This window comes from Dermacoccus sp. NHGro5 (genome assembly GCF_017565385.1).
Taxonomy (GTDB): Bacteria; Actinomycetota; Actinomycetes; order Actinomycetales; family Dermatophilaceae; genus Dermacoccus; species Dermacoccus nishinomiyaensis.
Genome location: NZ_JAGEKQ010000017.1, coordinates 1 through 57,671, shown reverse-complemented (window position 1 = coordinate 57,671; position 57,671 = coordinate 1). Strand labels below are relative to the sequence as shown.

The following is a 57,671-nucleotide window of genomic DNA, read 5'->3' as shown; positions in this document are numbered from 1 at the left end:
CGAGCATCGTGCAGGTGCGGTGGTTCCGCGGCATCGTCGCAGGCCATGACGACAAGGCTGCACACCCAGGATCTCTCATATTGGCTGGTCGGTCCGTACCCACACGTCAACAATGGTGGCTCCTGCACCGCCGGGAAGCGCTGCTCCGCGTGCTGGCTGCCGATCAAGAGGCGGATTCGAAGTCGCCAGCTGACGGCACCGTTCGCGCAGTTCCCGGTAACACCGATGAATTCCCGCGCCCCTGGCGCGATTTCCCGCTTCGCTCCGGCGAAGTAGTCGGTGCCATCGATTGCCCGTCCTCGAGCGTCGGCCGCGTCGAGGTCGATGCTGAGTTCCAGCACTCCGAGCTCCCCCTGTGGCGGATTGGAGATGCGTGTACCCGTCGGGGCGTTGCGCCGCTGTTCCACCTCTGCTTCGATGCCGACGATCCACACCGGGACTGTCAACGGGTTGTAGACCTCGAGAGGGAGCAACGTCGCCCCGACGTCGTATGCCTTCCACCTACGCCGGGTCTCTCGCAGGAATCTGTTCGGCTGGATGACCCCGTCCTCGTTCAGTGAGTAGACATCCAAGAAGTCCTCACGATCGAGGATCTCGTCGGTCGCCACCTCCCAGATCGGGCCGGGTTCCGAGTCGTCCCTGGATACCTCGATCTTCAGCCGCGTGCGGCCGAGGCTCGCCCGCTTCGCGGCGGTCTTCCTCCACGCAAGCCCGGCGATGCTGGCTCCGGTCACTCCGGTAGCGCCAGCCAGGGCGCTCAACCACTCGACATCCATGCCTTCATGCTCCTTCTCTCACCCCGGGTCACAGCCCTGGTGCGCGGGCTCGATCCACGACAGACGCTAGATGAATTGGGCTGTTCGGCGAACCTCGAGGATGATTGGCGTCGTCGCTTCATGACAGCTCACGACGGCCCACCGTCGACCACGCATCACCCGAAGGAGGCACGGTGAAGGTAGTAGGGCTCTTCGCCGGTATCGGCGGCATCGAGGTAGGGCTGCAGTCGGGTCACGGCGCGGTCGAGACGGAACTCCTCTGCGAGTGGTGGGCCCCCGCCCAGACGGTGCTCCGCAAGCACTTCACCGACGCCGAGGTCGAAGGAGACGTCGCGCAGCTGGCGTCACTTCCCGCGGGGCTCGACCTCGTCACGGCAGGGTTTCCGTGCACGGACCTCTCGCAGGCCGGCCGTACGGCCGGCATCACGGGCAAGGCCTCCGGGATGGTGGGTGAGGCATTCCGTCTGCTCGAGAAGAGCACGAATACCGGCAAGCTTCCAGATCTCCTCATCGAGAACGTGCCCAACATGCTCGTGCTCGACCGGGGGCGCGCCATGCGTTACCTCGTCGACGAGCTGGAGAAGCTCGGGTATGCATGGGCCTATCGCACGGTCGACTCCCGGTTCACCGGCCTGCCCCAGCGTCGTCGACGCGTCATCCTCCTTGCCTCCGCCGTGCGACGGCCCGAGCAGGTGCTCTTCGCCGACGACGCTGGCCCACGCCCCCTGGATCACTACTGGAAGGACGCCTACGGTTTCTACTGGACCGAGGGCAACCGGGGAGTCGGTTGGGCTCAGGACGCCATCCCCACCCTCAAGGGGTCGTCGACGCTCGGCATCCCCTCGCCCCCCGCGATCTGGCTTCCGGGCGCGGAGACGCCCATCGTGATCCCCGCCCTCGAGGACGCCGAGGCACTCCAGGGATTCGCGCGGGGATGGACGGACATCCCCTTCGAGGGCCTCACCCCTGCTCGGGAGCGTGGAACACGGTGGAAGATGCTCGGAAACGCCGTCACGACCCGCGTGGCAGCGTGGGTCGGCGAGCGCCTGGCGGGCCCAGGAAGCATCGCCGTCGAATCGGCCGAGACACTCGTCGTGGGCCGTTGGCCCGCGGCCGCCTGGGGCAGCACCGGTCAGGTGTGGCAGGCGCAGGCCTCGGAGTTTCCCCGCCTGGACGCGTACGAGCACCTGCGTGACGTCGCCGCCCCCCAGCGGGCCACCCCGCTGTCGGACAAGGCCCTCCTCGGGTTCACGACACGTCTGCTCCGCAGCTCGTTGCGTACGCAGCCCGCCTTCAGGCAGGCACTCGTCGACGAGTGCATGCGCCGCGATCTCACGCTCTCGGCGCCCGCGACCACTTCGGCGACCGACCCCACCGGCGTCGAGAACCGCCGGCACGACGAGATCAGAGCGTGACCAGCTCATAGATGCTGGACCGGAATTCGAAGAGCGTGCGTTCGACCTGCTGCGTGAGCAGTCTGTCGACGGCCACGATCCCGAGCTCCACGTTGTGGCGCTCAGCGCTCCTCGACATGTTGGCGCTGGTGACGACGAGCTTCTGGTGGTCGATGGCCACGAACTTGGCGTGGTTGCGGATGACCCGGTCACCGAACCGGCGCGTGCGCCAGACGTTGGCACCCGGAAGCTCCGTGGCCAACTCCTCCGGCGTGTACGACGCCACCCACTGACCCTCCTTGCCGACCCAGGGCTTGCCCTCGGCCGCTGCTGTGTCGACGAAGAGGTTGATCTTCACCCCCGAGTCCGGGTCGACGGCCTTCAGGGCCGCGACGAGCGCAGACGACCGCTGCAGGTTGAAGGTCGAGCACACGATCGAGGCGCGGGCTCCGCGGACGTGGTCGGCGAGTTGTGAGGTCGCCGAGCCCGTGATGCCGATGCCGTTCGGCACCGTCCACACCGGGGTGACCGTCTTCTCTCTCCCCAGGGCCGCGACGAGCGAGTGGAGGACGAGGACGAGCTGACGGGTGCCGCTCACACGGTCTGGGCCGTCGTCGATGATCGCCCGGCAGAGCCTCTCCGCGGCGACCCGGCGGGTGGGATCGACCTCCTGGACCGCGTAGGACAGCGGTTTTCGACGACGCAAGGCGGCGATGAGGCGTTCCGCGTCCGACGCCGTCAGAACCTCGCCGAGCCTCTCCGCCGCCTCAGGCCCAGTCACCAGGGCCCCCGAAGAAGCCGGTCTCGTGTCCGGGCAGTGACAGCAGCATTCGCCGATCGAGGGCCCGGTTCGCGTTCTCGCACGACGTCTCCGACGCCATCGCGCACGAGTGACACGCTGCACCGTGGAGGAAGTCCTCCGAGTTGGCCGGCACCCGGTTGCCGCAGATCGGGTCCGAGGAGCATCTTCCAGCCCGCCGCAGCGCACTCGCGAGGATCCCCGCGAATCGGTCGGGGTCGCTCAGCGCGACCAACCCGCCGAGTGTGCCGTCGCTGTCGGGGGCCGTCGTACAGATCATCAACCCGGCTGCCGGCGCGCGCCCCTTCTCTTCATCGGCACTCCACGCATACAGACGCTCGGAGAGCGATGCGGACGCGTAACCACTGTGCATGGCCATCTCTCGCATCAGTACGTGGCTGAGCGTGTGAAGCAGCCAGAAGCGAGGTGGTTGCAGCCTCTTGTCCGACTCCTCCACCTTGGCCGTGGCAGAGAGATGGTTCAGGTAGTAGCGGTGGTTCGCAGCGCCGTAGTCCTTCCACAGCTGGGTGCCGAGGATCTTCTCCTCCCACGACGCGATCGCGCTCTCGTCGAAGGTGATGAGCATGCCCTCGCCGCGATTCTCCGTCGCCACGGTCCACTTCGGCTTGCCGTCCCGCGACAGACGGACGAGACGATCCGCCGCGTCGTCGACCCGCGAGAACTCGTCGATGCGTGTGAAGCCGAGCAAGGCCTGCACCTTGCGGAGCTGATCGACCGCGACGAGTCTGTCGACGCGCGGGAGCCGCTGCCCCTCCAACACTCGCTCGGTCAACACCAGACCACTCTTGCCGTAGGGCTGCTGCGGCATCGTCGGGCGCTCGTTCTGCAAGGTCCTCCATTCCGGAACTCGGAGATCGAGCGGGTCCCAGTCCAGGAGGCGTTGCTTCTGGTCGCCTTCTTCCTCTGCGTCACCCGGGGTGAGTGCCTCGAGGAATGCCGCGACGAGCGGCGGATCGGTCTCGGGAAGATCGATGCCCTCCGCGTGCTTCGAAAGCATGCGGCGCAGGGCACGCGGCTTCTTCGCCATGTCTTCGGGTGCGTCCTCCTCTGCGAGATCCGCCACCACCTCCTCGTGGGTGAGTGCGACGCGCAGGTCCGCGACGAGGGTCTCCTTCTCCTCTGCCTGGGTCTCCGGCATCACGATGACGGATTCCGAGACCGGGAACCACAGGTTGGAGGCACCGACGAGCATGAGGCGCAGCTCTGCGTCGCAGCTGGCGTCGTAACCGTCGAGGTGCGGGTGTCGGCCGCGGCACCTGGGCAGATTCGACTTCCCAGCCTCTCCCTGCGCCTCGTTCATGCCGCGCTTCGCGCCGCACTGCGTGCACTCGACTCGCGCGGAGGAACCGGCGGTGCCACCCGGATCCAGCATCCTGAGCACCGGGTTGGCGACCTTCGGGCACGGCGCGAAGTGATGCACCCATTCTCGGTAGGGGAACTCATCGAGGTGCCCCTGCAGGCAGACGAGCAGGTAGCGGGCAGGTAGGGCGCTGGGCGCCATCTTGCTGCCCGCGGTCTTGCACTCCTCGTGAACGAAGCCAGCCCGATCGGGACGGCCTGGCACCGAGTTCGAGTACGTGAAGGCGCTCAGGCGCGCTAGCCGACCGCACTTCGTGCAGCGCAGCCACTGCGGAAAGACGACAGCAGGAACGCCCATCGTGCGACCGTCGTCGTCCCACGAGTTCGACTTCTCGAAGAACGGGTACGGGCGCAGGGCCTCGACCTGAGAGCCGAGCAACCAGCGGACTCGCGCCAGGAGCCGCGGAGCGGGGACCACGGGCCTGTCGGTGGTCGGCCACTTGCTCCACACCCGATCCCAGGCGTCGTAACCGAGGGGTAGCACCGTGAATCGGGGCATGTCCTTGATGGCCCCGGGACCGTCCGTGAAGAACAACGTGGTCGGCCGAGCGCTGCCGACCTTGGAGAAGTTACGACGGCCCGTCGGCTGGGCGGCCACGCGAACCTGGTCGTCGACGATGTCGATCTCGTGGTCGGGGTCGTGCGTGAAGTCAGTCATCGTCGCCTCCGGCGTTCTGCTCGTGGACCCACCGTGGCGTCACGCGAGTCTCGGGGATGAGGAGCTTGTCCTCGTCGGGGCTGAGAAGGATGTTGATCTCGGGCTGGACCTCACGCATCGAGTTGGGCACCTTGAACGGTGGACGCTCCCGGAGGCTGTCCTTCTTGGTGACGGACTCGGAGGAGATGACGAGCGCCATGGCCTTCTCCTTGGCCGCAGCCCCGCGGCCGAGACGGTCGTAGACGAGGACCTTCTCGCGTTCTCCGGCGAGGTCTGCACGTTCAGCCCACTTGTCCAGCCAGGCATCGAGTTCCGCGCGCGCGAGGGTCTCGGCCTCGTCACCGCCCGCGCGTCGAGCACGTTCGGCGATCTGGTCGCACCATGCCTTCACCCGATCCTTGATCGCGGCATCCGCGATCTTGCCGGCGTGGGCCTCCGGCGAGAGCCCGTCTGGATCGCCAGCATCGAGGGCACGCGCGGCGCTCACCAGCACCGCAGGGATGCCACGCCGCAGTGCGGTGAGCGAGTACGGCGTCACGGAGAGGGATTCGACCCTCGAGTAGAAGTTCTCGTGGAACGCCCGAAACTGCTCGTAGTGGACGAGGTCTCGCGGGCGCGCCGTGTTGCCCAGCGCGACGACGAGGCCGGGGCGGTTCTTGTCTCGACCGACGCGCGACGAGGCCTGGATGTACTCGGCCGTGTTCTTGGGCTGACCGACGACCATCATGAGACCGAGACGCGTGACGTCGACACCGACCTGCAGCATCGACGTGGCGAGCACGACGTCATACGGATACGTGGGCTTCGGCAGCGCTGCCAGAGCAGCGTCGAGCTCCTTGATCAGACTGGCATTCGGCTTCTTCGGCTTGTTGGCCTCGTAGAGCTCACGCCGGATCCGGCGCCTCTCCGCGCGCGCCTCGCTCGAGTGGGTCTCCGCCGAGAAGGTCTGTGTCATCCGGTCGAGCGTGTCCGTGATGTCGGTGCCGCTCTTGCGCGACGTCAGCTCCTCCAGGCTCAACCCGTTCGCGGTCATGCCACGCCCCGGCAGCGACGTTCCGCGAACGTTCTTCCACCGCAGGTTGAGTCGGACGTCGTCCTGCACGAAACGCGCCATGCCGGCGAGCTCACGCAGCGCACTGAAGTAGGCGACGACCGTCATGTACGGATCGGCCTCGTCACCCCCACGGTCGAGCAGAAGCTGCCCGGCGGACAACAGGAGGGTCGCGAGACGGATCTCCGAGAGTGTCAGGCGGCCGCCCGCCGTCGACAATCCGAGGTAGAGACGCCCGGGCGCGTAGCCTTCGCGCTCGGCGTCCTCCGGGGATCGCCACGGCTTCAACTCCTTGGAGAAGAACGTGTTGCCTGCGTCGAGCACCTGCGGAGGGAAGACCGTCATGCCGCGCCCGTAGAGCTGGCGGATCTGGTCGCCGGCACTCCGGACCGTCGCCGACGAGGCAACGATCAGCGGGCCGCACTCCGCGCCGTCCGCCGACCGCCACCGGCAGAGCAGGTCGATGACGTTCTCGAACAACCCGACCGTCGTGCCGAGTGAGCTCGTGATGAGGTGCAGCTCGTCCTGGATGACGAGGTCCGGCGGTCGCAGCCGCTTGGCCGGCGCCCGGTGGGCAGCGGGGGCGTCACCCTTCTTCAGGTGCTTGGAGCCCTTGCAGTACGCAGAGTCCGGGTGGACGAAACCGTGTCGGCTGCACCGCTCCGTCACGTGCCCGAAGAGCGACGCCGCCTGTCCCTCCCGCGCGAGGCGCGCAAACTTGTCGACCGTGCCGATGACGAAGGCCGGCGTGAGGCGGTAGATCTCCTCGTCGGTGGTGACCACCGGCAGCCCCTCGGCGTCGGCGAACGGACAGTCGCCGAGCTCGTCACCGCAGGAGACGTGGACGCGGTCGAAGTCTTCGTCGAGACGCACGTTCTTGGTCTCGATGGGGCTTCCGCACCACGCGCAGCGCCGCAACTGGAGCGTCTTCGGCCGCCTGGACGAATGCTCCATCGCCTCCTCGATGTCCTCCTTCGCAGCCTTGATGGTCTTCGGCGTGACGTCGGAGCCGACCCACATGCCGATGCGGAACGGCGTGGTGCCCCACGTGGCCTTGTCGTCGCGCCGTTTCAGCTCGGCGGCGCACACCAGAGTCGTGGCGCGCTGGAACTGCTGCGACGTGAGCAGGCGCAGGGTGTAGCGCATGAGCACGGCGACACCGGTGGAGCCGTCGAGCCCTTCCTCGCCCACCACGCCCTGCAGACGGCGGATGGCGAACGTGAACGCTGCGAGGCCGAGGTAGGCCTCAGTCTTGCCACCGCCGGTCGGGAAGAACAGCAGCTCGACGTCGGCGTCAGCACGCGCGCGACGTTCGTGGGCTGGGTCGCAGAGCGCAGGGAGCTGCATGAGGACGAAACCGAGCTGGAACATGCGCCACGAGTGCGCCTTCGCGCCACGCTCGGCAACCTGAGCCTCGGCGGCGTCGAGCGACAGGCCCTCCGACGCGCGCAGCTCGGTGATCTGCGAGTGCACGCGCTGGTCGGCCATCACGTCGTTCATGAACTCGAATGCCTGTCGCGCCTGCTCGTTCGCAGGGTCGACGAGGAAGTCGATGCCCTCGGCCAGGCGGGCAGCGACGAGGCGAGCACTGTCGATGGCGTCGAACGCGATCTGCTGCAGGTGCGGGGGCAGGGCCTCGGCGACGGGCTCGCCCTCTCGGGGTGCGGCCTCGCCCCGCACCACCTTCTCCTGCAGATCGAGCCACTCGACGTAGGCGTCGTGCATGGGCCGCAACGCTGCTTCCAGGTGCTCGGGGCTGAGCTCTGCGAGAGCGCGCATGTCGAGCACGACACCTTCGACGGTCTCGGCATCGACGGCGGGCACCTCGACGGTCGGCGTCCATGTCGTCGAGACGCGCGACGTGCGCCCTCCCGAGGGATTGGCCCAGTCGACCGAGGTCGTACGCCCGATGGCGAACTCGAGCTTGTCGCGGTACTGAAGCGCCAGCTGTCGCTCCTCGGGGTCGTCGAGGAGCACGCTCTCGTCGAGCCGCACGTCGCGCACGGGCAGGAAGACAGCGCTTCCGTCGGTCGACTCGACGATGAGCTTCGTCTGGAACAGCCACGCCCCGACGGGGACGCGGTCGTTGGTCGGTTGCACGTTGCACAGCGAGAGCTCGACGTGTCGACGACCGGTTGCTGCCTCGTCGAAGCGGTCGGCGTGCAGTTCGACGTGCTCGTCCAGTTCGACCGGAGCGGCCTTGCCGCCCGGCACGAGCGCGCCCACGTCGATGACGGTGCTGACGCTCTTGGGCTCCCTCGCGTACCGCGTGCGCGCGTTGGGGTCCGAGTCGTCCGGGCGCCGAGAGGCGTAGCGCGCCCACTCGGCGATGACACGTACCGACCCCACGTCCGCGGGCAGCTGGAAACGCAGGCCCATCGACGCGGGAACGGTGGAGCCTCGCTGCAGGGGCGCGTCGTCGATGCCGTCGTCGCCGGTGTCGCCACCCGTCCCGCTGTCGGCGACCCGTTCCTCGTCGCCCTTCTGCGGTCGCGGGGCCTCCTCCTCGAGCTCGATCTCATCGTCGGCGACGAGAGCACGTTCGGCCAGCGGGCGCGGTGCGAGCTTGCCGAGCATGTACTTCGTCACCGGCGACTCGGGCAGCAGCTCCTCGTCACCGCCCGACGGGCCGACGAGTTCGCGTTCGAGGATGTCGACGAGGTTGCGGCGAGCGGTCCACGACGTGCCGTCCGGTTCCCATTCCAGCTCGTAGGGAGCGGAGCCGACGAGCCCCGGCTCGGGCGTCTCTGTGGTCGTGTCAGTCATCGGAGCCCTCCGACTCGGTCGTCTCGTCATCCGTGGCCGGTGGCGCACCATCCTGGAGCGCGGCGCGGCGGTGGTTCTCCTCGAGCAGGCGATCGAGGATCTCGACGCGTGCCTCGGGGCACACCGTCCAGCGTGCCATCTGACGGTAGGTGTGGAATCCATGGTTCAGCTCGACGTCGCCCCAGCCGTACGCCTCCATGACGACGTGGTCGAGCTCGGTGTGGATCTGCCGCATTCGCGCGACGTCAGCGTCGTCCTCGTCAGCAATGGTGGGGTCGTTGACGAGGTTGTAGAGCTTCGTCAGACCGAGCTCGCGACGCAACATGATTTCTTGGCGCTTTGTGTCAAGCGCTAGTCCACACCGCTCTAGCATCGCTGTATTTCGCGGCCGAGGAAAGGTCTGGAACACGTCCGTCGGAATATAACGAGGGTCCCCCTTCATTCCTGAACCCCGCTGAATTACCCAGTCGCGGTGAATAGATGACGACAGAAGCCCCAAATCTGCTGACGAATCGAGAGCGATCACCACCAGCATGTGGCTCATGACTTGCTCAACCCCCACGAAGACGGGCATCAGCGTTCTACTGGTCAAGGTGACGGCAATCGTCCGCTGCTGCGTTCGCAGCGCCGCCCGCATCCCCGGGCGAGCGTTCCAGAACTTCCACCACTCGTTGACCATCCGAGGGTATTTGACGACGTCCTTGGTGATGCGTTCGGGCCGGACATGCTGCTCGACGTGCCGCCAGGGCTCAGCGTACTGACGCGCCTGCTCTTCCGAACGTTCTTCGAAGTCGATGACCCAACGGCTGGCAGAGCAATCGGGGCGGGAGTTGAGGTCCTCCCCGTTGAGGTAGGGATGGAGCACCTCCGCATTGCGAGGATCTTCTGCGATCCACTCTGCGGCCTGTTGCGGGGACACCACGAAGCCCTTGCCGAGGATGAAGCACCCGATGAATGCAATCTTCGCGTTCTCGCGAAGGCGCACCGGACGCCCCTCGACCCGCCCAGACGGTTCGAGCAGGGTTGAGATGCGTGGAACGACGGCACCTTCGGACACTCGCTCGGCAGTCTCAGCGACGCCGCCGTTGACGCCCCACACCCCGGCGAACTCGAGCGCCGCCGAGCGGGCTGGCCATGGCCGCGACTGCACGGCCTGCATGATCGTGAAGCCCGCCTCGACCATTCTGTCCAGCCCGACCTCACGCGTATCACCTTGGGCAATGGTGTTCGTGGCGATCAGACCCAGGGTTCCCCCGGGCTTCAGGAGATCCAGGGCCCGTAGGAAGAAGTACGCGACGAGGTCGGCGTTTCCCGCCGTGCCACCTGCGAGCTGATGGACGAGCCATTCTCTCACCGGGCTGCCGATGGCGATCGAGATCTTCTTGCCGCCGAGAAAGGGCGGGTTGCCGATGATCGCGTCGAAGCCACCACGCTGCATCACCTCGGGGACTGCCAGGCACCAGTGCAGAGGCTGCCACCGGTCTTGGTCGGCCTCGACACCGGGCGACAGCCGTTCGATCGTCAACCCCCTGTCGATGATGGCATTGAGCATGCGGGCCTCGGCCTGACGCGCATTCTCGGGGAAGGCACGATCGACGGCGACGCCGAGGTCCTCGTAAGCCTCATCCAGCTTCCTGCTTGGCTTTCCGCCGTGCACCAGGCCGGCTGCGATCACACCATCAGCGATGATCGTGGGAATGGCCATCAGCCGGTACACATCGCCCAACTGCGCGCGCTTGGCTCGAGCACTGCGCTGAGGATCGTCACTCGCGATCTCCGAGGCCAGCCGCCGACGGAGATGGATGGCGTCGGAGATCCGATCCGAGAGATGAATGGTGTGAACGAGGCGCCCGTCGACGACATCGAACATTCGCGGCGTCATGGGTTTCGACGTCGGTGACATGTGCAGCTCTTCGAGCTGCCGCAGTGACGTGAGGCCGAGCAGCGAGTTGCCCTGGAACACCTTGTCGTCGACGAAGGAGAACGGCTTGCGTGGGTCGAGCGAGACGAGCCAGAGGGACAGTTTGCACATCTCCACGGCCATGCCGTTGATGTCGGCGCCGTAGAGGCACTGCGCGACGACCTCACGGATGGCAGCCGTCCGCAGGCGACGCCGTGACTCGCGCTCGTCGAGCCCCTGAGACGCCCATTTGTCGAGCAGATCGGCCGCTCGACCATCGCGCTGCCACGCCTCGACGAGGCGATCAGCGAGGTATCGCGCCGCAGCGACGAGGAACGCGCCCGAACCGCAGGCGATGTCCGCCACCTTGAGCTCGAGCAGGGCATCCGAGGAGAGTGGCGCCCATTCGTCGCGGTTCGGCGTCTGGTACGGCCCCGGCGAGAAGACGAGCGGTTCGAGCGCGTGGAGCACGACCTCCTCCGCGAGCGCCTTCGGCGTGTAGTGCGCTCCCGCGTTCTTGCGCGACGGCGTCTCGACCACCATCAAGCCGCCCTCGAGCACGACCATCGGCTTGCCGCGCAGGTCTCGCCGGATGATGCCGAGCCAGCCCCTGAGACGTTCGCGCAGTTCCGGATCATCCGTCACGCGTCGGAGCGTCGGCTCGGCGTCCTCCGCCGAGTCGCCCGCCGCGAACGCCTTCGTCATCCGACTCGTGGTGGCCGTCTTCGCCGCAGGCTGGTTCTTCTTCACCCAGGCGGCGATGGTCGTCGACGTCGCCGCATCGGATCCGGCTTCCTCGTACAGCTCGTCGAGCACGTCGAGAGGCACCTCCGGCTCGGCGCCGTCCGGACCGATGAGGCCGAGTGTCGTCGTCTCGGCCCGACGGCACGTGTAGCCGAGCAGGCCCTCGTAGACGTAGCCGATCTGCTCGACGTCGATGTCGCGGAACGAGACCCGGCGCCGCCCCTCCCCCTTGATCTCGGTCTCCTGCACCGAGCGCAGCACGTGGAGCATGACGAGGTCGCTCACCCCGAGCGCGAGGGTGCCGGCCTCGGTGGGAGCGGTGAGGAACGGGAACCGAGCCGGGTCGAACAGCGAACCTCCGTAGGCGGGCAGGCGGAGATCCTCGAAGTTCACGCCACCGAAGAGCGCCGTCGACGTGGCGAGCAGGCGGTGCCACACCAGAAACGTTCGGTCTAGCGAATCGGATCCGGTCTCGGCCTCCTGGCGCACGAGCTCGTCGAGCTGGCCGGCGAGACCGTAGGCCCGGCGGTACAGCTCACTCTGGGGCAGCAGCCCGCGCTCCTCAGCGAAGAGGAGGAAGACGACGCGCATGACGACCGTCACGACCGCCTCGTAGATGACGTCGCCGTCGTCGGGAAGCGGGTTCGAGCCATCCGCCCGGCGTCCTGACTCGTCGAGCGCCGCCACGAGCAGTTCGACGGCCTTGCGCACCTGAACGCCGAGTGCCTCGGTGATCTCCTCAGCCGCCACCTGCGAGGCGACGAACACATCGGGCAGATACGAGACGAGCTTCGTGTTGAACAGCGACGAGCCTGAGAGCAACTCGACGAACGCATCACGCACTCCTGTCTCCGACGACCACGTGAGCGCGTCGGTCTCCCCCGATGACGGCATGCCGCCGTCCTTCGCCGGCACGCTCACGAGTGCCCACCGCCGACCGTCCGTCACCACACCGATGCGCACGTCTGCACGACGCAGCATCAACTCCATGCGGTCGATCGCGCTCTGCGACCATCCGTCGAGGCCCGGGTCGGCCAGCGACCCCTGCACCGGGTCGACGACGTGCACGAGGGCCCCGACGCGACCACCGGCCCGTGCAACCCCGTCAGGACGCACCGACACGTCTCCCCTCGGGGAGGTGACCTCGGCGTCGATCTCATCTCCGACGTCACGATGCCAGGCCTCTCCCCACCCGACGACGTCACGCAGGACGACGTCGACGAATGCGTCACGGGCCTGCCGGTAGTCGTCGAGACCGGTCTCAGGCCGGGCATCCCACGCGTCCCACGCGCGCTCGAACTCGCTGGTCGCGAGCGTCAACCACCTCCGCCGGTCTCCTTCGAGCGGTGGCATGCCGCTGGGCCATGCCTTGACGAGAGCCCGGGCCGCGAGGAAGGGCCCCTCCGTCTCCATCGCTGCCAGCCACCGGCGGTGCGCTTCGATCGGCTTCATCGGGCGGTGTGCCTGCTTGGACTTCATCGTGCGCCTCCCAGGGCAGCTGCGTCGGCGGGGGTGAGGGCGAACACGACCGCCGCGGCCGAGACGAAGGGCTTGACCTCCGCGTACCGCTCTCGGATGAGAGCGAGCTCGCGCCTCTGCTCGTCGTCGAGCGCCTCGAGGCGGTTCTCCATGGAGCGAATGTCCTGTCGACGCTGCCTCGCTTGTTCGTCGGGCAGGAGCGCCAGTTGCTGCTGATTCTCCGCTTCGAGCGCGACGGCGAGAGAATCATGCAGATTGCGCCGGAACGCGGCATAGATCTTCTCTGCCCGCTCCTGATCCGCGGCCAGGCGCCCCGCGAGACGATCCTCGACACCCTCCTGCCGTCGTCGCGCCCGGTGCTCCATGGCGCTCTCCAGGCGGGAGCGCAGGCGCCCGTCAGCGTCGTTCCACCGCTCGGCCAACGCCTCACGCACCGCCGCCGGCGCGAGGACGAGATCATCACCGTCGAGCACCGTCTCGAGCATCGCGTCGACCTTCTCCTCGGCCATGTCAGCACCCCGCAGACGCACCCCCGAGAGGAAGACCTCCTCGTGCAGACGGATGCCGCCTCGGCCGACGAGCACGAGGCGGGAGACGGCCGCCACGCACGACTCGGGAAGCCGCTCGTCGACGACCGCGGTGACGCGGTTCAGCGATGAACCGGAGCCGAAGAGGCTGTTGCGCAGCAGCCGCGCCGACTTCTGCATGATCGCGTGCCCGAGATGCACGTGCACGACGTCGCGGCGCTCGGCGGCGACGTCCTCGTCGAACGTGATGGGGCGCATCACCCCGGGCGCGAGACGCGACTCCAACCCCTCGCATGCCTTCGCCCATCGCGGGCTCAGGTGATCGACGCGGAAGGTCTCCGGCACGTCGCCACCGATGTCGTCGGGATCGACGCGCAGCGGCGGCTCCTGCGACAGCTCGAGCGCAGCATCGACGACGCGGCGGGCGTTGAACGGCGACAGGTGCAGGCGCTGCTTCTGGTCCGCGTACGTGCGTGCGAGGTTCGTCAACTGCTGGTTCAGCGTCTGCTCGGCAGCGAGAACGGCGTTGACGACGTCGGCATCTCGGCCGCGGGGCACCACGCGCCGCTTGCGACGAGGGAGGAATCGCTCCTGGACCTCCTCGTCGATCAGCTCGTTCGTCGAACCCAGGTCGCGATCGGTGTTCGCCACCTTCCGAGCCAGGTACTCCACGAAGTGCAGGTCCGCCGCATACGCGGACGAGGTCTCCACCGGGGCGAAGTAGTAGATCTCCGGCGGCTTCGTCTGCCCGTAACGATCGATGCGGCCGACCCGCTGCTCGAGACGCGAGGGGTTGAACGGCACGTCGAGGTTGACGAGTCGGTGACAGTACGTCTGCAGGTCGATGCCCTCTCCCGCTGCGTCGGTGGCGAGGAGCACCCGGAGAGGTTCGTCCGACGGCGGTGCCGTGAAACGGGCGCGGATCTGCTCTCGCATCTCTGCCGGCGTACCGCCCTCGATGACGGCGAGACGCGTGTCGTCGAGACCACGCTGCTCGAGGACGTTCTGGACCCAGTGCAGGGTGTCGGCGTACTCCGTGAAGATGACGACACGTTCGTCGTTCCACGTTCCGTCCGGTCGGCACACGGCATCCAGGAACTCGACGAGCTTCTCGACACGCGAGTCAGCACGCATCTCGTACCCCTTGGCCCAGGCCACCAACTGCTCGACGGCCGCGGGATCGGCGTCGCCGAACGGATCTTCGGACCTGGCCCCGGCCAACGCCCCGAACTCGGGCTGCTCGGCGAGCCCCTCCTCGTCGTCCGACTGATCCGTGCCGAAGAGCTCGGCGTACTCGTCGTCGTCGTACGTGGAGGATGACGACGTCGATGACGACAGGTATCGCTCGAGCGTTTGACCGAAGGCCCACGGGCTGGAGAGGAAGCGCTTCGTGAGGATGAGCGAGACGATGTCGGCGCCCTTCTTGCCCCCGCTGCGCCGAGCACCCTCGTCGAGGATTTTCTGGAAGCTCTCGAAGGCCCTGGCCTCGTCCTCGTCCGGCTCGAAGACGATCTTCTCGATGACGCGCCTCTGGAAGTTCTTGCCCTCGATGTCCGTCTTGAGACGCCTGACCGTGACGTCGGCGAGCGCCTTCGCGTCGACGTTCGCCCCGCGCGAGAAACGACGGTCGTCGATCATCTCGAGCAGCGCGGTGAACGACTCCGAATGACCGTTGTGCGGGGTGGCACTGAGGAAGAGACGGTGCTCGCACCGCTTCGCGAGCGCCCGCGTCGCCTCGGTTCGCTGACTGTCGACCGCATACCCGCGCCCGCCACCCAGAGAACTCGGGCTCGACGGCGCCACGTGATGCGCCTCGTCGACGACGAGGACGTCGAAGGCATGTCGTGCGGCGGTGGCAGGGTCGGACTTCTCGGGGCCGTAGACGTCACGCAGGAGCCGCTGCGCGCGCGCCTTCGGCAGCCAGGCCATGCTCACGATGATCCGGGGAAAGAGACGGAACGGATTCGCAGCGAGACCATGCCTGCGACGCACGTCCGCGAGACACGCGCTGTCGACGATCGTGAAGTCGAGGCCGAACTTCTCGCGCATCTCCTCCTGCCACTTGATCATCAGGCTCGGCGGGCAGACGATGACGACGCTTCGCGCACGGTGACGCAGCAGCAACTCCTGGATCACGAGCCCGGCCTCGATCGTCTTGCCGAGACCCACGTCGTCAGCGAGCAGGAGGTTGGTGCGCGGAGCGGAGAGCGCTCGACGCAGCGGCTCGAGCTGGTACGCCTCGACGGCTGCGCCCGACCGGAACGGCGCCTGGAAGGCCTTGTTGTCGGCACTCGTCACCGCACCCCAGCGCACGGCGTCGACGACTGCGCCGAGAAGATTCGGGTCGTCGAAGCTGCCCGGCTCGACATGGGACGGGAGGCCCTGGTCGGGCAGGGTCGTGTGGCCCACCTCGAGCTCCCAGACGACCGTGAGCTCCTCGCCCAGCCGGTCCTCGTCGATCGACTGGAGCGTGACGACGTGCTCGGCTCCGGCCCGTCCCTCGTCGGCGGGGCTACGGGGCAGCCCCTGATCCTGGACGTCGGCGACGGCCCAGGTCGCCCCCCGAACCTTGACCACCTGCCCCGGCTGGGGTATCGCCGGCACTCGCGGCAGCGTCTCGACGGTCATGGCACTCCTCGGGTCGAACGGGCGCCGTGATGGCGTCCAGAGGCGATGCTACCGAGGGGAACTCATCGACTGAGCACCAATCTGCGGACGGATGTGTTTCGATATTCGCAATAATGTTGCGATTCGTGCAATACTAGGGACATGAATACCCCAGCCACCCGAGTTCGCTCGCTCATGGACGACCACGGTCTGACGCAGACCGAGTTCGCGGCGCGTGTCGGACTGGACGCCCCGAAACTGTCCAAGTCTCTGAGCGGCACCCGCCGCTTCTCCGTCGTCGATCTCGCGAACATCGCGGAGGAGTTCGACGTGTCCCTCGACTGGTTGCACACCGGTCAGGAGAGCGAGCTCGTCCTCGCAGCCCGACGCACGGCAGGTGCGCCTGCGGGCGAAGCCGTGGCGGTGGCCCGCGATCTCGCGATCCAGCGGGCCGATCTCGCCTCGCTCGGCATCGCACAGGACTGGCGTCCTCTCGCGATGGAGCTACCGGTCGGTGGCCGGCTCGTCGATCAGGGAGCGCGCTTGGCTGCGGCTGCACTCGCGCGATTCGACGAGGAGGGCCTCGACCCGACGGCGGCCGATCTCGCCGGTGCGATCGAGACGGCCTTCGGCGCAGACGTCGTGGTGGCCGAGGCCGGGGACGGCATCGACGGGCTCGCGGTCTCGAACCCGGACGCGAAGATCATCCTCGTCGCGCCGGGCGCGGTGCCGGCCAGGCAACGATTCACGCTCGCGCACGAGCTGTGCCACCTGCTCTTCTCCGACGACCAGGGAGTGCATCTCGACGAGGACATCTACGCCAAGGCCAGCAAGACGGGGGACAGCGAGATGCGGGCCAATGCCTTCGCGGCGTCCTTCCTCATGCCCGCCGCCATCCTGGAGGAGCGCGTCGAGCAGGGTTTCGACGAGACAGCGTTCTGCCGGCTCGCAGCCGACCTGCGCGTCTCGCCGAGCGCCCTCGCCTATCGGCTGCAGAACCTCGAGCTCATCGACGGGATGACGTGCTCCACGTGGGGCAAGATCTCCAACAAGAAGGCGGCGGAGACGGTCGGGGAGGGCAGCGCATACGCGCTGTCCGTCAGCTCCGCACTCGCTCCCCGCCTGCCGCAGCGTCTCGTCGCCGACGCCTATCGGGCCTACGAGCGAGGGCTGACGACCCTGCGGCCCTACGCCAACCTCGTGGGGCAGGACGTCCACGAGCTCCGCCGTTCGCTGGAAGCCAGCGAAGAGACCGGCGAATGACGATGAGCGACAAGGTCTTCCCCGACAACACCGTGCTGTGCAACTTCGCCTCGGTTCACCGGATCGACCTGCTCCATGACTGGTTGCGGGGTCGTGGGCGATGGACGGAGGCGGTGGAGGACGAGGCACGTCGCTCGTCGAAACTCCTTCCGGGGCTCACCCCACTCCTGCAGGAGTCGTGGCTCGGGGAACCACTGGCACCCGAGACCGACGAGGAAGACACAGCCGTCCTGCTCACCCGCCGCGTCGTGTTCGGAGGTCGAGAAGCCGAGCCCACCAAGCACCTCGGCGAGGCGATGACACTCGTGCTGATCGAGACACGACAAGAGCTGCGGGGATCGTGGTGGGTCACCGACGATCGAGAAGCGGCAGAGCACGCCTATCGGAAGGGGATCACCACCCGCGACACGATGCACATCATGGGTGAGCTCGTCTCCGAGGGGACGCTCACCGCCGTGGACGCCTTCGCCCTCATGCAGACGATGCGCGATCGCGACCGTCACATGCGGATGCCTGACAGCCCCCGTGACCTGCAATGACAGCGGTGCCCTCTCACGAAGGCCCGGTGCCGTCACCGCTGGCCTCCCATCCGGGCAATGCCGACCCCGCAGCTGCAGCTCGATTGGCCAGGGCGCGTCGAGCTGACACCGCCCCCGAGCTCGCCCTCCGTCGCATCCTCCATGCGCACAGGCTGAGATATCGAGTCGGGTACCCGGTGCCGGGCGCGCCGCGGCGCAGCATCGACATCGCCTTCACCCGTGCTCGGTTGGCCATCTTCATCGATGGTTGTTACTGGCACGGATGCCCCCAGCACTCGACCGCTCCCAAGAACAACGCCGGCTGGTGGCAGGACAAGTTTGCCGCCAACGCGGCACGTGATGCCGACACGAACCGGCTTCTCGTCGAGAAAGGGTGGACGGTCATGCGCGTCTGGGAGCACGAGAACCCAGGCGAGGTGGCGAGCCGGGTCATGGAGGCTCTGCACGGGTAGCCTCGGGACATCCCCCCGTGCAAGCCCCGCAAGAAGGACCTCCCTCACGGCTTCGAGCCGGCCTCGAGCTCAGCCTGGATACTTCGCCGTGCCAGCACCGGCGAAGGCTTCCTGTGGCAGGGCCAAACTCACGACGACCCTGAGGGGCAGCTGTGGCACTGCACGGCCGATGGGTGGGCGAGCGAACCTCGTCCGAGTGCGATACCCGACGAAGTGAGCGTGTTCGATGTCCCGGCGAACGTCGCGATGTGGGTGTGCGGATTCCCCGAGGACGAGGTGCTGCACCGACTCCGCACGGCTGGCGACGGAGAGCCCGATGAGCACGACTGGGCCTTCTCCACCAAGCAGTTCGAGTCGCAGGACGACGAGTTCCCTGGCTCCTGGGAGGCGCCGGCACGCCGGTATGCATGTGTCGACGGCAGGCGAGTCCAGTTCGCCGAACCCAGCGGGGCCCCTTTCCTCACACAGAATGACGCTCCCGTGGGCGTCACACTCGCCACGTTCCACTGGGGAAGCGAAGACGGCATGATGAGCGGCGCATCCAGCTGGACCCTCACCCAGGTCAGCCCCACCCGCGCCATCGCGAGCGCCGACGGTGACGCCACCGCCCCGCCTGTCGAGATGGCCCTCTCCTCCGAGCGCCGCGGCGAAGTGGTCGCGCGCTGGCTGGCTGACGTCGAAGGTGGCACGATCGGAGTGCCGTTGGCCGCGGCGATCGAGCTCGAACCCTTCGACCCCGCCGGGCAGTTGCCCGACGCCGAACGTCGCTCGTGGGAGAGCCTCCTGGCCGATCTGCGCTCCGGGTACGGCACCACGCTCGAGTGCACTATCGCCCTCGACGGCGACGATCGAGAACGCCTGCGCGGCATCCTCGCCGAGGATGACGAGTACCGCGCGATTCGTGACGCCCTGGCGGACCCGGCGAAGCACGATGAATGGCTGCGGGCACAGCTCCAGCAAGACGAACCGTACGACCTGGACGATTGATCTGCGACCGTCAGCGTTTCTGCCGGCGTTCTCTCCTCGGCGCCCCTGGGCCGTAGTCGAGTTGCGGGTCGCGCCGCGCGGACCGCACGATCTCCTCGAGGTCGGCGTCGCCGGGGTCCTCCCAGTACGCCGCATGGCCCATGGCCGCGATCGTGCCCAGCCTCTGAGCCGGGTAGAGGACGCCGTCACGTTCGACGATGCGGGCCATGCCGCTGCCCAGACCCACGACATAGCGCCCGTCGCCCATGTTCGCCGTCAGCTCGAAGGCGTAGAAGTCCCCCGCGAGCCATGGACAGCCCTGGGCGCCGTCGCAGTCGAGTTGCCCGCACTCTCCGCAGCGGCGCACCAAGCCCGACGCAATGCGACGCGCCTCCCCTGCGTCGAACTCATCGACCCGCGTGACGGCGCGGACCCACGACACATCGCTGTCAGAGACCACGTCCGCCGCGTGGAGTTGCACGAGGTCCCCGATCACGACGGGAGCGCCGGCGTCGGACGTCCATGGCTCGTGGCTCCACACCCAGACGGCGTCACCACTCGGCACGCGCAGTTGGAGGAAGCCGTCGATGACCGACAGCACCTCCGCCTGGGCAGAATTGCTCGACGCATGCACCGACCGCATCCGTGGCGGGCCCATCTCGTGCCCGCCCCCGACCCAGCACTCGTGGTCGGGGCCGTATCCATTGATCCTCGTGATGTCCACTCGTCGACCTCTCGTCTCTCTCGGCGCGGGGCGCCACCCGTCAGCCCGGGTTGCGCTGCGTTCCTGACGTGTCTGCCAGCTCCGCCACGGCGTCGAACGCCAGGGCGCGGGCAGCGGGCGTGTAATCCTGTCCCGATCGTCGCAAGCGCCAGTCCTGTTCGACGTGCTCGAGCATGCGCATCATGGGCCACACGCACGGGCCGATGTCGCGCCAACGCGGCGGTGAGCCGTCGGGCATGCGCCATCCCACGTCCGCGATGAGTTCGCGGATCATCTCGTACGTGTGCTCCTGCGGAAAAGCTGAGGCGACGAGCAGCGCGTAGAGCGTTCGCGCGCAGGCCTCGAACTCGTCGGCTTTCGCCGGCACCAGCGCGGCAGCGAGGTCGCGCCACAACTGCTCCAACTCGCCCGCAGCAATCGCCTTCGCGACCAACTGGCCGCGCTTCGTCAGCACGAACTCACCGCGATAGTGACGCGCGTAGCCCATCGTCTTCAACGACTCACGCAGCGCCGTCACCGGCACGACATCCATCTCTCGACGGCTACTGCCGTGCGTCCAGATGCCTAGCGCGTCGACGATCCTGCCGACGGTGTCAGGCTTCAGGTAGCCCGCCTGCGTCAACGGCAACGGGCCCTCCGCGAGCATGCCGATGAGCGTCACCCACGAGCGCAACGCGTCGGCGCGCTCTGCGTCCGTCGGTTCGACATGCTCCTTGCGGGCCCGCGACACCGAACCGAGCAACACCACCTGCGCACGCGGCGACGCCCGCCGCAACGTCTGGCCGAGCATCGACGACGGATCCACCGCCCCCTCTTCGGCGATCCTCTGCAGAGCCTCGTTCTCCTTCGACAGCACGACGATCGCGGCGTTCGCCTCGTCGACCGAGAAGCGCGCCGGATCCCAGCCCGGCGGCACCCACTCGGCGTATTCCGGTGACAAGTTGCGCGCCTTGTGCCCCTGGACGAGCTCGTTGTACTGCCACGGTCCGCCCGAATCCTCCAACGGGCACGCGTTGCGACCGGCGACGCACTCCGCGAGCGGGCCGTCAGCGTCAGGTGTACCGCTCGTCGCGAGCTCGACGACCTTCTCGACCTTGATCGTGTGCACCCAGTCGTCACCGAAGTCATACACGTAGAACACGCGATCGCCCGGAGCGCGCAACACCTGATCGAGAACGACCTCGGTCTCGACGCCGGACGCCTCGTCGAGGTCATCACCCATCTCTACGTCTGCCACGCTCGCGAGGAACGGCCCACGCCAGACATCTTTCTTCGGCCCGAGCGTGAACCGGTGCAGATGCGCGTCCGCCCATCCGAGCGTCGCCTGGATGACGTCGTGGAACTGCGCCATCGTCACGTCGCTACGCACCTCGATACGGCGCCAAACAGCCGGCTTCACCTCGTCGACGTCGACGCGGACGGTGAGGAGCCGCACGCCGTCGCGTGCGGGCGGCAGCGTCACCTGCGGCCGCGGCGGCGGTGGCGTGAAGAACCGGCGCGCAACGCCTTCCGTCGAGCCTGCGGGCACGCCCGCTGCGGGAAGGCCGAACGCCGCACCGGGCGCGCTGGCAGCGCCTGACGCCGGCTGCCCGCCGTCGGCTTGCGGCGGCAACCCGAGCTCACGGGCGACGTCAGGCCAGTTCTCCTCGTCGTTCAACTGCTCACGAAACGACTGGATGAACGCCTCGACCGACGGGTCGTCGGAATCAGCCATGCCCCATCGTGTCATCGAATGCCCTAGGGCTAACGCCGAAGTTGAAGTGGTACGGCCTGCGAGCCAGCCTGGGATGCCATGGCGTGGCATACGGTCGAAGCGACCACCGGCGGCACGCTGCCGAGCCCCCCAACGTCAGGATGAATGATGACCGGCACGACGACCAACACCCCGACCACCGATGTTCTGCGGGCAGCAGCCGCTCTGGTGAGCGATTTCGCCAGCGGCGACAGCACCGCATACTTCAGTCACTTCGACCCCGACGCGACCTTCGTCTTCTACACGCACCCCGAGCGCCTCGAAACGCGAGCAGCGTACGAAGACCTCTGGTCCTCTTGGCGGGAGGAGGACGATTTCGCGGTTCTCGCGTGCGCGAGCCGCAACGGTATCGCCCAGGTTAACGGCGAAACGGCCGTGTTCATCCATGACGTCGAGACCCGCGTCAGCACCCGCTCTGGCGGCGAGAAGACCCTGCACGAACGCGAGACGATCGTCTTTGCGCAACGGGACAGCGGGTGGGTCGCCATCCACGAACACCTGTCGCCGGTCGCGTCCTGACGAAAGTGCACCACGTCACAAGTTGATGACGATCGCCCGCCGCGCATCGACACCTCAATCACTCACAGGAAGAATGCCTGGTCTACGGACGGTGCGTCACAGACAACTGGACGCGCGTCCCGAGCGGGAGGCTTCTGATGAGCGACACGACCCCCATCCCGGCGTTATCCGCCCTGACCTCGGCCGACCGGCCTTTGCTGGAGGCGCGGTCGATCGACTGGGTGCCCGAGAACGAGCGGCACGGAAAGGTCTGGCACCAGGGCCCCCTGTGGTTCCTCGGCAACTTCCAGTACTTCTCCATCCCGATCGGCTTCATCGGCCCCTCGATGCACCTGTCACTCCTGTGGACCATCGTCGCCAGTATCCTCGGCATCGGTTTCGGCACGATCTTCATGGCCTTCCACGCCTCCCAGGGCCCGACGATGGGCCTGCCTCAGCTCATCCAATCCCGCGCTCAGTTCGGCTACCGGGGCGTTATCGTGCCGCTCATCGCGACGCTCTTCACCTACCTGGCGTTCAACGTGGCCGACACCGTGCTCATGAGCGAAGGCCTCAACGCTACGTTCGGGTGGAACGCCACCGCCGTCGGCATCGGAGTGACGGTGATCGGCGTGACCCTGGCGATCTTCGGGCACGACTGGCTTCACAAGGCCTTCCGCTTCCTGCTCTACCTCTCACTACCTGTCATGACGATCCTCACCATCGGCGTCATCAGCGGTGGCGCAGGCGGCCACTGGGATCACAACGCGTACGGGTTCACCTGGGCAGCGTTCATGGCGCAGTTCTCCGCGAGCGCCGCGTACAACATCACCTACGCGCCGTACGTCTCCGACTACTCGCGCTACCTGCCGGCTAACACGCCGGCCCGCTCCGTCATCGCCGCCGTATTCTTCGGTGCCTCCACGGCCGCGATCTGGCTGATCAGCCTCGGTGCCTGGCTCGCCATTGCGCTCGGTGCGGGCGACGGGCTTGCCGGTCTCAAGCTGGCAGGCAACACACTGTTCTCCCCGCTCGGCGACGTCGCCGCAGCCCTCTCCGCGGCAGCACTCACCGCGACGATGGGCATGAACGCCTACGGCGCCATGCTGACGGTCCTCACCACCGTCGACTCCGTGCGCCCGATCAAACCAAAGCAGCCGGCGCGCATCATCACCATTATCGTCCTGGCCGTCGTCTGGTACGCCGTCGCGAAATCGCTCAGCTCGAACTCCGTGGACACCGTGTTCGCCAGCCTCACACTCATGCTCTACGTGCTCGTGCCGTGGACCGCAACCAACCTCGTCGACTTCTTCTTCGTGAGAAAAGGCCACTACGCGATCGCCGACTTCTTCACGCCCAACGGCATCTACGGCGCGTGGGGCAGGCGCGGCCTCATCGCGTTCGGCGTCGGCTTCCTCAGCGAGATCCCCTTCATGGTGCTACCGAAAATCGGCAATTGGAGCTACGTCGGACCTATCGCCAAGCACCTCGAGGAAGTCGACATCGCGTGGCTCGTCGGCCTCGTCGTCACAGGCGTCGTGTACCTCCTGCTCAGCCGTTCCATCGACCATGAGGCCGAAGCGCGCGAAGAGGCCGTGAGCCAGGAGTTCCTCGAAGAGACGACGGAGGGTGCCCGAGCATGAAGGCCGTGACCTACCGCGCGGACGACGGAGTTCACGTCGAGAACATCAACGTCGCGGCGCCCGGGCGCGGGCTCGTCGCCGTCGACATCAAAGCCACCGGGGTGTGCCACTCCGACCTGCACATCGTGAACGGCGACTGGCCCACCGATCGCCCGCTCGTGCTCGGGCACGAGGGCGCGGGCGTGGTGTCGGCCGTCGGTGAGGGCGCCACTGAGCTGGCCGTCGGCGACCACGTCGTCCTGTCCTGGTTCGCCCCATGCCGACGCTGCCGCAACTGCGCCGCGGGCCGCGCCTGGTTGTGCAGCGGCACGACCGCCCTGGACAACACACTGCCCGGCGGCGACACCGCGTTCACCGATGGTCAGGGAAAGCAGATCTGGCCCTACCTCGGCTTGGGGACGTTCTCCTCACGCGTCGTCGTCCCCGAATCCGCAGCGATCAGGGTGACGCCGGACCTGCCGTTCGAGGTCGGCGCACTGCTGGGATGCTCGGTCACGACCGGGGTCGGTGCCGTCCTCAACACGGCGCGCGTCGAACCGGGCGGGAGCGCGCTCGTCGTCGGGTGCGGAGGCGTTGGCCTTTCCATCGTGCTCGGGCTGCACCTCGCGGGGGCGACGACGATCATCGCCGCCGACCTCAGCGACGAGAAACTGGAGCTCGCCCGGGCGCTCGGAGCAACCCACACCGTTAACACCGGCCAGACAAGCCTTGACACCGTGCGCGACGACCTCGGCGGCGTTGACTACGCGTTCGAGGCCGTCGGGCGACCCGAACTCATCGAGGCGCTACCCCCACTGTTGCGCACGGGCGGGTGCCTCGTGCTCGCCGGCATGACGGCCGTCGGGGCATCCTGCACCATCGATCCGTTCGACCTCGCAGACCAGGGCAAGTCAATCCTGGGATGCAACTACGGATCCAGCGTCGCTGCCGTCGATGTTCCGCGCCTCGCCGATCTATACCTGAGCGGACGCCTGCCCGTCGACCGGCTCATCGGCACCACACGCCCACTGACGGAGGCCGCAGCCGCCCTCGACCAGCTCCGCGAGGGCATAGGCCTGCGAACCATCCTCATCCCCGACAGCGCTTGATCGTCGCGGGGCGTCACCTCACTCGGCGAGCGAGCCGTACCTCAACACGTGGTCGCCGACGCCGCCCGAACACTCGGGCAGATGCAGCTCGATGAGTTGCGCGAGCGTCAGCACGTAGTGGCGCGCGCAGAAGAGCTGCGCGTCACCGCCGCCGGCGTGCTCGGCGAACACGACGTAGTGCGTCGGCGTCTCCGTGCACACGCACTCGTTCCACGTGCAGCGGGTGCTGTCGCCGTCGTCCAACTCGTCGAACTCGGTGTCGCCGAAGTCGAGTTCGTGCGTCACGTTCGTCATGCCAGCTCCTTCATCGTCGCCTCGACGGCGCCGACGCCGCGCGCCAACTCGTCACGCGTCAGTTCCTCGTCGGTGTTGAACCAGCGCGCCCACTTCAACCGGAAGTCCTGCTCGGCGCGCCTACGCGAGACGCTCGTCTCGGCCTCTTCGGCGCGGAAGACGAAGCTCGCTCCGTCCGCATCCGTCGACACCGTGACGAACGAATCCTCCACGGGCACAGCGATACCCGACACCATGCCTTGTGCGCGCACGGCGATCCACCGGCGAGACGCGGGCACATGGTCGGCGAACTCGTCGGCGACGAACGGCGCCACCTCACCCCATGCGAGCGCCCGCTCGACGGCGAACGCTGACACCTGGGCGCCCCCTTCGGAGTAGCCCCACACGTAGGCAGAGCCGACGCCGCTCTCCGCGTTCGCAAACCATGTCTGCGCCGACTCGACGTCGGGCTTCACCGCGAGCCACTTCACGACGACCTGCGACGGGTCGTCGTCCGAGGTCTCGTGGTACTGGTGGAACAACCCGTCCTCGCCCTGCGCGCGCTTGGCATCGAGCCACCCAGAGGCGTCGAACGCGACGATCTCGAACGGCACGAGCGGCTTCGGCGAGAGCCGCGCCATCCACTCGCGAATCGCCGCGACGCTGTCGAAGACCGACAGCAGCGCCGTCTGCTCACCCATGGCGACGACGTTGGCCTCCGTGCGCTCGAGTTGCGAGTCGACGTCGTCGCCCGCCCACTCATCGCTGCGCGGCTCCGACGCCATGAGCGCATCACGACGTTGCAGCCACGCGAACCACGCGGCGAGAGGCTGCGCATCGTCACCGGTCTCGAAGGTGACCTCGTCGCGGAACTTCACGACGGCCCCCGCATCACGACACACGAACGTCGGCTCGCCGGCCGGGCCGCCGTCGACGGATGCGAGGCACAGCTCGTACGTGACGAGTTCGCGCTCCTCGTCGGACGCGTCGAGACGCCACAACGCCGGCAGCTCCACCGCCTCCGCGTCGTCGCCTTGAATCGTGGCGGCGACGAGATCCGACGGCGTCACCCGCGCCCACTGCGGCTGCTCACCCTGCGGCCACCACGCCTGCTGCGGCCCGGCCTCCTGCACCCGGCGCGCCTCACCCCTCGTCGCACTCATGCCATCCACCCCTCGTCGCTCGACTCATTCGGCCTGCTCACAACGTAGCCCCCAGCGGTGACAACGCCCGTCCTGGAGCGACCACACCGGCTATAAGTTCGGTTGTAAGTTAGCCACACCAAGCCCGCTGTCAGCGACGGAAACGCTTGCGCCCCAAGGGAAACCGTGTCAACTTATAGTTGCCTCTAGATTGTAAGTTAGCCTGGCCTCGTGAAGCTGCCAGCCACCCCGCCATCCACGCCGCTGAGTGATCTCTTGAGCGACGAGGACGTGTTCGCGAAGGCATGGGCCAACGTCGACGTTGCCCGCGACCGATACTTCTCCTGGGACCGGATGCGATTCCACACCCCTCCGGCCGGGCTGACCCATGAGCAGTGGTGGATCGCCACATCCTTCAAGCGTCGCGGCGCAGCACGCTCCCTCCCCCTCCGCCAGGTCGACGGCACGCCATTCTGGTTCACCCTGCCCGACGACGCCTTGAGGGCCCTTCACGACCTCGCTGTGCGCGCAGGCGGCGCCATCGGGCTGCGCGAGCCGGTGACCAACGCAGACACACGCAACCATTACCTCGTCCGTGGACTCATGGAGGAAGCGATCACATCGAGCCAGCTCGAGGGCGCGACGACCACACGCCGCGTGGCGAAAGAGATGCTGCGCTCGGGTCGCCAGCCGTCCACCAAAGACGAGCGGATGATCTGGAACAACTACAACGCCATGCGGTTCGTCCAAGAGCACCGCGAAGAAGACATCACCCCAGCAAGAGTCCTCGAGCTCCACGAGATCCTCGTCAACGGCACTCTTGACGAGCCGGAGGACGCCGGCCGCATCCAGACCCCCGACGAAGAACGCATTCACGTAGGAACAGAGGACGGGCTCATCGTCCATGAATCGCCCGCCGCAGAGACCCTGGAAGGGCGACTCGCCGAACTGTGCGCGTTCGCCTGCGGCACCACCGTCGAGGACTACTGGCTGCCACCCATCGCCCGAGCGATCTTCGTGCACTTCATGACGGGCCACGACCACTACTTCGTCGACGGCAACGGCCGTCTCGCGCGAACCCTCTTCTACTGGGTCATGCTGCGCGAGAACTTCTGGTTGACGGAATTCACGACCATCTCCACCATCCTCAAGAACGCACCCGTGAAGTACGCCCGCGCGTACTTGTACAGCGAGCAGGACGGGGACCTCACGCACTTTCTCCTGTACAACCTCACGGTCGTGACCCGTGCTTTCGACGCGTTGGAGACGTACCTGGAGCGCCAGACTCGTACCACCGAGGCGTTCAAACGCGACATCAAGTCGCATCAGCTCGGACTCAACCATCGCCAGGTCGCGATCCTCGAGCGTGCCATCCATGACACGACTCTGGACCTCACCATGGAGTCCCACCGCAACTCGCACCAGGTCTCACTCATGACGGCGCGGTCAGACCTGTTGGGTCTCGAGAATCTCGGCCTGCTCGTACGCCGCAAACAGGGACGAGCGTTCCACTGGTGGCCGACACCGCACCTGGACGATGCGCTCCGCGACTTAGTCGCCAGCCGCACATGAGGCGCGGGAGCCGACTATAAGTTCGGTTGTAAGTCCAGCTCTCGCCACACCGATCGGGGACGGTGAACCGTTGCAGCGCAACGGTATTGACTCGAACTTACAATCCACTTTGACCTATAAGTTCAGCTTCGTGCACCTTCTGCTCAGGGCACCTCGACGAACGTCGTCACCGTCGTGACGGCGGGTCGGCGCGGCGTCGAGCTGAATCCGAAACCGGGCTCAGGCGTGACGTCCGCGAGCGCTCCGACGTCCTCGCCCGCCCACGTGCCGCGCACGGCCGTGACGGCGCGCAGATCCTGCGCGAGATAGAACTCGCGACGCCCGTTTCCGGCCGTCCCCGCCGTGCGAACCCCCGGCATGAGCACGCGCGCGAACGGGTCGATCGCGCGCGCCGTGCCCGGGTGAACGAGCGCCCCACGAATCGGCCACAGCGGCCACGCGAGCGCTAGGCGACGACCGAACGTCAGGCTCAGATCCAACTCACCGGCCATTATGTTCCAGGTGAAACCAGCGCCCGTGGCGCCGTCGATCGCGACGTCGACGACCGTCACGTCGTCGAATCGATAGGTCGCACAGACGTATTCGGCCACCTCCCCGTTCGGGGCGAGCAGCTCCCGTCGCCCGTCGGGGTGCGCCACCATGACGTCCGCGAACGATCCCAACGGCGAGCGCGACCACCGTCCGACGACGAAACGTCGACCCGACGTCGTCCCCACGCCGGCGATGTGCCCGTCGAACCTGTCGCGTCTCATGCGTCCACCATCACTCATGCCCCCATCGTCCCTGTTCCGCCGCGCCACGTCACCCACCCCGACGTCGGGCACCCGCGATGTCGACGAAACGCCCAGGCAAGCGTGGGTGATCTCACGATGCTGCTGGTCGCAGCCCCCCAGCGCGCCGGGGGATAATTCGAGGCACCCCCACCGACGAAACCGACGAAAGAGGCTTGATGTCGACGTCCCCCGCACCACGAGGTACCTACCGCGCGGAGGACGGCACGCCCGTCGAGTTCGCCGACGCCCTGAAGGTCTGGACGCGCATCGCCTACGAGCGGCTGCAGCAGGTCGCGACGCACTACAACGGCCTCATCACCTACAAGGAGCTCGCACAGCACGTGCAGCGCGAATCGGGCATCCACACCTCGTCGACGCCGGCGAACATGGTCGGCAAGATCCTCGAACTGTGCGCCGTGCAGGCCGCCACCGCCGGCGACCCGCCCCTGACGTCGCTGTGCCTCAAGACCGACGGCACCGTCGGCACCGCCTACTGGCGCACGCCCATCGCCGAGGGCCTGACGATGCCAGAACTCGTCGGCGAACCCGACGTCGAAGCGGACGCCGCCGAACACCGCCTCATGTGCTACCGCGCCTACGCCACCGACCTGCCCGAGAGCGGCGGCGTCGCACGCATCCCCGAACAGGTCATCGTGCGCCGCGAACGCGCCGACCGCGCCGCCGAACGCACCCGCGCCGCCAAGCGCGAGGACGAACCGCAGCCCGTCTGCCCGTCATGCTTCACCCAGCTGCCCGCCAGCGGCGTGTGCTGGCAGTGCGACTGAACCGCCACCAGGACGTGTGAACGCCCCGTCGACGGATGCTGTCGGCGGGGCGTCGTCCGTCCGCCCGGGGCTGCGCGCGCCTCGGACTCAGACGTGTGTGAGTCAGGCGTGCTCGTTCTGGCGCTTACCGCGGAAGTGCCTGACGACGAAGAAGGCGATGATGCCGACGAGCAGGGCGATGCCGATCCAGTTCGCGTAACGCTCGACCGACTTGTACTGGCTGCCGGCGATGTAGCCGATGAGGACGAACGCCGTCGCCCAGATCGACCCGCCGAGCGCGTTCCAGAACACGAATTTCACGTACGGCAACCCGCTCATGCCCGCGGCACCGGGGATGAGGGCGCGCAGCGCGGCGGTGAAACGCCCGAAGAACACCGATTTGCCGCCGTGACGGCGCAGCGCGTCCTTCGCGTTCTCCATCTTGCGCTTGTCGAGCAGGCGGTCGGGCAGCTTGCTCAGGATCTGCTCACCCCAACGCTTGCCGACCTCGTAGCCGATCGAGTCGCCGATGACGGCCCCCGCGATCGACGCCACGAGCACCGCCCACACGGGTAACTTCCCCTGATTCGCGACGACCCCCGCGAGCACGACGCCGATCTCACCCGGCACGACCACACCGACGAACGCCGACGCCTCGAGCGCAGGAAAGAGGAACGCGCACACGAGGACGAGCCACGGCGGCAGGTTGAGGATGAACTCGAAGATGCTCGACACGAGGGCACAGCGTACGGCTCCGCACTGCAAGCCGCCCGCGAGCGCCGCGCTGCCGCATCGGCCACGCATCGTCCGCGCGGCGACGTCGCACCCCGCGCCCACCCCGCCATCCGCGCCGCAGTTGCACGCGAACACCGTTGCGCGACAGGCTGGAAACAACCAGGTGGCATCAGCCACGACCCCGCGCGAAGGAGCATGGTCATGACAGCGAACACGTACGACGTCAAGGGCAAGGTCGTCATCGTGACGGGCGCCGGCACCGGCATCGGCGCCGCCATCACCGATGCGTTCCTCGACAACGGCGCCACCGTCGTCGTCGCCGGGCGCCGCAAGGAGAAGCTCGACGAGGTCATCGCCGGGCGCGACAACGCCCTCGCCGTGCAGACCGACGTGTCGAAGCACGACGCCGTCGCCGCCCTCGTCAAGACGGCCGTCGACACGTATGGCCACCTCGACGTCGTCATCAACAACGCCGGCCAGCACGTCGGCGGTGACGTCACCGAGACGAGCGACGAAGACTTCGCCGCCGCCTACGGCACCAACGTCGACGGCTTCTTCTACATGCTCAAGGAAGCGCTGCCCGAACTGGCGAAGACGAGCGGCTCGATCACCGTCGTCACGAGCGTCAGCGGCATCGGCGGCGACTGGGGCCAGCCCGTCTACAACTCGACGAAGTACGCGCTCAGCGGTCTCATCCAGAGCGCCGCCCTCGACTGGGGCGCCAAGGGCGTGCGCATCAACGGCATCGCGCCCGCCTTCACCAAGACGCCGATGACGGCGGACATGGCCGGCAGCGACGACGACCTGCAGCCCTTCGTCGACCGCCTCGCGCTCGGCCGCGTCGGTGTGCCCGAGGATCTCGCCGGCATCGCGCTGTTCCTGTCGACCAAGGACGCTCAGTACATCACCGGCCAGATCATCCCCGTCGACGGCGGCACGACCGCTTCCAACGGCCAGCCGCGCCGCTGACGCATCGGCGGCTCTCCTCGAGCGAATGACGGGGAGAGCCGCTGCGGTTCACGGCTCTTCGCTTGCTTGCGTGGTTGGTCTCGGCAGCTCGTCGGCTCGTCGACGCCGGGTTCGTCGGCGTTGGTGACGACCGCGTGTGGGTACTCGTCGGAGCGCATGCCGCGCCTTCTCGAGGCGAGCCAGCACGAACGTCGCGTGAACCTTGGGTACTGCACACGCCGAACCACCACGCGGCGCCCACGTGTGATGTGCTCATGGTGAACCCACAGGCAGCACGCTGACCCCGGGAGACACCATGGCCCGTACTCGCTCACTCACCCTCGCGTCGTTCGGTGCGCTGACGCTCGCCCTGGCGGCATGCGGCGGCTCCGGCGACACGACCGCCGACTCCACCCCACCCAGCGCGACGAGCACCTCGCCCTCACCGAGTTCCTCGACGTCAGCCTCCTCGACGACCTCGACGTCGACGCCGGCTGCTGCTACGTCGACATCGTCGTCCGCCACGTCGGCGTCCTCACCAGCTACCAGCGCGAGCGCGTCGTCAGGTCCCTCGGAACCGTCCGCGACGTCGCCCTCCCCGGCCGGTTCTTCGTCACGAGCATCGAACACCGCGCGATCGTCGGCCCCGGCCACCGTCGCTGGTGCCCCCACCGTCAGCACGACCGTCTGGCCCGACGCATCGTGGAACGTGCCGACCCTCGACAACGACGGCTGCAGCATGGGCTTCGATTCGTCCTCACCCAGCGCCGATGTGAGCCCCTACTCCAAGACCGGCAAGTCCTTCACGTGCGGGGCGATCGCCGCCGGTCTCATCGCGTGCCAGAAGGAGAAGTCGACCGGAAACGTGTTGTGCCTGCAGAGCCTCGAACAGAGGATGGCGGTTCGGTTCCCGTCGAACGTGTCGAAGATCCGGCCGCGTGACCCCGGCGAGCAGCCGACTCCCCTGCAGGTGAAGCTCGCCAACGGGGCGACGTGTTCTGCTGCGTCGCACGACCAGACGACGCACTACCAAGACCGTCGCAGCTGGCTTTACTGCGACAGCGCCGGCGACGCAGTGCTGTTGCTGCCCAAGGATTTCGACCCTACGAAGGGTGCTGGGCAGAAATACTTCGACAAGACCAACGCGACGTGGACGGCTCAGTACAGCGTCAACAACATGGCCCCGAAGACGGTGGCCGTGACGAATGTCGTCTACGCACCGTGACCGCGGTGCGACGTCATGGGCGGTGCTGACGCGCGCCGACCGCGGCGCCCGCGCTGCCCGGCAAGCACCGGCAGAAGACCGACGAAGAAGGCGCGCACGAGGGCGTTGATTCCAATTTGCGTGGGCCCATGAGATCACTGGATCCCACCTCGCAGGGTGAGTAGAACTACTCACGGCCGAGGGATGATCTAGACGTCTGCATCACGCGCATGGAAGGACAAGTGACGTGGCGAAGAACCAGGACAAACGTGGCTCGAACGACGACCCGGGCCCGTCGGTCAAGGACGACGAGATGTACGAGGCGCTGCGGCGCGAGGGCAACAGCAAGGAGAAGTCGGCCCGCATCGCCAACGCGGCCGCGAACTCGTCACGCAGCGCCGTTGGTCGCAAGGGCGGCGAGCACGGCAGCTACGACGACTGGACCGTCGACGAACTGCGTGAGCGCGCCCGCGAACTCGAGGTCGAGGGCCGCAGCACGATGACGAAGGACGAACTCATCGAGGCCCTGCGCGACGGGTGACGCCCGGCGCTCAGACGGCGGTTTCGACTGGACGCCCACCGTCTCGACTGCCTCTCGGCGGATCGCCCACCTCGGCGCGCCGTTCGGGCAGCCGAGCGCGAGACCTCGCTCTCACATGTCATGAGGCACTCAGCGGGCGTTCTGGCGGCGTGCCTAGGCTGGGGACAAATCCGTTGTTCTCCAAGCGAATCGGGGTCAGCATGAGCACCATCACGACGAAGATCGCCGACACGCTGGGCAAGCTGCCGGATCAGACGGCCGCCTTCCTCGCGGACGGTTACCTGTTCCAGAGCCGCGTCCGCGAGGCGCGCGGGCGCGACGCCGGCGACGGGCGTCCGCTCGGTCTGCGCATGCTCGGCAAACCAGCCCTCCTCGTGCGCGGGCGCGAAGGCGTCGAGCTGTTCTACGACACGACCCGCATGAAGCGTGACGGCGCGATGCCGCTGCCCATCCGCGGCCCTCTGTTCGGCAAGGGCGCCGTCCACGGCCTCGACGACGACGAGCACCGTCACCGCAAGGCCATGTTCGTGCGCATCGCGTACGACGACGCTCAGGTGCGCCGTCTCATGCCGTACCTCGAGGACGAGATGCGCAAGACGCTGGAGCGCTGGGTCGAGGCACCCGGCACGGTGTACGACGGCAGCGTCATCACATACGGACGGGCCGCGCTGCGCTGGGCCGGCATCCCCGGTGACGACGCCGAGCTCGACGTCTGGGCCGAGCGCCTCGGCCAGATCGTCGACGGGTTCGGCAAGAAGAGCCCCGCCCACGTCGAGGCGTGGCTCAACCGCCGCCGCTGCGACGCGTGGGCCGCCGACCTCGTCGCGCGCACGCGTCGCGGTGAGATCACGCCCGCCGAGGGCACCGCGCTCGCTGAGGTCGCCAAGCAGACCCACCTCGACGGCTCCCTGCTCGACGAGCACACGGCCGGAGTCGAACTGCAGAACGCCACTCGACCGACGATTGCGGTCGCGCGTTTCGCCGCCTTCGCGGCGCGTGCGCTCGTCGAGCATCCCGAGTACCGCGAGCGCATCGCGGGCGAGGTGGTTTCACGTGGAACGTTGCTCGGGAATCCGACGGCCGTCGCGTTCGCGCAGGAGGTGCGTCGCACGTCGCCGTTCGTCCCGATGCTGCCGGCGTTCGCGCGCGACACGTTCGAATGGGGCGGGCAGAAGATCCGCAAGGGCCAGCGCGTGCTCATCGACGTGCTCGGCACGAACACCGACCCCAGCGGCTGGGAGCGCGCAGACAGCTTCGAGCCGGAGCGCTTCCTCGGGATCGAGGACGCCGAGCAGATCGAGAACTTCATCCCGCAGGGCGGCGGTGACGTCGCGACCGGGCACCGCTGCCCCGGCGAGAAGATCGCCGTGACGGCACTGTCGGTGACGATCTCCGGTCTGTGCACGCCCGGTGTCGAGATCGACCCCAAGGGTCTCGACTTTTCCTGGACGCAGCTGCCCACGATGCCGGGCAACGGCGCCCGGGTGCGCGTCACCCGTCAGGCCTGACAGGACGAGCAGATCCTCCGAATCGGACGCCGGGCCGGGCCGCCGCAGCGCGACTCGGCGCGGCGTTCGGCGTCTTGCCGACGGTGGGGGTTTCGCCGACGCCGGGCGGCAGCCGTCAGCCCCTGGCCGGCTGCGGTGCGCCGGGGTAACGCCAGTTGAAGACGACGTTGCCGGAGCCGTCGACGCACTTCGCCGGCGCGGCACCCTGCATCACCATGATGTCCGGATTGTGCGAGCACGTGTAGGCGTCGACGCGCGCCTCGCTGCCCTTGGCTGACGCGGGCGTCGCCTCGTACTTCTGCATGGCCGAGCGCGCTTCGACACACGTCACGCCGTGCCGGTCATAGATACGTGAGGACCCCGCGTAGCAGTCCGTGGCGTCGGGCCTCGACATCTTCTCCGGCGGCAACGAGGAGGCGGAGCCGCCCAGGTCGATCGAGGCGCGGCCGATGGGCTTGTCGGCCGAACCGGATGCGGCCGACGGCGCCGACCCGCTCGGCGTCGCGTCGGCGGCGTCACTCTTCGCCGAATCGGTGGCCTTCGACACGGCGTCCTCGACGGCGCCGCACCCGGTCAGCGTGACGGTGAGCGCCGCGGCCAGCGCGACGCCTCCCCTGCGCATGTGGTTCATTTTTCTTTCCCTCCCCGTGGCTTGATCGGGAGATATCGTCGCAAAGACTGGCGTACACGGCCAATGTCGCCGTCGGCGTTTCCCCTGCGTTTCACGTGAAACATCGCTCATACTTCGCTGAGAACGCCGTGCCACGACGACCGAAGGAGGCCCCGTGCCTGAGGGCGACACCGTCATGTGGGCTGCGGCGCGCCTCAACCGCGCCCTGCTCGGGCAACGCCTGACGCGCACCGATCTGCGCACGCCGCGGCTCGCGACGGTTGATCTCTCGGGGCGCGAGTGCCTGCCCGTCGTCACGCACGGCAAGCACATGCTGCATCGGCTCGAGGGTGGCGTGACGATCCACTCCCACTTCAAGATGGAGGGCCGCTGGAGCCTGCTGCCAGCCCCGTCGACCCTCCAGGGACGCGCCGCTGCCGGCGCCGAGGCCGACGTCCGACGCGCCGTCACCGCCCACACGACGCGGGCGCTGCTCTACACCCCGCGGACGCTCGCCGTCGGCTCGAAGCTCGGGGTGCTCGACGTCCTCGAGACCGCGCGCGAGTGCGACGTCGTCGGGCACCTCGGGCCCGATCTGCTCGCCGATGACTGGGACGGCGGCGGGCGCGGGCGGGCGCTGGACAACCTGCGCGCACAGCCCGAACGCCCGGTCGGTGAGGCGTTGCTCGACCAGCGGCTCGTCGCCGGTCTCGGCACGTTCTGGATCAGCGAGATGCTGTGGGTGCACCGCATCCTGCCGTGGACGCAACTCGCCGCGATGCCGGACGGGGTGCTCGAGGCGGTGCTCGACGACGCGCGACGCCTCATGCTCGTCAGCGGACGCACGGGGGTGCAATCGTCGACGGGTGACGCCCGCGCGGGGCAGGACCGCTACGTCCACGCCCGGTCGGGGATGGCGTGCCTGCGCTGCAACGACACGATCCGCGTCGCGATGGCCGGCGACCCCGGGCGCGAGCGGACCCTGTTCAGCTGCCCGACGTGCCAGGGCGGTCTGGCACCGAACGACGACGGCCGGCCACAGGGCGTGCTGCGCGAGCGCAAGAAGACGGGCAAACGCTACAAGGGATGACGGTGCAACGTGGGGGTGCGGCATCCACCCTCACGGGTCATTGCCGACGGTGCTCGCGCGCGGGTAGCGTCCTGAACAAGCCAGTGCTGCACCACTGTTCGCCACATTTTCCGGATCGCCCGACGTGCCAGGAGGCCCGCGATGACCGACAAGAAAACCGATCAGTACACGTTCACCAACCCCGTCACGCAGTACCCCTCGGACAACTTTCCCAAGCAGGAGCTGACGTGGCCCGGGCTCGACGCGAAGCTGACGCCGAAGGCCGATCACGGCGAGGACACCTACCGCGGCACCGGCCGTCTCCAGGGGCGCAAGGCCCTCGTCACGGGGGCAGACTCCGGCATCGGGCGCGCCGTCGCCATCGCCTATGCGCGTGAGGGCGCCGACGTCGCGCTCAGCTACCACCCGCGCGAGGAGAAGGACGCCGCCGAGGTCGCGAAGCTCGTCGAGGACGCCGGGCGTCAGGCCCACCTGCTGCCGGGCGACATCAGCGAGGAGGCGACCGCGCGTCAACTCGTGCGTGACGCCGTCGACAAGCTCGGTGGGCTCGACATCCTCGTCAACAATGCCGGCTTCCAGCAGGCGCAGGCCGACATCGCCGACATCACGAGCGAGCAGTTCGACCAGACGCTCAAGACGAACGTCTACGCAATGTTCTGGATCACTCAGGAGGCGCTGCCGCACATGCCGGCCGGCTCCACCATCATCAACACGACCTCGATCCAGGCCTACGGCCCGAGCGAGCACCTGCTCGACTACGCGACGACGAAGGCCGCGATCAACACGTTCAGCAAGGCTCTGGCTGCGCAGCAGGGGCCGAAGGGCATCCGCGTCAACGCCGTCGCACCGGGTCCGTTCTGGACGCCGCTGCAGGTCTCCGGCGGGCAGTTCCAGGAGAACATCCCCGAGTTCGGCCAGAACACGCCGCTCGGGCGCGCAGGCCAGCCCGCCGAGCTCGCCGGTGCGTACGTATACCTCGCAAGCGCCGAGTCGGGATACGTCTCCGGCGAGACGCTCAACGTCAACGGGGGCATGGTCAGCCCGTGACCGCGGCGGCCCTTCTCTGAGCTCGTTCGTCGCGGCGCCCCCTCACGTCAGGGGGCGCCGCGATGGCGTGAGAACCGCGTCGTTCCGGGGTTGTCGGTGCTCACTCCTACCGTGAAGTCATCGCCGCAGGAGACGGCGACGCGCCGCTCACGAGGTGGCGCGCGACCAGCAACGGGAAGTGGCTCACATGCCTGCACCGAGCGTTGTCCCCCCGCCCGCGCGGCGCGGTTTCGCCGTCGTCGACGTGGAGACGAGCGGTCTCGACCCGCTGCGGCACCGCGTCATCGAGGTGGCGGTGACGCAGCTGACGCCGTCAGGAGGCCTGGAGCGCGAGTGGAGTTCGCTCGTGCGAGCCCGCGGGGGCACCGGGCCCGTGCACATCCACGGGTTGAGCGATGACGACGTGCGCGACGCACCCGGTTTCGCCGACCTCGTCGACGAACTGAGCGAACTGCTCGATGGGCGCATCCTCGTCGCCCACAACGCGGCGTTCGACTGGGCGTTTCTCGCTGCGGAGGCGCGCCGCGCCGGGCGTGAGCTGCCCGTCAGCGAACGCCTGTGCACGTGGCATCTCGCGCGGGGGCTCGAGCTGCCGACCGACAACCTGCGTCTCGGCACGCTCGCCGAGTACTGGAGCATCCCCGTCGAGAACGCGCATCGCGCCGGTGACGACGTGCGCATGCTCGTCGAGGTGCTGCGACGCTGTCTCGACGAGGCGGGGCGCCGCGCTGCGCCGCTGCCGCTCGAGGAGTGCGCCGCGCTGCCGCGATGGTGGCGCACGCAGATCCGGTGGCAGCGGTTGCGTCGGCGGCTGCGAAAACGGCGGGCCGGGCGGCGTCGATCGTCGCGCTGACTAGACTCGGGGCATGTCTGACGCTGATCGCGAGGTCGCCCTCGTCGCCTCCGACATGGTGGTGCTCACCCTGCGCGACGACGAACTGCACGTCGCGCTCATCCGGCGGGCCGCCGCGACGGAGCGAGGCAAGTGGGCGCTGCCGGGCGGTTTCATGCGTCGCGGCGAGTCGGCGGAGCAGGCCGCCTATCGCGAGCTGCGTGAAGAGGTCGGCATCGCGGAGCGCGACGTCGTGCTCGAGCAGTTGCGCACGTACACCGAGGTCGAGCGCGACCCGCGGCCGGAACGCGTCATCGGCGTCGCGTGGACGGTGTTCGGCGCGCGCCTTCCCGACCTCGAAGCGGCGTCCGACGCGCTCGAAGCGGTGTGGGTACCGGTCGACGAAGCGCTCGGGATGCCGCTCGCGTTCGACCACCAGCGTATCCTCGCCGACGGCGTCGAACGCGCCCGCTCCAAACTCGAATACACCTCTGTCGCAACGGCTTTCCTCGACGACGAGTTCACGATGTCGCAGCTTCGCCATGTCTACCAAGCCGTGTGGGGCGGCTCGCTCGAACCTGCGAACTTCCACCGCAAGGTGTTGAGCGTCGACGGGTTCGTCGAGGAGACGGGCGACAGCCGCGTCGGGCGCGGGCGCCCCGCCAAGCTCTACCGCCGCGGCAGCGCCCAGACGATCTACCCGCCACTGACCCGCGCGTCGGTGCGCGAGGCGCGGGCGCGCAGCTGATCATGCGCCCGGCGCGGGGCGCAGCTGATCAGTCGCTACGACGCGCGACGAGAACGATGTCGGCCTGGTGGTGGGCACCGGCACCCTCGGTGACGTGGCGCTCCGACTCGAACTACTCGATCTGCCACCCCTGACCGAGGCGGCCGATCACGTCGGCGATCGTGACGTAGGAGTCCGGGTCGAAGCCGTGCTCGAGCGCGCGATCGCGATCGACGTGTGCGTGGGCCACGACGATCAATGCGCCACGGGGGCGGACGAGGTCGCGAAGCGAGCGCTCGATCGACTGATCTTCGGTGCGCAGTAGAGCGGGATAGAAAACACTGACGAGATCGAGACCTTCGGGCGCCAAGGTCGCGTCGAGCAGCCCCGCGCACACCCACGTAATACGGGAGGCGACGTCATCTCCGCTTACTTCGGCTGCCGCGCGCCCCCGTTCCAGCGCGGGTGCTGCAACGTCGAGGGCCGTCACCTGCCACCCTTGCTCAGCGAGGTGGATGGCGTCAGCGCCCTCACCGCAGCCGACGTCGAGCGCTCGACCCGGGGATAAGTCGGCCAGCTGCTCCGTCAGCACCGCGACGAGCGCGTCGTTCGGGTTGCCTCTCCAGACCTGCTCGCCCTTCTAGACGTCGTGCCAGTTCATGTCATGCCCAGCAGGGCCGCTCGTCGCCGCGTCCGGCGTCGTTTCAGAGTGCATGTCACCATGCTCGCCGCCACTGCGTGATCGGTGATCGGACAATCTCTACGCGTCTATAAAATGCGCTAGCCACCCTGAGACAACGCCCGCACCGCATGGCCGATGCCTCCCGACGACCTCCGTGCGTGCAAATGGACCCGCGTGCATTTGCACGCACGGAGCAACCGATTCGTCCGCGACAAGACGCAGGTCGTACGGTTTTCTCGATGATCTCGCTGATTCCTGACTACCTCGCGGCGACGCTCGAGGCCTGCCCGCCCGACGCCCATGCCCGGAATGCCGACTACATTCCGGAACTGGCCCGCGTCGACTCGTCACTGTTCGCCCTCGCAATCGCCACCGTCGACGGCATGATCTACAGCGCCGGTGACGCCGAGGCGGAGTTCACCATTCAGTCGGTCAGCAAACCGTTCGTCTACGCGATGGCGATCGAGGATCGCGGCCTCGACGAGGTGCAGCGTCGCATCGGCGTCGAACCGAGCGGTGAGGCGTTCAACGAGATCAGCCTCGAGGCGGGCAGCAAGCGCCCTCTCAACCCCATGATCAACGCCGGCGCCATCACGGCGCACTCTCTCGTCGCCTCCCCCGATGACGACGAGTCGGCGCGCGTGCGACGCATCGTCGCCGGTCTGTCGGCCTTCGCCGGGCGCGAGCTGAGCATCGACAGGACCGTCGCCGAATCGGAATGGCACGACGCGCACCGCAACCTCGCCATCGGGCACATGCTGCGCAGCTACGACATGCTGACGGACGACCCGGACGTCGTCGTCCACGGCTACGTCGAGCAGTGCGCCGTGCGCGTGACGACGCGTGACCTCGCCGTCATGGCGACGACGCTCGCCAACGGCGGCCTCCACCCGGTGACCGGTGAGCAGGTCGTCAGCTCGCGCACGGCCCGCCAGGTGCTGTCGGTCATGCTGAGCTGCGGCATGTACAACGCCGCCGGTGACTGGCTGACGGCCGTCGGCATCCCCGCCAAGAGCGGCGTCGGGGGCGGCATCATCGGCGCGCTGCCCGGGCAGGTGGGGCTCGCGACGTTCTCGCCGCCGCTCGACGAGCACGGCCACTCGGCCCGAGGGGTGCAGGTCTTCGAGCGACTCAGCGAAGACATGGACATGCACCTCATGGACGTCCCGCCGCCCGCCCGCTCGGTCGTCCGACACTCCCACGTCGTTCCGCTCGGGCGAGGTTCGCGCGGCGTCGACGCGCACGTCTACGACCTGCAGGGCGACATCCGGTTCGCCGGCGCGGAGCGCGTCGTCCGGCTCATCAGCGACGAGCCGCCGACGACGAAGACCGTCGTGTTCGACCTCGTCGACGTCCACGCGCTCGACGAGACCGCGGCCCGCATGATCCTCGAGACGGTGCGGCGCCTCGCGGCTGACGGGCATGAGGTCTGGTTCGCCGGCCTCGATGACGCACCCCTCACCCATGGGCGGCTCGACGACGAAGGGTTCGACCTCGGGCGCGGGGTGCACGTGCGCATGGGCAGCGACCTCGACGATGTCGCCGAACAGATCATGAGGGCCTGAACCTCGCCGTTTCACGTGAAACAGGCACGAGGCTGTCGAGCGCTCGTCGTTCGAGGCTGTGCGCGTGTTTGGTGAGGTTCTTGGTAGACCCGACAACTCCCGGCCGCGTGCATGCCGCTGCCGGGCCGTCGCGCCGTCAGACCTAGGGTGGGACGCATGTCCGAACGCGATGCACGGCCCTTGCCACCAGGCCTCACCCCGGTGAGCCCTCGGCTGACGTCGGCGCGCCTGCTGACGCTCGCCGTCGCGGCGGTCGTCGCCGGTGCCGGCGTCGCGGCCACGATGTTCTTCGCGCCACGCTGGGTGACGGTTGCCCTCGCCGTCGCGCTGATCGTCGCCGTCGTGTGGGTGGGCCTCGTCATCGCGCGTCAGGTCAGGCACATCGGGTACGCCACGCGCGACGACGACCTGCTCATCGTCAGGGGCGTCATGTTCCGTACGACGACGGTCGTGCCGTACGGGCGCATCCAGTACGTCGAGGTCTCGAGTGGACCGATCGCGCGGATGTTCGATCTTGCCACGCTCGAACTGCACACCGCGTCCGCGTCTTCCGACGCCACCATCCCCGGCATGCCACGCCACGACGCGGAGGCACTGCGCGATCGTCTCGCCGCGCTCGGCGAAGCGCACCTCGCGGGGCTGTGACGATGGCCGACACCCACACGCCCGACGACTCGGCCGCCACCCCCGGGCCGCCCGACGACACGCTCGCCGACGGAGCATGGCATCGCGTTCACCCGTTGACGCCAGTCATGAAGAGCGGCGCGTTTCTGCTCGTCGTCCTCGGTATCGGCATCTCCCGCGCCGAGGACATGCTGAAGGGAGCTCTCAACGGCGCGGCCGGTGGCTCCTCGTCGTCGAGCAATGCCGAGACATACGCGGCGAGCCGCTGGCTCGTCGCGCTCGCCATTCTCGTGGGCGTGCTTGCCGTGCTGCTGCTCGCCAACTGGATCATGTGGCGCAAGAACGAGTTTCGCGTCGACGCCGACAGCCTGCAGGTGCGCAAGGGCGTCGTCGGCAAGGCGCACCGCAAGGCGCGTCTCGATCGCGTGCAGGCCATCGACCTCACCCAGCCGCTACTTCCCCGACTGCTCGGGCTCGCCCAGCTCAAGTTCGACGTCGCCGGCGGCAGCGATTCCAACCTGACGATCGAGTACCTGCGGCGCGCCAACGCCGAGAAGCTACGCGCCACGATGCTCGAACGGGTGCGAGTTTCACGTGAAACCTCCCACGAGAGCGACGGTGCGTCCCGGACATCCACCAGCCTCGGCGCTGGCGGCCAAGAGGCTGCCACCAACCCCGGCGATGCACCCGAGGTCGAGGCGCATACCACCCGCCAGGCCGCGCGCGTCCGGGAGGACGCCGCCACGGCGAGGGCATCGCGGCCCGGTGCATCGTTGGGTAGTCGACTCGTTCACGGTGTCATCCCGGGCGTCGTCGACGACCTGAGTGGCACGCTCACCGAAGCCCTCGCGCCGTATCGCGTACGAGTCGCAGCGGACGCGGAGGGCGCCATCGTCAGGGTGCCCCCGCACCGCGTCTTCACCGCCCAGGCGCTGACGGGTGGTGCGCTCGTCGCGGAGGCGGGTTTCGTCGTCCTGCTCGTCCTGTTCGGTGTCGGCGTCAGTACGGGGCACGCGTCGGAGGCGTTCTCGATCGCGCTGACGGTGCTGTTCGTCATGTTCGGCGCGGTGAATGCGGCCGTCCGCGCGTTCCTGCGCGACTCGAACTTCTCCGTGGCGCTCACGTCCGACGGGATCGTCGTCACGCACGGCCTCACCTCGACGACGCGTCGCGTCATTCCGGTCGACCGCATCCAGGCCGTCGAACTCACACAACCCGTGCTGTGGCGCCGGTTCGGGTGGTGGCGCGTGCGGATGAACCTCGCGAGTTCCTCCGCCCTCGGTGACGACGCCGACGCCATCCTGCTGCCGGTCGGATCCGTCGATGACGCAATGATGCTCATGGAGCTCGTCCTGCCGGAGCCGGGCACGCCGCCGGACGTGACCGGTCGCGACCTCATGCTCGAGGCGATGATGGCGGAGCGCACGACATCGACATCAGCCGCCGCAGCGATGTTCACCGGGCCCGGCCGGCGAGCGCGGCTGCTCGATCCGTTGTCGTCGCGGCGCGAGGCGTGGGCGCGCACGGCGACGATGACCGTCATCCGCGAGGGCCGCATGAAGCGCCGAGTCGTCTGCGTGCCACATGCGCGGGTGCAGTCGATGGCGCTCGCGCAGGGTCCTCTGCAGCGGTGGCTGGGCTTGGGCACCGTCGAGTTGCATTCGACGAGTGGGCCGACTCGCCCGCGGCTCGTGCATCAGGACGCCGAGGTCGCGCAGCGTTTTCTCTTCGATCACGCCGAGGTGACGCAGCGTGCGCGCGCGGCGCTCGACGCCCCCGACCCGCAGCGGGTCGGCGTCTGACGAGACTGCCCCGCCGGATGCGTCCGGCGGGGCAGTTGTCTCGGGCGAGCGTCGGGTGCGATCAACGATGATCAGGCGTTCTTGCGTAGGCGGTAGACGAGGGTAGATCCGCCGAGAGCGAGCGCGGCCCCTCCGACTGACGAGGCCGCGATGCTGGTCGTGTGGTCGTTCTTCGCGGGCGCCGCGGTCTGCGAGAAGGCGCCGGCAGAGCCTGACTTGAACATCAAAGTCAGGGCTCACAGATCGACCGCCAGCGCCACAGCGCCCACCCAAGCGATTTCAAGGCCGAAAACCCCTCGGAAAACGCGAATCCCGGCCTGAGATTTCTCTCAGACCGGGATTCGTGAGCTGTAGCCACAGTGATTCGTGAACTACCCCGCGTGCGCGAGGGGGGATTTGAACCCCCACGCCCTTTCGGACACTGGCACCTGAAGCCAGCGCGTCTGCCGTTCCGCCACTCGCGCGAGTGCTCACCTATCATTCCCTACCTTGGGCGAGTTCACCAAATCGGCGCGGCGCCCGTGCCCCGCCACCACGCAACCGTCCGCCCTCACAGGCACGCGGAGGCGCGCTGCATCCAGCGCAGGCAGGAGTGCGCCCGTTACGATCAAAACCCCGGCGAACCGTTGGGCGCACGTCCCCGCTCAGGGGTGAGGTACGAGACTGGAGGCACCCATGGGTCTGTTCGACAAGCTCGAGAGCAAGCTCGAACAAGGCGTCAACGGCGCTTTCGCGCGCGCGTTCAAGAGCGAGGTCCAGCCCGTCGAGATCGCGTCTGGAATCCGCCGCGCCATGGACGACCGCGCGGCGTCCGTCGGCAAGGGCAAGCGACCCATCGTCCCCAACCTGTTCACGATCGAGTTGTCGCCGACCGACTACGACCGCCTCTCCGAGTGGGGCGACGAACTCGACGACGAACTCATCGCGAGCGCCCAGGAGCACGCCGACGAGCAGCGCTACATGCCCGGCGGCCCCCTGACGATCGTGCTCACCGAATCCGACGACCTCGAGACGGGCGTCTTCCGCCTACGCCCCGCAACGGCCAAGGCCGCGGATGCCCTCGCCCACCAGCGCAACAACCCGCGCCCGCAGCGCGAGACGCACCACGACGACACGAGCCACGACGCCGCGGCGCAGCCCACGGGCGCGAACCACGACGCCCACCTGGACACCCGCGATGCGTCCGATGCCTACGACGCTCACTCCGGCACGCACGCCGGCGTCGCGGGTGCCAGCGCCGCGAGCGCCCTCGGATCGACGACGTCACCGCACCCGACCGGCCGCACGTTCGGTACGCGCATCAAGGACTACCTGCTCGGCAGCCCGCAGCCCACCACCGACTCGTCGCGCGGCCACGCCGACGCCCCCCCGTCCGCAGCGTCCGAGTACGAGCGCAACGATGAACGCGGCTACCTCGACCGCGAGGCGCACGTCAGCGCCCCGCCAGTACAAGACTCATACGCTGCCGACGACCACCTCGTCGAAGACGAAGCCGGATACGACGACTACGACCACCACGGTTTCGACGATGCCCACGCCGACGGTCGCGTCTACTCGGGCGATGTCTACGTCGACGCCGAGAATCACGACAACCATGACGCGAACGCTCACCACGCCTGGGATGACGACAGCGACGCCGGCGACCCGACGGGCTACGAGCCTGCGCCGCGCCCGGAATCGGCGCGTCCGCGTCAGATGTCGCCGCGCGAACGCCCGTGGCTGAAGATCGACGGGCAGCGCTACCCCCTGCTCGGAGCCATCACCGTCCTCGGGCGTGACGACGACGCCGACATCGTCGTCGACGACCCGGGCGTCAGCCGTCGTCACAGCGAGATCCGCATCACGCACGACGGTCCCCACCTCGTCATGAGCGTGCGCGATCTCGGGTCGACGAACGGCACCTACGTCAACGGCGAGCACGTCGGTTCGACGCACGTGCACGACGGCGACCGGTTGACCCTCGGGCGCACCCCCATGACCATCCATCTCGGAGACCGCCCATGAACGAACTGACGATGACGGCCATCCGCTACGGCCTGCTCGCGCTGCTGTGGTTCTTCGTGTTCGCCGTCGTCGGCGTGCTCCGTTCCGACCTGTACGGCGCGAAGACGGGTGGTGGCCGTGCCTCGCGCGCTGTTTCACGTGAAACGAAGGCCAAGACACCCCGCGCCGTGCGCAAGGGCCCGACGCATCTCGCCATCATCGAAGGCGCGATGCGCGGCACCACGCTGCCGCTGTCGGAATCCGGCACCTTGCTCGGACGCAACCCCGAGTGCTCGCTCGTGCTGAGCGACGACTTCGCCTCGGGTCGCCACGCCCGCATCTACCCCGAATCCGACGGCTGGTACCTCGACGACCTGGGATCGACGAACGGCACGTACATCGGTGCTGAACGCATCGGTGAGCACGTGCGCGTCGAACCGGGCACCCGTATCCGTATCGGCCGCACCGTCCTCGAACTGAGGAAGTGACCATGCCCATCGCACTCAGATACGCCGCACGATCCGACGTCGGTCTCGGCTCGAAGAAGCGCAACGAGGACTCGGCCTACGCGAGCAGCTCGATGCTCGTGCTCGCCGACGGCATGGGCGGCCACGCCGCAGGTGACGTCGCGAGCTCCACCGTCGTCGGCGAACTCGTGCAGCTCGACGGCGACGACATCGGCGCCGACGACGCTCTCGACCAACTCGCCGACGGCATCGCCGAGGCCAACGAGAAGTTGCGCAGCGAGATGGACGCCGATCCCACCCGCGAGGGCATGGGCACCACCCTGATCGTGCTGCTCAAGACCGGCCGGCAGCTCGCGATGGCGAACATCGGCGACAGCCGCGCCTACCAGCTGCGTGACGGCAAGTTCACGCAGATCACGAAGGACCACTCCTTCGTCCAGAGCCTGCTCGACTCCGGCCGCATCACCCCCGACGAGGCCGTCCACCACCCGCAGCGCAGCCTCGTCACGCGCGTCCTGACGGGCCGCGAGGGCGACGTGCCCGACCTCAGCCTGCGCGAGGCACGCGTCGGCGACCGCTACTTGTTATGCTCCGACGGCCTCTCCGACTACGTCGGCGCCCGCACGATCGAGGAGATCTTCACCGAGGGCGCGTCGAAGAGCGTCGGCGAGGTCGCCGACTCCCTCATCGAGATCGCCCTCAAGGCCTCGACGCTCGACAACGTCACCGTCGTCGTCGCGGAGGTTGCGGACATCGACGACGTCGACCTCGCCGCGCGCCCCGACGTGGTCGGCGCCGCCGTCGCGCACGGCCTGACTCAGAGCCTGCCGACGCGTGAGCAGACGCCGGCGGAGAAGGCCCGCGCCCTCTCCCGCGAACTCGACGGCGACGACGAACCCGACGAGACCGACAAGGGTGCCCACCTCGCCGAGACGCGCCCGCGTCGCCGCGGACGTCGCTACGCCGCCATCGCCGCGCTCGTCCTGCTGCTCGCCCTCGCCGTGGCCGCCGTGTGGGGCTGGACGTGGTCGCAGAGTCAGTACTTCATCAAGGATTCGGGCGGCCGCGTCACCGTCTATCAAGGCGTCGACTCGAAGCTCGGCCCGATCGACCTGCGCCATCAGCAGGAGAGCACGAACATCCCGACCGCCGACCTGCCCGAGTTCTGGCGCTCCAAGGTGACGAGCGGCATCGACGCCTCCAGTGAGAAGGAGGCCGCCGCCACCGTCGAGCGTCTGCGCGCGGAGATGGTCGCGTGCCTCGCCGCGTCCGCCTCCGGAAACGAGTGCACGAAGTGAGCCCAGACCTCGCGACCATCACGGGCCGAGGCACGAAACGCGGCACCGAGCTCATGCTGCTCGCGTTCGCCGTGGGCATCGTGCTGTTCGCCTACGCGAACGTCGGGCTCGCGGTGGAGGGGTCGCTGCCGACCGACATCCTGACGCTCGGCGTCGGGATGGGCGTCATCGCCCTCGTGTTCCACCTCGTCGTGCGCGTCGTCGCCGCCTACGCCGACCCCGTGCTGCTGCCGGCCGCGACGCTGCTCAACGGCCTCGGACTCGTCATGATCCGTCGTATCGACATGGCCCGCGGCAAGGGCGTCATGGAGGGCGCAGCCGTCCGACAGCTCATGTGGTCGGCCATTGCCGTCGCCGCCGCGATCGGGCTGCTCTGCCTCATCCGCGACCACCGGCGGCTGCGGCGCTACACGTTCACGTTCGCCCTCGCCGGCCTCGCGCTGCTCATGATGCCGCTGCTGCCGTTCATCGGCATGAACATCAACGGCAACCGCATCTGGATCCACGTCGGGCCGCTCAGCTTCCAGCCGAGCGAGGTCGCCAAGATCCTGCTCACGATCTTCTTCGCGAGCTACCTCGTGCAGACGCGTGACGCGCTCAGTCTCGTCGGCAAGCGTGTGCTCGGCTTCCCGCTGCCGAGAGCGCGCGACATGGGCCCCATCCTGCTGGCCTGGCTGACGTCCCTCGCCGTCCTCGTCTTCGAGAAGGACCTCGGCACGTCGCTGCTGTTCTTCGGCCTGTTCGTCGCCATGCTCTACGTGGCGACGGAGAGGCGCAGCTGGATCGCCATCGGTCTCGGGCTCTTCTTCAGCGGCTGCTACCTCGCGTACCTGCTCTTCCCCAACTTCCAGAACCGCGTCACCCTCTGGCTCGACCCGTTCGCGCCAGGCCTCTCCGACCAGGTCGCCCGCTCCCTCATGGGCCTCGCGTTCGGCGGACTCACCGGCACCGGCCTCGGACGCGGCTACCCGACGTTCAACTACGCCGAGGCGAACTCTGACTTCATCATGTCGAGCTTCGGCGAAGAACTCGGCCTCGTCGGCCTCACGGCGATGATCGCGCTGTTCGCCATCATCGTCGAACGCGGCCTGCGCATCGCCATTGCCTGCCGCGACGGCTTCGGCAAGCTCCTCGCGACAGGCCTCGCGTTCTCCATCTGCCTGCAGTGCTTCGTCGTCCTCGGCGGCATCACCCGCGTCATCCCCCTCACCGGTCTGACGACGCCGTTCCTGTCAGCCGGCGGTAGCTCGCTGCTCGCGAACTGGGCGATCATCGCGCTGCTGCTGCGCATCAGCGACCAGGCGCGACGCCCCGCCGTCACGGAGGCGAGGCCGACGCTCGGCTCCGACGACACCCAGGTGGTGAAGATCCGATGAACACGCCGATCCGCAAGCTCGGCGTCGTGGCCTCGATGCTGTTCTGTGCCGTTCTCGTTGCCGCGAGCTACATCCAGGTCGTCCAGGCGCCCTCGCTCGACGCCCGCGCCGGCAACAGCCGCGTCATCAACGACGGGTACAAGAAGGAGCGCGGCAGCATCCTCGTGGACGGCAAGGCCATCGCGACGAGCGTGAAGTCGAACGACAAGTACGTCTACCAGCGTCAGTACTCGAACGGCTCGCTCTATGCGCCCGTCATGGGCTACAGCTCGATCGTCTACGGCAACGGCGGCGGCATCGAGGGTGCCTCCGACGGCGTCCTGAGCGGCACGAGCGACTCGTTGTTCTACCGCCGCCTCGCTGACGTCGTCACGGGCAAGAAGCCCGCCGGGGCCAACGTCGAGCTGACGATCAACCCCAAGATCCAGGCGGCCGCGGCGAAGGCGCTCGGCAACCGTCGCGGCGCGGCCGTCGCGCTCGACCCCAAGACGGGCGCCGTCCTCGCCATGGTGAGCTCACCGACGTACGACCCGTCGACCCTCGCCTCGCACGACACGACGTCGGTCGTCAACATGTGGAAGCAGCTCAACGCCGACTCGACGCAGCCGATGGTCAACCGGACCATCTCGGGCAATCTGTACCCCCCGGGTTCCACGTTCAAGCTCGTCACGACGGCCGCCGCGCTCGAATCGGGCAAGTACACGCCCGAGTCGACGCTCAACGGCCCTGCCACCATCAGGCTGCCGCAGACGACGCACTCACTGCCCAACGACAACCACCTGCCCTGCGGCGACAACGACAAGACGTCACTGACGCACGCGCTCGAGATCAGCTGCAACACGGCCTACGCCGAGCTCGGCATGGATCTCGGCCAGGACAAGCTCGCCGCACAGGCCAAGAAGTTCGGCTTCGGCCAGGTCGTGCGCCTGCCGATGCGCGTCACGCCGTCGAGCTTCCCCTCCGACATGAACACGCCGCAGACGGCGATGGCCGCCATCGGCCAGTACGACGTGCGGGTCACGCCGCTGCAGATCGCGATGATCTCCGCGACGATCGCGAACGGCGGCACGCAGATGGAACCGCACCTCGTGAAGAACGTCGTCGACTCCGACCTCGACGTCATCTCCTCGACCGACCCGAAGATCATGTCCAAGCCCATCTCATCGGACACGGCCGGCAGCCTCAAGACGATGATGGAAGCGGTCGTCAACAACGGCACCGGCAAGCTCGCCGCCGTCGACGGCTACCAGGTCGCGGGCAAGACGGGCACGGCGCAGGGCGACACGAGCAAGGCCGCCGACCTGTGGTTCACCGGTTTCGCACCGGCGAACGACCCCAAGATCGCGCTCGCGCTCGTGCTCGAGAACGGCGGCGATCAGGGCGTCGAGACCCTCGCCGGCGAGGTCGCCGCACCCGCCGCGCAGCAGATCTTCGAGGCAGCCCTGCGATGACATCTGCGATTCCCGTCCGCATCTGCGATCTTCGTCCACCTCTGCGGCGCTCCACGGCCGCCGCGCACCGCCCCATCCCGACCCTCGCGAAGGACATCTCATGAGCGCGACACCACGCATCCTCGGTGGCCGCTACGAAGTCGGCGAACTCGTCGGCCGCGGTGGCATGGCCGACGTCCACGCCGGCCACGACACGCGCCTCGGACGCCCCGTCGCCATCAAGATCCTGCGATCGGACCTGGCGCGCGACCCCAGCTTCCTGCAACGCTTCCGCCGCGAGGCGCAGGCGTCCGCCGGGCTCAACCACGCCAACATCGTCGCCGTCTACGACTCGGGTGAGGACACCTTCGTCGAAGCGGCGGGCGGCACCGTCGACATCCCCTACATCGTCATGGAGTTCGTCGACGGGCAGACGCTGCGCGAGATCCTCAACGAGGAGAAGAAGGTCAGCGCCGACGAGGCCTGCCGCATCATGATGGGCGTCCTGTCAGCCCTCGAGTACAGCCACTCGAAGGGCATCGTGCACCGCGACATCAAGCCCGGCAACGTCATGGTGACGCGCGGCGGTTCCGTCAAGGTCATGGACTTCGGCATCGCCCGCGCCCTCGCCGACGTCGGCGCGACGATGACGAGCGCCCAGGCCGTCGTCGGCACCGCCCGGTACCTGTCGCCCGAGCAGGCGCAAGGCCAGAGCGTCGACGCTCGCACCGACCTGTACTCCGCCGGCTGCGTCCTGTTCGAGCTGTTGACGGGGCGCGCACCGTTCGTCGGCGAGCCCGTCAGCCTCGTCTATCAGCACATCGGCGAACAGCCGCAACCCCCGTCGCTCTACGAGTCGTCGGTGTCGCCGGCGCTCGACGCGGTCGTGCTGCACTCGCTCGCGAAGGGGCGCGACGATCGCTACCAGAGCGCCGCCGACTTCCGCGCCGACGTCCTCGCTGCCCGCTCCGGACAACCGATCTCCGCTGCCGCGCAGGCGAGCACGGTGACGTCCGCCGACCACACGGAGGTCGTCGACTACCCGACGCGCCGCGCTGCGGCGACGGCGGCTGCCGCCGATTCGACGGCCGAACTCGACTCGCGCGAACCCCGCCGATCGCATGCCGGATGGTGGGCCCTCGCGGCCGTCGCAGCGCTCGCGGCCATCCTCGGCATCGGCTACTTGTTCATGCACTCGCCCAGCTCGCCGGAGAAGGTCACCGTCGCGAGCGTGCGCGGCATGACGTACGAGCAGGCCGCGAAGACGCTGTCGCCCGACTTCACCGTCACGAAGCGAGAGGTCGCCGACAACGCCGCGGAGAACACCGTCATCGACCAAGATCCGGCGGGCGGGACGGAGGCATCCCGACGTTCCGACGTGACACTCACCGTCTCCACGGGCCCCGACTCGGTCAAGGTGCCGAACGTCGTCGGTGACGCCGTCAACGAGGCGAAGGCGGCCCTTCTCGCCGCCGGCATCGACGAGAACCACATCAAGATCTCGCCGACGAAGAAGGACGACACCGGCCTCGACGCCGGCATCATCGCCGAGAGCAACCCGAAGGCCGGCGCATCACTCGGCACGTCGAGCGACATCACGCTCTACGAGAGCAGCGGCAAGGCCACCGTGCCTGACCTCGAGGGCAAGACGGCGTCGGAGGCGGCGCAGGCGCTGTACAAGGCGCACCTGTCGATCGACTCCAAGGACCAGGTCACCGACAGGCCCGACGAGGTCGGCAAGGTCGTCTACGTGCCCGACGCCGGCAAGAAGGTCAACAACGGCTCGTCCGTCACCGTCTACATCGGCAAGTCACCCGAGAAGACCGCGACGGCCACCGTGACGCAGCCGCCCTCGTCGTCAGCGGCCCCGTCGTCCAGTTCCGCGCCCGCGACGTCGCAGTCCCCCTCGTCGTCGACACAGTCGCCGTCGCCGTCGACGAGTCCGTCGTCGACGAGTCCGTCGTCGACATCGGACGGTAGCGCGATGACGCCGTCGCCGTCGCAGTCGTCGAGCAAGTGAGCTGACGAAGGAAGCCCCCGGCCCTGTGGATCGGGGGCTTTCCTCGTTCGAGAGCCGCTGGTGGGGCGCGGCGTTCGGGCTATGTGCCGCTCAGGCGGTGCGCACGAGCGGTGCCATGCCGGCGCTGGCGGCGACGGCCGTCGTCGAACCGCACATCGCGAGCCAGTTGGCGAGCATGCGGTGGCCGCCGACCGTCATGACGGATTCGGGGTGGAACTGCACGCCGTGCAGCGGCAGGTCGCGGTGGTGGGCGGCCATGATGATGCCCGATTCGGTGCGGCCGTTGACGACGAGTTCGTCGGTGACGGTGGCCGGGTCGATCGTCAGCGAGTGGTAGCGCGTCGCGGTGAACGGGTCGTCGAGCCCCTCGAGGACGCCCGTGCCGTCGTGGTGCACCTGCGACGTCTTGCCGTGGAGCAGCTCCGGCGCCCGACCGACGGTGCAGCCCGTCACGACGCCGAGCGCCTGGTGGCCGAGGCACACCCCCAGCATCGGCTGGTTGCGCTCACCGCACGCCTCGATCATTGCCATGCTGACGCCGGCGTCCTCGGGCGTGCCGGGACCGGGCGAGACGAGGACGCCGTCGAAGTCGGCGCCGTCCTTAGCGCTGATCGCGTCGTTGCGCACGACGGTCGTCTCGGCGCCGAGCTGCTGGAGGTAGCCGACGATCGTGAAGACGAAGCTGTCGTAGTTGTCGACGACGAGGATGCGCGGCGAATCGGTCATGCGCGCCAGTCTAGGTGGGAGCCCCGACACCGCCGTCAGGATGCCTCAGGATGCCAGGTAACTCACGGGTCGGCGGACAGTTACGCGCCTACCCATGAGTCAGCCGCCATCCTGCCCGGGGTCAGGCTGCAGGCGCAGCAACACGGGCGTCACGGCTGGACGTGCGCGTGCTTCATCGTCACCGAGCCCGTGAAGGCGGGCAGCGTCGTGTTCTGGATGGCCTTGACGTTGTAGCCGAGCCCAACGAGGTCGACGTACTGCTTGTAGATCTTGACGGACTCGTCGGCCTCGAGCGCGGCCTTCAGCTTCACCGGGTCCCCGACGGCGGTGATCGTGAACGGCGGTGAGTACACGCGGCCCTGGAGGATGAGCGTGTTGCCGACGCAGCGCACGGCGCTTGTCGAGACGATGCGCTGATCCATGAGCTGGATGCCGCGAGCGCCGCCCTCCCACAGGGCGTTGACGACGGCCTGGACGTCCTGCTGGTGCACGACGAGCCAGTCCGGCGAACCGTCCTTCGGCAGCTCCTCGACCTTCTTCTTGCTGTCGTCGAGCGTCACGCTGATGGCCTGCCCGCTCAACGGTGCGAGACCCGCCGGATCCTGCGCCTTGTCGGCCTGCTTCGTCAGCGCCAACGCACGCGCCGCACCCGAATCCTTCTTCGCCGCAGCGAGCTGCGCCGCCTCGACGTCGGCGCGCAACGTCGCGACGTCCTCCTGCTTGGTCTTGACGCGCTGATCCGCGCGCCGCACGACATCAGCGAGATTGGTGGTGTCGGAGCGCAGATCCGTGCCGTTCGCCGCACGGGAACTGACCCCGAACATCGCCCCCGCGACGAGCAGCGCGATCGGGACGGCGGCCTTCCACGCCAACGAGCCGCGACGGCGCGCGGGCGGCATCTCGTCGATCGGCAACGCGTCGCGCGCAGCGTCGTCGGTGGCGCGTTCGACGTGTGCGGGCGGCGTCGCAGACGCGTCGCGCTCGGAGTCGCGTTCGCTCATGGGGTCAGCCTCCTTCACTCGACGCATCGCCCGGCCGGATCAACTAGGCTCTCACCCTAGTTGACGCACCGAACTCAGATGGGAGCCATGCCGTGGCCCGCAAGACCACCGACGCCACTCAGCGCGCCGCCGCCGGAGACGGCCTCAACCCCCGCTGGTGGCTGCCGGTCGCCCTCGGCCTCATGCTCGCCGGGCTCGCCTGGGTGATGGTCTACTACATCGCCAGCGGCACGACGAGCTACCCGATCCCCGGCATCGACGCCGGCAACATCGTCATCGGCTTCGCGGCCATCATGGTCGGCTTCGTCATGTTGACGCGCTGGAAGTGACCCCACCTTCTGTCCGCTGCTGACGCCCCGCCGAACCGAACGCCCGTTCCCTCGTGGGAACGGGCGTTCGTCTGTGTCTGCTCACTCGGGTTCGCTGCATCGTGGCCCCACGAGGTCACCGGGCGCCGCGCCGCAAGGCCTGACGGTGCGGGCGTCGCCCTGCGGCCTGCAACCCACGACGTTGTCCCCAGACTTGTCCACAGCCTGTGTGTAGTTACACGCGTGTGGTTTTCCACACCTGGGGACAAACCTGTGGAAAACAGTGGACGGCCGGTGGACGAGCCGCTGTTTACGGTGGAAAACATGCCGCTGACGGTGGACGAACCACCCCACGGCTGGGGATGACGCTGCCCATCGCCCCCACCCCTTGGCATAGATCAGCGGCGTTCCGCGGGTTTTTCCCCACCCCAGCCGTGGAAACTGTGGACAACCATGTGGGTGACGGCTCGTCCTCACCGTCCCCAGGTGGTGCACCGCGTCATCCACAGCTAACGGCACACCATCCACAGGCAACTCATCCACACGCATCGTGGGGTGCCACCCTACGGCAGCACCCCACGAACGACGAGGGCCTCGCTCAGCCCACGGCGACGATCATCCGACGATGTGCGGCCAGCTGACACCCACGACCGAGAAGTCGACGTACGCAGCGGCGATGAGCGCCACCGCCAACGCGCCCAGCGCCGAGGCCTGCATCGCGACCGGGCGGCGCCGCAGCGCATACAGGACGAGCGCGCCGACGGCGCCGGCCACCGCACCGCCTAGGTGCGCCTGCCACGCCACGTTGGACGCCGTGAAACCGATGACGACGTTGATCGCGATCATCGTCATCATCGGCCCGATCTCCCGGCCGAGTCGGCGGTTGAACACGACGACAGCGAGGAAGAGCCCGAACACACCGCCGGAGGCGCCGACCAGCGGCGTCACCCACCCTGACGTCAGCAGATCGAGCTGTGACGACGGCGCCGTCATGATCTGGTAGACGACGGAGCCACCGAGCACGGAGAGCAGGTACAGCGCCCCGAAGCGCACACGACCGATGAGTGGTTCGAGGTACTGCCCCATGAAGTACAGCGCCATCATGTTGAACAGCAGGTGCATCGGGGTGCCGGTGTCGTGGGCGAACCCGCTCGTCAGGTAGCGCCACGGCTCGTCCCTCGCGAACACCGCGACGAACGACACGTCGCGGTACAGCGCGTCACTCGCCAGCTGCCCCAGCCACACGAGACAGCAGATCGCGATAATCCCGATCGTGACGACGGGTCGACCCTGCGCCGCCGCGCCCGTCGTCATGCCCAGGGACGAGCGGGTCGGCAACGTCGGGTTCGTCTTCCGTTCGGCCGCGACGCAGTCGACGCACTGGAACCCCACCGACGCGGGGATCTGGCAGCGCGGGCACGCCGGGCGACCGCAACGTTGACAGCGCGTGTAGGCAGCGGTGTTGGGGTGGCGCGGGCAGACGGGTACCGCGTCCGGCGCCTCGGAGGCGCCGAAGGCACCCGAGCCGGATCCGGCGGGCGGCTGCGTCATGTCGTCTCGTTTCGTCGGAGGCGTGCGGGAAGAAGGCGTGAGACCAAGGATGGCCCCGTCATGCTCGACGGGGCCATCTCGGCTGCGCTGGCTGACGAGGAGTCGTCAGCGGTACCTCCCGACTTGCGGCGGGAGGCGAGGTGTCACTCGGAGATCGTCACGCTCTCGATGACGACGGGCTCGAGCGGCTTGTCCTGGGCGCCGGTGGAGACGGCGGCGATCTCGTCGACGACCTTCTTCGACGCGTCGTCGGCGACCTCACCGAAGATCGTGTGCTTGCCCTGCAGCCAGGACGTGTCGGCGACGGTGATGAAGAACTGCGAGCCGTTCGTGCCCTTGCCCATGCGGGTACCCGCGTTGGCCATGGCCAGCATGTACGGCGATTTGAAGTTGAGTTCCGGCGAGATCTCATCGTCGAAGTTGTACCCCGGGCCGCCCATGCCGACGCCGAGCGGGCAGCCACCCTGGATCATGAAGCCGGGGATGATGCGGTGGAACGTCAGACCGTCGTAGTACGGCTGCGGGTTGGTGCGGCCCGCGTCGTCCTTGTACTCCTTGGTGCCCTTCGCCAGGCCGACGAAGTTGTCGACCGTCTTCGGCGCCTGGTTGGGGAACAGGTTGATGTTGATGTCACCGTGGTTGGTGTGCAGAGTCGCGATCATGTCTCCAGTGTTTCACGTGGAACACGACAGGTCATGATGAGGTCTCGGGCGTTCGCGCTCAGCGAAACGACCTCCCACAGCGTCCAATACCTCACAACCGGTTGGTAAGCCCCGCCCGAACAAGGCAGGATGAAGTCAAGAACTGCTGCCGACTGGAGAGGAAGACCAGCCATGCTGTGCAAGTCCGAACCCACCAAGTCCGAGAAGGCCAAGGGCGCCGCCCTCGCCGTCGCCGGTCTCGCTGCCGAGAAGGCCGTCGAGGCCAAGGTCAAGACGGAGAAGGACGTCGTGCCGACCCTCGTCGAGAAGGCCGAGGAAGCCCGCGACGTGATCGTCGAGAAGCTCGAAGAGGCCCGCGACGCTGCTGCGCCGCACGTCGAGGCAGCGACGGAGAAGGTCGCCGACAAGACCGCCGACCAGCGCGAAGCCGTCGCCGAGAAGGCCGGCGCTGCGAAGGCCGCCACCGTCGCCTCGCTCGCCGCCGTCGCCGACTCCGCCAAGGACGCTCGTGACGACGCACAGCAGAAGGGGAAGAAGGCTGCCAAGAAGGCAGACAAGAACTCCTCGCGCTTCATGAAGAAGGCTGACAAGAAGACGTCCAAGGCGTCGAAGACGGCCGACAAGAAGGCCGGGGCCCTTGCTGCGCTCCTGGCCGCCAAGGCCGCCAAGGGCGAGAAGAAGGCCGTCAGCGCCTTCGGCCCGGGCGCCCGCGAGGACGTCGCGTACAAGGCCGCCGCCCTGCGGGGCCGCGCCGAGGCCGTCGCCGAGGACAAGGGCATCTCAGCCGACAACGCGCGCGACTTCTACAAGGACGAGCTGCTGCCGCACCTCAAGGAGATCCTCGCGACCGCTGCTGCCGCCGGCACCGCCGCGTCGCACAACGTCGTCGGCCAGCTGCCCGAGGGCGCACAGAAGCAGGTCGCGCAGTACGCGCCGGCCCTCGCGCCCAAGAAGAAGAAGGGCGGCTTCCTCATCACGCTCGGTGTCGCCGCTCTCGCGGGCGCCGGCTACCTCGTGTACGCCGACCAGCAGAAGAAGCGTGCGGCGGACGCTCGCCTCTCGGAGGCCGCCATCGCAGACTCCAAGACGGCTCGCGGTGACGAGATGACGATCAACAACCCCGTGACGAACTTCGCGAAGGCCGACGACACGACGATGGTGCGCCCGGCCGGTGTCGACACGCCGACTGCCGAGCCCGCCGGCGCCCCCGGCACGGCTGCGTCGTGGACCGACGCCGAGGCTTCGGGCCACATGACGACGGAAGGTCTCGAGGACCCGAGCGCGGGCGAGACGCGCAGCTCGCGTCGCGCGGCTCGCGACGACCACTGAGTTCGACGCTCCACCCCGACGCCAGGCCCCGTTGAGGGCCTCGCGATCGGGCACGACGAGGCGGCCATCCCGTA

48 protein-coding genes and 1 tRNA gene (1 of these 49 running past the window's edge) are annotated in these 57,671 nt (G+C 68.1%); 29 read left to right on the top strand and 20 right to left on the bottom strand.

Annotation, left to right across the window (positions count from 1 at the left end):
• Positions 1-776, bottom strand: partial view of a hypothetical protein gene (locus tag J4Z35_RS08520; protein ID WP_074040069.1) — the 5' portion only. 16 nt of this gene lie to the left of the window's left edge; 776 of the gene's 792 nt are visible here — the first part of the coding sequence; the start codon lies at positions 774-776; the stop codon falls past the left edge of the window.
• 173 nt (positions 777-949) lie between these two features.
• On the opposite strand from J4Z35_RS08520, the gene dcm reads away from it, so the two are divergent.
• A complete protein-coding gene (gene dcm / locus J4Z35_RS08515) occupies positions 950-2,191 on the top strand; it encodes a DNA (cytosine-5-)-methyltransferase (protein WP_074040067.1) in 1,242 nt (413 codons plus the stop codon).
• Here the strand turns inward: dcm and drmC are convergent.
• The 5 genes from drmC to drmD are packed head-to-tail and all read right to left on the bottom strand — an operon-like array spanning position 2,181 to position 16,102.
• Positions 2,181-2,951 carry a DISARM system phospholipase D-like protein DrmC gene (gene drmC, locus J4Z35_RS08510; RefSeq protein WP_074040066.1) on the bottom strand — a complete coding sequence of 257 codons (771 nt, stop codon included), beginning with the start codon at positions 2,949-2,951 and terminating at the stop codon, positions 2,181-2,183. The genes dcm and drmC overlap by 11 nt on opposite strands.
• Positions 2,938-5,007, bottom strand: coding sequence for a DUF1998 domain-containing protein (locus J4Z35_RS08505; RefSeq protein WP_074040065.1), 2,070 nt, complete (start codon positions 5,005-5,007; stop codon positions 2,938-2,940). The genes drmC and J4Z35_RS08505 overlap by 14 nt, the downstream gene beginning before the upstream one ends.
• Entirely contained in the window at positions 5,000-8,824 is a 3,825-nt protein-coding gene (drmA, locus tag J4Z35_RS08500) for a DISARM system helicase DrmA (protein WP_074040061.1), read from the bottom strand. The genes J4Z35_RS08505 and drmA overlap by 8 nt, the downstream gene beginning before the upstream one ends.
• Positions 8,817-12,947, bottom strand: coding sequence for a DNA methyltransferase (locus J4Z35_RS08495; protein WP_074040059.1), 4,131 nt, complete (start codon positions 12,945-12,947; stop codon positions 8,817-8,819). Before J4Z35_RS08495 ends, drmA begins: the two co-directional genes overlap by 8 nt.
• Positions 12,944-16,102: a DISARM system SNF2-like helicase DrmD gene (drmD, locus tag J4Z35_RS08490; protein ID WP_074040058.1), complete on the bottom strand. Its 3,159-nt coding sequence runs from the start codon at positions 16,100-16,102 to the stop codon at positions 12,944-12,946. The genes J4Z35_RS08495 and drmD overlap by 4 nt, the downstream gene beginning before the upstream one ends.
• Before the next feature lie 141 nt (positions 16,103-16,243).
• Between drmD and J4Z35_RS08485 the strand changes: the two genes are divergently transcribed.
• The 4 genes from J4Z35_RS08485 to J4Z35_RS08470 all read left to right on the top strand — a co-directional run bounded on the left by J4Z35_RS08485 (position 16,244) and on the right by J4Z35_RS08470 (position 19,322).
• Positions 16,244-17,344, top strand: coding sequence for an XRE family transcriptional regulator (locus J4Z35_RS08485; protein WP_208065508.1), 1,101 nt, complete (start codon positions 16,244-16,246; stop codon positions 17,342-17,344).
• A complete protein-coding gene (locus J4Z35_RS08480; RefSeq protein WP_208065507.1) occupies positions 17,341-17,883 on the top strand; it encodes a hypothetical protein in 543 nt (180 codons plus the stop codon). Before J4Z35_RS08485 ends, J4Z35_RS08480 begins: the two co-directional genes overlap by 4 nt.
• The gene (locus J4Z35_RS08475) at positions 17,880-18,335 is read left to right on the top strand and encodes a very short patch repair endonuclease (protein ID WP_208065506.1); all 456 of its coding nucleotides are present in this window, start codon (positions 17,880-17,882) and stop codon (positions 18,333-18,335) included. The genes J4Z35_RS08480 and J4Z35_RS08475 overlap by 4 nt, the downstream gene beginning before the upstream one ends.
• A gap of 219 nt (positions 18,336-18,554) precedes the next feature.
• A complete protein-coding gene (locus tag J4Z35_RS08470) occupies positions 18,555-19,322 on the top strand; it encodes a hypothetical protein (protein ID WP_208065505.1) in 768 nt (255 codons plus the stop codon).
• 10 nt (positions 19,323-19,332) lie between these two features.
• On the opposite strand, the gene J4Z35_RS08465 is transcribed toward J4Z35_RS08470, so the two are convergent.
• Together J4Z35_RS08465 and J4Z35_RS08460 are read right to left on the bottom strand one after the other, a co-directional pair.
• Positions 19,333-20,025 carry a hypothetical protein gene (locus tag J4Z35_RS08465; protein WP_074045847.1) on the bottom strand — a complete coding sequence of 231 codons (693 nt, stop codon included), beginning with the start codon at positions 20,023-20,025 and terminating at the stop codon, positions 19,333-19,335.
• 40 nt (positions 20,026-20,065) lie between these two features.
• Positions 20,066-21,739, bottom strand: coding sequence for a plasmid pRiA4b ORF-3 family protein (locus tag J4Z35_RS08460; protein WP_208065504.1), 1,674 nt, complete (start codon positions 21,737-21,739; stop codon positions 20,066-20,068).
• A gap of 147 nt (positions 21,740-21,886) precedes the next feature.
• On the opposite strand from J4Z35_RS08460, the gene J4Z35_RS08455 reads away from it, so the two are divergent.
• The 3 genes from J4Z35_RS08455 to J4Z35_RS08445 all read left to right on the top strand — a co-directional run bounded on the left by J4Z35_RS08455 (position 21,887) and on the right by J4Z35_RS08445 (position 25,007).
• A complete protein-coding gene (locus J4Z35_RS08455) occupies positions 21,887-22,297 on the top strand; it encodes a nuclear transport factor 2 family protein (RefSeq protein WP_074040139.1) in 411 nt (136 codons plus the stop codon).
• A 137-nt stretch (positions 22,298-22,434) separates the two neighbouring features.
• Positions 22,435-23,919, top strand: coding sequence for a cytosine permease (locus tag J4Z35_RS08450; RefSeq protein ID WP_074040051.1), 1,485 nt, complete (start codon positions 22,435-22,437; stop codon positions 23,917-23,919).
• Positions 23,916-25,007, top strand: coding sequence for an alcohol dehydrogenase catalytic domain-containing protein (locus J4Z35_RS08445; protein ID WP_074040049.1), 1,092 nt, complete (start codon positions 23,916-23,918; stop codon positions 25,005-25,007). Before J4Z35_RS08450 ends, J4Z35_RS08445 begins: the two co-directional genes overlap by 4 nt.
• Before the next feature lie 18 nt (positions 25,008-25,025).
• Here J4Z35_RS08445 and J4Z35_RS08440 read toward each other — a convergent pair whose 3' ends face one another.
• Both J4Z35_RS08440 and J4Z35_RS08435 read right to left on the bottom strand, forming a co-directional pair.
• Positions 25,026-25,301 (bottom strand): hypothetical protein, encoded by a 276-nt coding sequence (locus tag J4Z35_RS08440; RefSeq protein ID WP_074040048.1) that lies wholly within the window; start codon positions 25,299-25,301, stop codon positions 25,026-25,028.
• Entirely contained in the window at positions 25,298-26,443 is a 1,146-nt protein-coding gene (locus J4Z35_RS08435; protein ID WP_074040047.1) for a hypothetical protein, read from the bottom strand. The genes J4Z35_RS08440 and J4Z35_RS08435 overlap by 4 nt, the downstream gene beginning before the upstream one ends.
• A 210-nt stretch (positions 26,444-26,653) precedes the next feature.
• Here J4Z35_RS08435 and J4Z35_RS08430 point away from each other — a divergent pair, with 210 nt between their 5' ends.
• Positions 26,654-27,994, top strand: coding sequence for a Fic family protein (locus J4Z35_RS08430; protein WP_074040046.1), 1,341 nt, complete (start codon positions 26,654-26,656; stop codon positions 27,992-27,994).
• Between the two features lie 143 nt (positions 27,995-28,137).
• On the opposite strand, the gene J4Z35_RS08425 is transcribed toward J4Z35_RS08430, so the two are convergent.
• Positions 28,138-28,746 carry a hypothetical protein gene (locus J4Z35_RS08425; RefSeq protein ID WP_074040044.1) on the bottom strand — a complete coding sequence of 203 codons (609 nt, stop codon included), beginning with the start codon at positions 28,744-28,746 and terminating at the stop codon, positions 28,138-28,140.
• A gap of 197 nt (positions 28,747-28,943) precedes the next feature.
• Between J4Z35_RS08425 and J4Z35_RS08420 the strand changes: the two genes are divergently transcribed.
• On the top strand, positions 28,944-29,552 hold the full coding sequence (locus tag J4Z35_RS08420) for a hypothetical protein (protein WP_006944651.1): 609 nt from the start codon (positions 28,944-28,946) through the stop codon (positions 29,550-29,552).
• 102 nt (positions 29,553-29,654) lie between these two features.
• On the opposite strand, the gene J4Z35_RS08415 is transcribed toward J4Z35_RS08420, so the two are convergent.
• The gene (locus J4Z35_RS08415) at positions 29,655-30,266 is read right to left on the bottom strand and encodes a DedA family protein (RefSeq protein ID WP_040014542.1); all 612 of its coding nucleotides are present in this window, start codon (positions 30,264-30,266) and stop codon (positions 29,655-29,657) included.
• A gap of 201 nt (positions 30,267-30,467) precedes the next feature.
• Here J4Z35_RS08415 and J4Z35_RS08410 point away from each other — a divergent pair, with 201 nt between their 5' ends.
• Positions 30,468-31,235 carry an SDR family oxidoreductase gene (locus tag J4Z35_RS08410; RefSeq protein WP_074040135.1) on the top strand — a complete coding sequence of 256 codons (768 nt, stop codon included), beginning with the start codon at positions 30,468-30,470 and terminating at the stop codon, positions 31,233-31,235.
• A 252-nt stretch (positions 31,236-31,487) separates the two neighbouring features.
• On the opposite strand, the gene J4Z35_RS08405 is transcribed toward J4Z35_RS08410, so the two are convergent.
• On the bottom strand, positions 31,488-31,955 hold the full coding sequence (locus tag J4Z35_RS08405) for a hypothetical protein (protein WP_074040043.1): 468 nt from the start codon (positions 31,953-31,955) through the stop codon (positions 31,488-31,490).
• Here J4Z35_RS08405 and J4Z35_RS08400 point away from each other — a divergent pair.
• The 3 genes from J4Z35_RS08400 (at position 31,954) to J4Z35_RS08390 (ending at position 34,467) form a co-directional block, all read left to right on the top strand.
• A complete protein-coding gene (locus J4Z35_RS08400; RefSeq protein ID WP_074040042.1) occupies positions 31,954-32,439 on the top strand; it encodes a hypothetical protein in 486 nt (161 codons plus the stop codon). The two genes, J4Z35_RS08405 and J4Z35_RS08400, sit on opposite strands and share 2 nt — an antisense overlap.
• A gap of 292 nt (positions 32,440-32,731) precedes the next feature.
• Positions 32,732-32,959, top strand: a complete 228-nt coding sequence (locus J4Z35_RS08395; RefSeq protein ID WP_050786487.1) for a Rho termination factor N-terminal domain-containing protein — start codon at positions 32,732-32,734, stop codon at positions 32,957-32,959.
• Between the two features lie 200 nt (positions 32,960-33,159).
• On the top strand, positions 33,160-34,467 hold the full coding sequence (locus tag J4Z35_RS08390) for a cytochrome P450 (RefSeq protein WP_074040041.1): 1,308 nt from the start codon (positions 33,160-33,162) through the stop codon (positions 34,465-34,467).
• A 115-nt stretch (positions 34,468-34,582) separates the two neighbouring features.
• On the opposite strand, the gene J4Z35_RS08385 is transcribed toward J4Z35_RS08390, so the two are convergent.
• Positions 34,583-35,098 (bottom strand): hypothetical protein, encoded by a 516-nt coding sequence (locus J4Z35_RS08385; protein WP_074040039.1) that lies wholly within the window; start codon positions 35,096-35,098, stop codon positions 34,583-34,585.
• Positions 35,099-35,252: 154 nt separating this feature from the next.
• On the opposite strand from J4Z35_RS08385, the gene J4Z35_RS08380 reads away from it, so the two are divergent.
• The 4 genes from J4Z35_RS08380 (at position 35,253) to J4Z35_RS08365 (ending at position 38,794) form a co-directional block, all read left to right on the top strand.
• Positions 35,253-36,167 (top strand): DNA-formamidopyrimidine glycosylase family protein, encoded by a 915-nt coding sequence (locus tag J4Z35_RS08380; RefSeq protein WP_006944653.1) that lies wholly within the window; start codon positions 35,253-35,255, stop codon positions 36,165-36,167.
• A gap of 141 nt (positions 36,168-36,308) precedes the next feature.
• Positions 36,309-37,214: a glucose 1-dehydrogenase gene (locus J4Z35_RS08375; RefSeq protein WP_074040037.1), complete on the top strand. Its 906-nt coding sequence runs from the start codon at positions 36,309-36,311 to the stop codon at positions 37,212-37,214.
• Between the two features lie 187 nt (positions 37,215-37,401).
• Positions 37,402-38,067: an exonuclease domain-containing protein gene (locus J4Z35_RS08370; RefSeq protein WP_208065503.1), complete on the top strand. Its 666-nt coding sequence runs from the start codon at positions 37,402-37,404 to the stop codon at positions 38,065-38,067.
• Between the two features lie 13 nt (positions 38,068-38,080).
• Complete coding sequence (locus J4Z35_RS08365; RefSeq protein ID WP_062256663.1) at positions 38,081-38,794, top strand: NUDIX domain-containing protein; 714 nt, start codon at positions 38,081-38,083, stop codon at positions 38,792-38,794.
• Between the two features lie 112 nt (positions 38,795-38,906).
• Here J4Z35_RS08365 and J4Z35_RS08360 read toward each other — a convergent pair whose 3' ends face one another.
• Entirely contained in the window at positions 38,907-39,365 is a 459-nt protein-coding gene (locus tag J4Z35_RS08360) for a class I SAM-dependent methyltransferase (protein ID WP_208065502.1), read from the bottom strand.
• Positions 39,366-39,694: 329 nt separating this feature from the next.
• On the opposite strand from J4Z35_RS08360, the gene J4Z35_RS08355 reads away from it, so the two are divergent.
• The 3 genes from J4Z35_RS08355 (at position 39,695) to J4Z35_RS08345 (ending at position 43,446) form a co-directional block, all read left to right on the top strand.
• Complete coding sequence (locus tag J4Z35_RS08355; RefSeq protein WP_074045841.1) at positions 39,695-41,020, top strand: glutaminase; 1,326 nt, start codon at positions 39,695-39,697, stop codon at positions 41,018-41,020.
• Between the two features lie 156 nt (positions 41,021-41,176).
• On the top strand, positions 41,177-41,665 hold the full coding sequence (locus tag J4Z35_RS08350) for a PH domain-containing protein (protein ID WP_243754963.1): 489 nt from the start codon (positions 41,177-41,179) through the stop codon (positions 41,663-41,665).
• A 2-nt stretch (positions 41,666-41,667) separates the two neighbouring features.
• Positions 41,668-43,446, top strand: a complete 1,779-nt coding sequence (locus J4Z35_RS08345) for a PH domain-containing protein (protein WP_208065501.1) — start codon at positions 41,668-41,670, stop codon at positions 43,444-43,446.
• Positions 43,447-43,827: 381 nt separating this feature from the next.
• Here J4Z35_RS08345 and J4Z35_RS08340 read toward each other — a convergent pair.
• Positions 43,828-43,910, bottom strand: a tRNA-Leu gene (locus tag J4Z35_RS08340).
• Between the two features lie 211 nt (positions 43,911-44,121).
• On the opposite strand from J4Z35_RS08340, the gene J4Z35_RS14850 reads away from it, so the two are divergent.
• The 6 genes from J4Z35_RS14850 (at position 44,122) to pknB (ending at position 52,020) form a co-directional block, all read left to right on the top strand.
• Complete coding sequence (locus J4Z35_RS14850) at positions 44,122-45,450, top strand: DUF3662 and FHA domain-containing protein (RefSeq protein WP_311200819.1); 1,329 nt, start codon at positions 44,122-44,124, stop codon at positions 45,448-45,450.
• Positions 45,447-45,917, top strand: coding sequence for an FHA domain-containing protein (locus tag J4Z35_RS08325; protein WP_006944783.1), 471 nt, complete (start codon positions 45,447-45,449; stop codon positions 45,915-45,917). The genes J4Z35_RS14850 and J4Z35_RS08325 overlap by 4 nt, the downstream gene beginning before the upstream one ends.
• Positions 45,918-45,919: 2 nt before the next feature.
• Entirely contained in the window at positions 45,920-47,194 is a 1,275-nt protein-coding gene (locus J4Z35_RS08320) for a protein phosphatase 2C domain-containing protein (protein WP_208065500.1), read from the top strand.
• The gene (locus tag J4Z35_RS08315) at positions 47,191-48,570 is read left to right on the top strand and encodes an FtsW/RodA/SpoVE family cell cycle protein (RefSeq protein ID WP_208065499.1); all 1,380 of its coding nucleotides are present in this window, start codon (positions 47,191-47,193) and stop codon (positions 48,568-48,570) included. Before J4Z35_RS08320 ends, J4Z35_RS08315 begins: the two co-directional genes overlap by 4 nt.
• Positions 48,567-50,021 carry a penicillin-binding transpeptidase domain-containing protein gene (locus tag J4Z35_RS08310; protein WP_208065498.1) on the top strand — a complete coding sequence of 485 codons (1,455 nt, stop codon included), beginning with the start codon at positions 48,567-48,569 and terminating at the stop codon, positions 50,019-50,021. The genes J4Z35_RS08315 and J4Z35_RS08310 overlap by 4 nt, the downstream gene beginning before the upstream one ends.
• A gap of 100 nt (positions 50,022-50,121) precedes the next feature.
• On the top strand, positions 50,122-52,020 hold the full coding sequence (gene pknB, locus J4Z35_RS08305) for a Stk1 family PASTA domain-containing Ser/Thr kinase (protein ID WP_208065497.1): 1,899 nt from the start codon (positions 50,122-50,124) through the stop codon (positions 52,018-52,020).
• 90 nt (positions 52,021-52,110) lie between these two features.
• Here pknB and J4Z35_RS08300 read toward each other — a convergent pair whose 3' ends face one another.
• Both J4Z35_RS08300 and J4Z35_RS08295 read right to left on the bottom strand, forming a co-directional pair.
• The gene (locus J4Z35_RS08300) at positions 52,111-52,746 is read right to left on the bottom strand and encodes an aminodeoxychorismate/anthranilate synthase component II (protein ID WP_006944795.1); all 636 of its coding nucleotides are present in this window, start codon (positions 52,744-52,746) and stop codon (positions 52,111-52,113) included.
• A gap of 149 nt (positions 52,747-52,895) precedes the next feature.
• Positions 52,896-53,747 carry a DUF881 domain-containing protein gene (locus tag J4Z35_RS08295; protein WP_231729405.1) on the bottom strand — a complete coding sequence of 284 codons (852 nt, stop codon included), beginning with the start codon at positions 53,745-53,747 and terminating at the stop codon, positions 52,896-52,898.
• 92 nt (positions 53,748-53,839) lie between these two features.
• Between J4Z35_RS08295 and J4Z35_RS08290 the strand changes: the two genes are divergently transcribed.
• Positions 53,840-54,076 carry a cell division protein CrgA gene (locus J4Z35_RS08290; RefSeq protein WP_006944615.1) on the top strand — a complete coding sequence of 79 codons (237 nt, stop codon included), beginning with the start codon at positions 53,840-53,842 and terminating at the stop codon, positions 54,074-54,076.
• Between the two features lie 594 nt (positions 54,077-54,670).
• On the opposite strand, the gene J4Z35_RS08285 is transcribed toward J4Z35_RS08290, so the two are convergent.
• A complete protein-coding gene (locus J4Z35_RS08285; protein ID WP_006944690.1) occupies positions 54,671-55,606 on the bottom strand; it encodes a rhomboid family intramembrane serine protease in 936 nt (311 codons plus the stop codon).
• Between the two features lie 143 nt (positions 55,607-55,749).
• On the bottom strand, positions 55,750-56,268 hold the full coding sequence (locus J4Z35_RS08280; RefSeq protein ID WP_074045839.1) for a peptidylprolyl isomerase: 519 nt from the start codon (positions 56,266-56,268) through the stop codon (positions 55,750-55,752).
• 171 nt (positions 56,269-56,439) lie between these two features.
• On the opposite strand from J4Z35_RS08280, the gene J4Z35_RS08275 reads away from it, so the two are divergent.
• On the top strand, positions 56,440-57,597 hold the full coding sequence (locus J4Z35_RS08275) for a hypothetical protein (protein WP_131940210.1): 1,158 nt from the start codon (positions 56,440-56,442) through the stop codon (positions 57,595-57,597).
• Positions 57,598-57,671 lie beyond the last annotated feature (74 nt).

Coding starts and splice junctions, on each gene's coding strand:
- J4Z35_RS08505 (WP_074040065.1), bottom strand. CDS start 5,007: ATGACTGACTTCACGCACGACCCCGACCACGAGATCGACATCGTCGAC.
- drmA (WP_074040061.1), bottom strand. CDS start 8,824: ATGACTGACACGACCACAGAGACGCCCGAGCCGGGGCTCGTCGGCTCC.
- J4Z35_RS08495 (WP_074040059.1), bottom strand. CDS start 12,947: ATGAAGTCCAAGCAGGCACACCGCCCGATGAAGCCGATCGAAGCGCAC.
- drmD (WP_074040058.1), bottom strand. CDS start 16,102: ATGACCGTCGAGACGCTGCCGCGAGTGCCGGCGATACCCCAGCCGGGG.
- J4Z35_RS08485 (WP_208065508.1), top strand. CDS start 16,244: ATGAATACCCCAGCCACCCGAGTTCGCTCGCTCATGGACGACCACGGT.
- J4Z35_RS08480 (WP_208065507.1), top strand. CDS start 17,341: ATGACGATGAGCGACAAGGTCTTCCCCGACAACACCGTGCTGTGCAAC.
- J4Z35_RS08475 (WP_208065506.1), top strand. CDS start 17,880: ATGACAGCGGTGCCCTCTCACGAAGGCCCGGTGCCGTCACCGCTGGCC.
- J4Z35_RS08460 (WP_208065504.1), bottom strand. CDS start 21,739: ATGGCTGATTCCGACGACCCGTCGGTCGAGGCGTTCATCCAGTCGTTT.
- J4Z35_RS08455 (WP_074040139.1), top strand. CDS start 21,887: ATGACCGGCACGACGACCAACACCCCGACCACCGATGTTCTGCGGGCA.
- J4Z35_RS08450 (WP_074040051.1), top strand. CDS start 22,435: ATGAGCGACACGACCCCCATCCCGGCGTTATCCGCCCTGACCTCGGCC.
- J4Z35_RS08445 (WP_074040049.1), top strand. CDS start 23,916: ATGAAGGCCGTGACCTACCGCGCGGACGACGGAGTTCACGTCGAGAAC.
- J4Z35_RS08440 (WP_074040048.1), bottom strand. CDS start 25,301: ATGACGAACGTGACGCACGAACTCGACTTCGGCGACACCGAGTTCGAC.
- J4Z35_RS08435 (WP_074040047.1), bottom strand. CDS start 26,443: ATGAGTGCGACGAGGGGTGAGGCGCGCCGGGTGCAGGAGGCCGGGCCG.
- J4Z35_RS08425 (WP_074040044.1), bottom strand. CDS start 28,746: ATGAGACGCGACAGGTTCGACGGGCACATCGCCGGCGTGGGGACGACG.
- J4Z35_RS08420 (WP_006944651.1), top strand. CDS start 28,944: ATGTCGACGTCCCCCGCACCACGAGGTACCTACCGCGCGGAGGACGGC.
- J4Z35_RS08410 (WP_074040135.1), top strand. CDS start 30,468: ATGACAGCGAACACGTACGACGTCAAGGGCAAGGTCGTCATCGTGACG.
- J4Z35_RS08400 (WP_074040042.1), top strand. CDS start 31,954: ATGGGCTTCGATTCGTCCTCACCCAGCGCCGATGTGAGCCCCTACTCC.
- J4Z35_RS08405 (WP_074040043.1), bottom strand. CDS start 31,955: ATGCTGCAGCCGTCGTTGTCGAGGGTCGGCACGTTCCACGATGCGTCG.
- J4Z35_RS08395 (WP_050786487.1), top strand. CDS start 32,732: ATGTACGAGGCGCTGCGGCGCGAGGGCAACAGCAAGGAGAAGTCGGCC.
- J4Z35_RS08390 (WP_074040041.1), top strand. CDS start 33,160: ATGAGCACCATCACGACGAAGATCGCCGACACGCTGGGCAAGCTGCCG.
- J4Z35_RS08385 (WP_074040039.1), bottom strand. CDS start 35,098: ATGAACCACATGCGCAGGGGAGGCGTCGCGCTGGCCGCGGCGCTCACC.
- J4Z35_RS08375 (WP_074040037.1), top strand. CDS start 36,309: ATGACCGACAAGAAAACCGATCAGTACACGTTCACCAACCCCGTCACG.
- J4Z35_RS08370 (WP_208065503.1), top strand. CDS start 37,402: ATGCCTGCACCGAGCGTTGTCCCCCCGCCCGCGCGGCGCGGTTTCGCC.
- J4Z35_RS08365 (WP_062256663.1), top strand. CDS start 38,081: ATGTCTGACGCTGATCGCGAGGTCGCCCTCGTCGCCTCCGACATGGTG.
- J4Z35_RS08355 (WP_074045841.1), top strand. CDS start 39,695: ATGATCTCGCTGATTCCTGACTACCTCGCGGCGACGCTCGAGGCCTGC.
- J4Z35_RS08350 (WP_243754963.1), top strand. CDS start 41,177: ATGTCCGAACGCGATGCACGGCCCTTGCCACCAGGCCTCACCCCGGTG.
- J4Z35_RS08345 (WP_208065501.1), top strand. CDS start 41,668: ATGGCCGACACCCACACGCCCGACGACTCGGCCGCCACCCCCGGGCCG.
- J4Z35_RS14850 (WP_311200819.1), top strand. CDS start 44,122: ATGGGTCTGTTCGACAAGCTCGAGAGCAAGCTCGAACAAGGCGTCAAC.
- J4Z35_RS08325 (WP_006944783.1), top strand. CDS start 45,447: ATGAACGAACTGACGATGACGGCCATCCGCTACGGCCTGCTCGCGCTG.
- J4Z35_RS08320 (WP_208065500.1), top strand. CDS start 45,920: ATGCCCATCGCACTCAGATACGCCGCACGATCCGACGTCGGTCTCGGC.
- J4Z35_RS08310 (WP_208065498.1), top strand. CDS start 48,567: ATGAACACGCCGATCCGCAAGCTCGGCGTCGTGGCCTCGATGCTGTTC.
- pknB (WP_208065497.1), top strand. CDS start 50,122: ATGAGCGCGACACCACGCATCCTCGGTGGCCGCTACGAAGTCGGCGAA.
- J4Z35_RS08300 (WP_006944795.1), bottom strand. CDS start 52,746: ATGACCGATTCGCCGCGCATCCTCGTCGTCGACAACTACGACAGCTTC.
- J4Z35_RS08295 (WP_231729405.1), bottom strand. CDS start 53,747: ATGAGCGAACGCGACTCCGAGCGCGACGCGTCTGCGACGCCGCCCGCA.
- J4Z35_RS08285 (WP_006944690.1), bottom strand. CDS start 55,606: ATGACGCAGCCGCCCGCCGGATCCGGCTCGGGTGCCTTCGGCGCCTCC.
- J4Z35_RS08280 (WP_074045839.1), bottom strand. CDS start 56,268: ATGATCGCGACTCTGCACACCAACCACGGTGACATCAACATCAACCTG.
- J4Z35_RS08275 (WP_131940210.1), top strand. CDS start 56,440: ATGCTGTGCAAGTCCGAACCCACCAAGTCCGAGAAGGCCAAGGGCGCC.